The sequence below is a fragment of the Limimonas halophila genome, from assembly GCF_900100655.1.
GTDB lineage: Bacteria > Pseudomonadota > Alphaproteobacteria > Kiloniellales > Rhodovibrionaceae > Limimonas > Limimonas halophila.
This window is the reverse complement of record NZ_FNCE01000001.1, coordinates 167,533-222,007: the sequence shown is the minus strand read 5'-3', so window position 1 is coordinate 222,007 and position 54,475 is coordinate 167,533. Positions and strand designations below refer to the sequence as shown.

At 70.1% G+C, this 54,475-nt stretch carries 57 protein-coding genes and 1 tRNA gene (2 of these 58 running past the window's edge); 21 read left to right on the top strand and 37 right to left on the bottom strand.

Going from position 1 to position 54,475, the window contains the following annotated elements; translation table 11 throughout:
• From BLQ43_RS01045 to fabI, 4 genes are all read right to left on the bottom strand, one after another.
• Positions 1 to 551 carry the 5' portion of a class I SAM-dependent methyltransferase gene (locus tag BLQ43_RS01045; RefSeq protein ID WP_143006107.1) on the bottom strand. It extends 286 nt beyond the left edge of the window, so only the first 551 of its 837 coding nucleotides appear in the window; the start codon lies at positions 549 to 551; its stop codon lies beyond the left edge, outside the window.
• Positions 552 to 597: 46 nt separating this feature from the next.
• Positions 598 to 1,329: a substrate-binding periplasmic protein gene (locus BLQ43_RS01040; RefSeq protein ID WP_176758453.1), complete on the bottom strand. Its 732-nt coding sequence runs from the start codon at positions 1,327 to 1,329 to the stop codon at positions 598 to 600.
• 85 nt (positions 1,330 to 1,414) lie between these two features.
• Positions 1,415 to 2,509 (bottom strand): chorismate synthase, encoded by a 1,095-nt coding sequence (aroC, locus tag BLQ43_RS01035; protein WP_090018261.1) that lies wholly within the window; start codon positions 2,507 to 2,509, stop codon positions 1,415 to 1,417.
• Position 2,510: 1 nt separating this feature from the next.
• The gene (gene fabI / locus BLQ43_RS01030; protein ID WP_090018260.1) at positions 2,511 to 3,356 is read right to left on the bottom strand and encodes an enoyl-ACP reductase FabI; all 846 of its coding nucleotides are present in this window, start codon (positions 3,354 to 3,356) and stop codon (positions 2,511 to 2,513) included.
• Positions 3,357 to 3,504: 148 nt separating this feature from the next.
• Between fabI and BLQ43_RS01025 the strand changes: the two genes are divergently transcribed.
• From BLQ43_RS01025 to BLQ43_RS01010, 4 genes are all read left to right on the top strand, one after another.
• Positions 3,505 to 4,806 carry a YihY family inner membrane protein gene (locus tag BLQ43_RS01025; protein WP_090018259.1) on the top strand — a complete coding sequence of 434 codons (1,302 nt, stop codon included), beginning with the start codon at positions 3,505 to 3,507 and terminating at the stop codon, positions 4,804 to 4,806.
• Positions 4,807 to 4,851: 45 nt separating this feature from the next.
• Entirely contained in the window at positions 4,852 to 5,844 is a 993-nt protein-coding gene (locus BLQ43_RS01020; RefSeq protein WP_090018258.1) for an MDR family oxidoreductase, read from the top strand.
• A gap of 102 nt (positions 5,845 to 5,946) precedes the next feature.
• Positions 5,947 to 6,237 carry a hypothetical protein gene (locus tag BLQ43_RS01015; protein WP_143006106.1) on the top strand — a complete coding sequence of 97 codons (291 nt, stop codon included), beginning with the start codon at positions 5,947 to 5,949 and terminating at the stop codon, positions 6,235 to 6,237.
• A 58-nt stretch (positions 6,238 to 6,295) separates the two neighbouring features.
• Positions 6,296 to 6,934 carry a tetratricopeptide repeat protein gene (locus BLQ43_RS01010; protein ID WP_176758452.1) on the top strand — a complete coding sequence of 213 codons (639 nt, stop codon included), beginning with the start codon at positions 6,296 to 6,298 and terminating at the stop codon, positions 6,932 to 6,934.
• 199 nt (positions 6,935 to 7,133) lie between these two features.
• Here BLQ43_RS01010 and BLQ43_RS14190 read toward each other — a convergent pair whose 3' ends face one another.
• Complete coding sequence (locus BLQ43_RS14190; protein WP_143006105.1) at positions 7,134 to 7,331, bottom strand: hypothetical protein; 198 nt, start codon at positions 7,329 to 7,331, stop codon at positions 7,134 to 7,136.
• 299 nt (positions 7,332 to 7,630) lie between these two features.
• Complete coding sequence (locus BLQ43_RS01005; RefSeq protein WP_090018255.1) at positions 7,631 to 8,083, bottom strand: hypothetical protein; 453 nt, start codon at positions 8,081 to 8,083, stop codon at positions 7,631 to 7,633.
• 124 nt (positions 8,084 to 8,207) lie between these two features.
• Here BLQ43_RS01005 and BLQ43_RS01000 point away from each other — a divergent pair, with 124 nt between their 5' ends.
• Together BLQ43_RS01000 and BLQ43_RS14185 are read left to right on the top strand one after the other, a co-directional pair.
• Positions 8,208 to 8,447, top strand: a complete 240-nt coding sequence (locus BLQ43_RS01000) for a helix-turn-helix domain-containing protein (RefSeq protein ID WP_090018254.1) — start codon at positions 8,208 to 8,210, stop codon at positions 8,445 to 8,447.
• Positions 8,448 to 8,588: 141 nt separating this feature from the next.
• Complete coding sequence (locus BLQ43_RS14185; protein ID WP_143006104.1) at positions 8,589 to 9,422, top strand: DUF7830 domain-containing protein; 834 nt, start codon at positions 8,589 to 8,591, stop codon at positions 9,420 to 9,422.
• An 84-nt stretch (positions 9,423 to 9,506) separates the two neighbouring features.
• Here the strand turns inward: BLQ43_RS14185 and BLQ43_RS00995 are convergent, their stop codons facing one another.
• The 7 genes from BLQ43_RS00995 to petA form a co-directional block, all read right to left on the bottom strand.
• Positions 9,507 to 9,848, bottom strand: a complete 342-nt coding sequence (locus BLQ43_RS00995) for a cupin domain-containing protein (RefSeq protein WP_090018253.1) — start codon at positions 9,846 to 9,848, stop codon at positions 9,507 to 9,509.
• A gap of 114 nt (positions 9,849 to 9,962) precedes the next feature.
• Positions 9,963 to 10,619, bottom strand: a complete 657-nt coding sequence (locus tag BLQ43_RS00990) for a class II aldolase/adducin family protein (RefSeq protein WP_090018252.1) — start codon at positions 10,617 to 10,619, stop codon at positions 9,963 to 9,965.
• A gap of 112 nt (positions 10,620 to 10,731) precedes the next feature.
• Positions 10,732 to 11,835, bottom strand: coding sequence for an S-methyl-5-thioribose-1-phosphate isomerase (gene mtnA / locus BLQ43_RS00985; protein WP_090018251.1), 1,104 nt, complete (start codon positions 11,833 to 11,835; stop codon positions 10,732 to 10,734).
• 33 nt (positions 11,836 to 11,868) lie between these two features.
• On the bottom strand, positions 11,869 to 12,750 hold the full coding sequence (locus tag BLQ43_RS00980) for an S-methyl-5'-thioadenosine phosphorylase (RefSeq protein WP_090018250.1): 882 nt from the start codon (positions 12,748 to 12,750) through the stop codon (positions 11,869 to 11,871).
• A gap of 100 nt (positions 12,751 to 12,850) precedes the next feature.
• The gene (locus BLQ43_RS00975) at positions 12,851 to 13,609 is read right to left on the bottom strand and encodes a cytochrome c1 (protein ID WP_090018249.1); all 759 of its coding nucleotides are present in this window, start codon (positions 13,607 to 13,609) and stop codon (positions 12,851 to 12,853) included.
• Between the two features lie 2 nt (positions 13,610 to 13,611).
• Entirely contained in the window at positions 13,612 to 14,877 is a 1,266-nt protein-coding gene (locus BLQ43_RS00970) for a cytochrome b (RefSeq protein ID WP_090018248.1), read from the bottom strand.
• An 11-nt stretch (positions 14,878 to 14,888) separates the two neighbouring features.
• The gene (gene petA / locus BLQ43_RS00965) at positions 14,889 to 15,449 is read right to left on the bottom strand and encodes a ubiquinol-cytochrome c reductase iron-sulfur subunit (protein WP_090018247.1); all 561 of its coding nucleotides are present in this window, start codon (positions 15,447 to 15,449) and stop codon (positions 14,889 to 14,891) included.
• A gap of 198 nt (positions 15,450 to 15,647) precedes the next feature.
• On the opposite strand from petA, the gene BLQ43_RS00960 reads away from it, so the two are divergent.
• Complete coding sequence (locus BLQ43_RS00960; RefSeq protein ID WP_090018246.1) at positions 15,648 to 16,121, top strand: tRNA (cytidine(34)-2'-O)-methyltransferase; 474 nt, start codon at positions 15,648 to 15,650, stop codon at positions 16,119 to 16,121.
• Positions 16,118 to 17,017 (top strand): oxygen-dependent coproporphyrinogen oxidase, encoded by a 900-nt coding sequence (gene hemF, locus BLQ43_RS00955; protein ID WP_090018245.1) that lies wholly within the window; start codon positions 16,118 to 16,120, stop codon positions 17,015 to 17,017. Before BLQ43_RS00960 ends, hemF begins: the two co-directional genes overlap by 4 nt.
• Before the next feature lie 15 nt (positions 17,018 to 17,032).
• Here the strand turns inward: hemF and BLQ43_RS00950 are convergent, their stop codons facing one another.
• Genes BLQ43_RS00950 through BLQ43_RS00935 form a run of 4 tightly spaced genes read right to left on the bottom strand, consistent with a single transcriptional unit; the run spans position 17,033 to position 19,810 of the window.
• Positions 17,033 to 18,289 carry a CCA tRNA nucleotidyltransferase gene (locus BLQ43_RS00950; protein ID WP_218119079.1) on the bottom strand — a complete coding sequence of 419 codons (1,257 nt, stop codon included), beginning with the start codon at positions 18,287 to 18,289 and terminating at the stop codon, positions 17,033 to 17,035.
• 2 nt (positions 18,290 to 18,291) lie between these two features.
• A complete protein-coding gene (locus BLQ43_RS00945; RefSeq protein ID WP_090018244.1) occupies positions 18,292 to 18,618 on the bottom strand; it encodes a hypothetical protein in 327 nt (108 codons plus the stop codon).
• Positions 18,619 to 18,638: 20 nt separating this feature from the next.
• A complete protein-coding gene (locus BLQ43_RS00940) occupies positions 18,639 to 19,307 on the bottom strand; it encodes a CoA pyrophosphatase (protein ID WP_090018243.1) in 669 nt (222 codons plus the stop codon).
• Positions 19,268 to 19,810, bottom strand: coding sequence for a DUF1285 domain-containing protein (locus BLQ43_RS00935; RefSeq protein ID WP_176758451.1), 543 nt, complete (start codon positions 19,808 to 19,810; stop codon positions 19,268 to 19,270). Before BLQ43_RS00935 ends, BLQ43_RS00940 begins: the two co-directional genes overlap by 40 nt.
• A gap of 72 nt (positions 19,811 to 19,882) precedes the next feature.
• Between BLQ43_RS00935 and BLQ43_RS00930 the strand changes: the two genes are divergently transcribed.
• Genes BLQ43_RS00930 through BLQ43_RS00910 form a run of 5 tightly spaced genes read left to right on the top strand, consistent with a single transcriptional unit; the run spans position 19,883 to position 27,115 of the window.
• On the top strand, positions 19,883 to 20,890 hold the full coding sequence (locus BLQ43_RS00930; RefSeq protein ID WP_437123462.1) for an AAA family ATPase: 1,008 nt from the start codon (positions 19,883 to 19,885) through the stop codon (positions 20,888 to 20,890).
• Positions 20,887 to 21,771, top strand: coding sequence for a DUF58 domain-containing protein (locus BLQ43_RS00925; protein ID WP_090018240.1), 885 nt, complete (start codon positions 20,887 to 20,889; stop codon positions 21,769 to 21,771). Before BLQ43_RS00930 ends, BLQ43_RS00925 begins: the two co-directional genes overlap by 4 nt.
• 6 nt (positions 21,772 to 21,777) lie before the next feature.
• Positions 21,778 to 24,528, top strand: a complete 2,751-nt coding sequence (locus tag BLQ43_RS00920) for a DUF4159 domain-containing protein (protein ID WP_090018239.1) — start codon at positions 21,778 to 21,780, stop codon at positions 24,526 to 24,528.
• Entirely contained in the window at positions 24,525 to 26,606 is a 2,082-nt protein-coding gene (locus BLQ43_RS00915) for a hypothetical protein (RefSeq protein WP_090018238.1), read from the top strand. The genes BLQ43_RS00920 and BLQ43_RS00915 overlap by 4 nt, the downstream gene beginning before the upstream one ends.
• Entirely contained in the window at positions 26,603 to 27,115 is a 513-nt protein-coding gene (locus BLQ43_RS00910) for a TspO/MBR family protein (protein WP_090018237.1), read from the top strand. Before BLQ43_RS00915 ends, BLQ43_RS00910 begins: the two co-directional genes overlap by 4 nt.
• Positions 27,116 to 27,329: 214 nt before the next feature.
• On the opposite strand, the gene BLQ43_RS00905 is transcribed toward BLQ43_RS00910, so the two are convergent.
• Both BLQ43_RS00905 and BLQ43_RS00900 read right to left on the bottom strand, forming a co-directional pair.
• On the bottom strand, positions 27,330 to 27,830 hold the full coding sequence (locus tag BLQ43_RS00905) for a GNAT family N-acetyltransferase (RefSeq protein ID WP_218119078.1): 501 nt from the start codon (positions 27,828 to 27,830) through the stop codon (positions 27,330 to 27,332).
• A 70-nt stretch (positions 27,831 to 27,900) separates the two neighbouring features.
• Positions 27,901 to 28,821 carry a LysR family transcriptional regulator gene (locus BLQ43_RS00900; RefSeq protein ID WP_218119077.1) on the bottom strand — a complete coding sequence of 307 codons (921 nt, stop codon included), beginning with the start codon at positions 28,819 to 28,821 and terminating at the stop codon, positions 27,901 to 27,903.
• A gap of 119 nt (positions 28,822 to 28,940) precedes the next feature.
• On the opposite strand from BLQ43_RS00900, the gene wrbA reads away from it, so the two are divergent.
• Genes wrbA through BLQ43_RS00885 form a run of 3 tightly spaced genes read left to right on the top strand, consistent with a single transcriptional unit; the run spans position 28,941 to position 31,534 of the window.
• A complete protein-coding gene (gene wrbA, locus BLQ43_RS00895; RefSeq protein WP_090018236.1) occupies positions 28,941 to 29,546 on the top strand; it encodes an NAD(P)H:quinone oxidoreductase in 606 nt (201 codons plus the stop codon).
• Positions 29,547 to 29,577: 31 nt separating this feature from the next.
• Positions 29,578 to 30,537, top strand: coding sequence for a glutathione S-transferase family protein (locus BLQ43_RS00890; protein WP_090018235.1), 960 nt, complete (start codon positions 29,578 to 29,580; stop codon positions 30,535 to 30,537).
• A 22-nt stretch (positions 30,538 to 30,559) separates the two neighbouring features.
• Complete coding sequence (locus BLQ43_RS00885) at positions 30,560 to 31,534, top strand: cation diffusion facilitator family transporter (RefSeq protein WP_245659399.1); 975 nt, start codon at positions 30,560 to 30,562, stop codon at positions 31,532 to 31,534.
• A gap of 462 nt (positions 31,535 to 31,996) precedes the next feature.
• Here BLQ43_RS00885 and BLQ43_RS00880 read toward each other — a convergent pair whose 3' ends face one another.
• Both BLQ43_RS00880 and hisI read right to left on the bottom strand, forming a co-directional pair.
• Positions 31,997 to 32,740: a phosphoadenylyl-sulfate reductase gene (locus BLQ43_RS00880; protein ID WP_090018234.1), complete on the bottom strand. Its 744-nt coding sequence runs from the start codon at positions 32,738 to 32,740 to the stop codon at positions 31,997 to 31,999.
• Between the two features lie 192 nt (positions 32,741 to 32,932).
• The gene (gene hisI, locus BLQ43_RS00875) at positions 32,933 to 33,328 is read right to left on the bottom strand and encodes a phosphoribosyl-AMP cyclohydrolase (RefSeq protein ID WP_090018233.1); all 396 of its coding nucleotides are present in this window, start codon (positions 33,326 to 33,328) and stop codon (positions 32,933 to 32,935) included.
• A 234-nt stretch (positions 33,329 to 33,562) separates the two neighbouring features.
• Here hisI and clpX point away from each other — a divergent pair, with 234 nt between their 5' ends.
• A complete protein-coding gene (clpX, locus tag BLQ43_RS00870) occupies positions 33,563 to 34,819 on the top strand; it encodes an ATP-dependent Clp protease ATP-binding subunit ClpX (RefSeq protein ID WP_090018232.1) in 1,257 nt (418 codons plus the stop codon).
• Positions 34,820 to 34,952: 133 nt separating this feature from the next.
• On the top strand, positions 34,953 to 35,291 hold the full coding sequence (locus tag BLQ43_RS00865; protein WP_090018231.1) for a helix-hairpin-helix domain-containing protein: 339 nt from the start codon (positions 34,953 to 34,955) through the stop codon (positions 35,289 to 35,291).
• A 9-nt stretch (positions 35,292 to 35,300) separates the two neighbouring features.
• Here the strand turns inward: BLQ43_RS00865 and BLQ43_RS00860 are convergent, their stop codons facing one another.
• From BLQ43_RS00860 to BLQ43_RS00835, 6 genes are all read right to left on the bottom strand, one after another.
• Positions 35,301 to 35,879 carry an HPF/RaiA family ribosome-associated protein gene (locus BLQ43_RS00860; protein WP_090018230.1) on the bottom strand — a complete coding sequence of 193 codons (579 nt, stop codon included), beginning with the start codon at positions 35,877 to 35,879 and terminating at the stop codon, positions 35,301 to 35,303.
• A gap of 138 nt (positions 35,880 to 36,017) precedes the next feature.
• Positions 36,018 to 37,223 carry an alpha/beta hydrolase gene (locus tag BLQ43_RS00855; RefSeq protein WP_176758450.1) on the bottom strand — a complete coding sequence of 402 codons (1,206 nt, stop codon included), beginning with the start codon at positions 37,221 to 37,223 and terminating at the stop codon, positions 36,018 to 36,020.
• A 120-nt stretch (positions 37,224 to 37,343) separates the two neighbouring features.
• A complete protein-coding gene (locus tag BLQ43_RS00850) occupies positions 37,344 to 38,816 on the bottom strand; it encodes a sensor histidine kinase (RefSeq protein WP_090018228.1) in 1,473 nt (490 codons plus the stop codon).
• A 97-nt stretch (positions 38,817 to 38,913) separates the two neighbouring features.
• Positions 38,914 to 39,672 (bottom strand): response regulator transcription factor, encoded by a 759-nt coding sequence (locus BLQ43_RS00845; RefSeq protein ID WP_090018227.1) that lies wholly within the window; start codon positions 39,670 to 39,672, stop codon positions 38,914 to 38,916.
• Positions 39,673 to 39,722: 50 nt separating this feature from the next.
• On the bottom strand, positions 39,723 to 40,292 hold the full coding sequence (locus BLQ43_RS00840; RefSeq protein ID WP_143006101.1) for a hypothetical protein: 570 nt from the start codon (positions 40,290 to 40,292) through the stop codon (positions 39,723 to 39,725).
• 68 nt (positions 40,293 to 40,360) lie between these two features.
• Positions 40,361 to 41,737: a nicotinate phosphoribosyltransferase gene (locus tag BLQ43_RS00835; RefSeq protein ID WP_218119075.1), complete on the bottom strand. Its 1,377-nt coding sequence runs from the start codon at positions 41,735 to 41,737 to the stop codon at positions 40,361 to 40,363.
• Positions 41,738 to 42,128: 391 nt separating this feature from the next.
• Between BLQ43_RS00835 and BLQ43_RS00830 the strand changes: the two genes are divergently transcribed.
• Both BLQ43_RS00830 and BLQ43_RS00825 read left to right on the top strand, forming a co-directional pair.
• Positions 42,129 to 42,566, top strand: a complete 438-nt coding sequence (locus BLQ43_RS00830; RefSeq protein WP_218119074.1) for a Ros/MucR family transcriptional regulator — start codon at positions 42,129 to 42,131, stop codon at positions 42,564 to 42,566.
• A gap of 416 nt (positions 42,567 to 42,982) precedes the next feature.
• Positions 42,983 to 43,474: an RT0821/Lpp0805 family surface protein gene (locus BLQ43_RS00825; RefSeq protein ID WP_090018225.1), complete on the top strand. Its 492-nt coding sequence runs from the start codon at positions 42,983 to 42,985 to the stop codon at positions 43,472 to 43,474.
• A 16-nt stretch (positions 43,475 to 43,490) separates the two neighbouring features.
• Here the strand turns inward: BLQ43_RS00825 and BLQ43_RS00820 are convergent, their stop codons facing one another.
• The 6 genes from BLQ43_RS00820 to BLQ43_RS00795 form a co-directional block, all read right to left on the bottom strand.
• A complete protein-coding gene (locus BLQ43_RS00820) occupies positions 43,491 to 43,709 on the bottom strand; it encodes an excalibur calcium-binding domain-containing protein (protein ID WP_090018224.1) in 219 nt (72 codons plus the stop codon).
• A gap of 258 nt (positions 43,710 to 43,967) precedes the next feature.
• Positions 43,968 to 44,468, bottom strand: a complete 501-nt coding sequence (locus BLQ43_RS00815) for a beta-class carbonic anhydrase (protein WP_090018223.1) — start codon at positions 44,466 to 44,468, stop codon at positions 43,968 to 43,970.
• 170 nt (positions 44,469 to 44,638) lie between these two features.
• Positions 44,639 to 46,876 carry an RNA polymerase sigma factor RpoD gene (gene rpoD, locus BLQ43_RS00810; RefSeq protein WP_090018222.1) on the bottom strand — a complete coding sequence of 746 codons (2,238 nt, stop codon included), beginning with the start codon at positions 46,874 to 46,876 and terminating at the stop codon, positions 44,639 to 44,641.
• A 299-nt stretch (positions 46,877 to 47,175) separates the two neighbouring features.
• The gene (gene dnaG / locus BLQ43_RS00805; RefSeq protein ID WP_090018221.1) at positions 47,176 to 48,927 is read right to left on the bottom strand and encodes a DNA primase; all 1,752 of its coding nucleotides are present in this window, start codon (positions 48,925 to 48,927) and stop codon (positions 47,176 to 47,178) included.
• Between the two features lie 55 nt (positions 48,928 to 48,982).
• Positions 48,983 to 49,651, bottom strand: a complete 669-nt coding sequence (locus BLQ43_RS00800) for a CPBP family intramembrane glutamic endopeptidase (protein ID WP_090018220.1) — start codon at positions 49,649 to 49,651, stop codon at positions 48,983 to 48,985.
• 73 nt (positions 49,652 to 49,724) lie between these two features.
• Positions 49,725 to 50,636: a DMT family transporter gene (locus tag BLQ43_RS00795; protein WP_245659397.1), complete on the bottom strand. Its 912-nt coding sequence runs from the start codon at positions 50,634 to 50,636 to the stop codon at positions 49,725 to 49,727.
• Positions 50,637 to 50,790: 154 nt separating this feature from the next.
• Here BLQ43_RS00795 and BLQ43_RS00790 point away from each other — a divergent pair, with 154 nt between their 5' ends.
• Complete coding sequence (locus BLQ43_RS00790; RefSeq protein WP_090018219.1) at positions 50,791 to 51,360, top strand: tetratricopeptide repeat protein; 570 nt, start codon at positions 50,791 to 50,793, stop codon at positions 51,358 to 51,360.
• Positions 51,361 to 51,367: 7 nt separating this feature from the next.
• On the opposite strand, the gene BLQ43_RS00785 is transcribed toward BLQ43_RS00790, so the two are convergent.
• From BLQ43_RS00785 to BLQ43_RS00770, 4 genes are all read right to left on the bottom strand, one after another.
• Positions 51,368 to 52,237 (bottom strand): formate/nitrite transporter family protein, encoded by an 870-nt coding sequence (locus tag BLQ43_RS00785; RefSeq protein ID WP_090018218.1) that lies wholly within the window; start codon positions 52,235 to 52,237, stop codon positions 51,368 to 51,370.
• Positions 52,238 to 52,380: 143 nt separating this feature from the next.
• Positions 52,381 to 52,986: a beta-class carbonic anhydrase gene (locus BLQ43_RS00780; protein WP_090018217.1), complete on the bottom strand. Its 606-nt coding sequence runs from the start codon at positions 52,984 to 52,986 to the stop codon at positions 52,381 to 52,383.
• A 606-nt stretch (positions 52,987 to 53,592) separates the two neighbouring features.
• Positions 53,593 to 53,668: transfer RNA gene (locus BLQ43_RS00775), tRNA-Glu, on the bottom strand.
• A gap of 125 nt (positions 53,669 to 53,793) precedes the next feature.
• On the bottom strand, positions 53,794 to 54,475 hold the 3' portion of the coding sequence (locus tag BLQ43_RS00770) for a threonine aldolase family protein (protein ID WP_090018216.1). Its footprint extends 371 nt past the window's final position; 682 of the gene's 1,053 nt are visible here — the last part of the coding sequence; its start codon lies off the right edge, out of view; the stop codon is at positions 53,794 to 53,796.

Genomic DNA, 54,475 nt, shown 5'->3' with positions numbered 1-54,475 from the left:
GGGACCGGGTAGTAGGGGTCGCGCAGCGGCCCGGCGACGATGTCGTGCATCAAAAAGCGCCCGCCGGGCCGCAGCACACGCGCGATTTCGGCGTACAGGCGGTCCTTGTCCGGGATGTTCATGGCCGCGTGCTGCGACCACGCCACGGAGAAGGCGCCGTCGCGCACCGGCAGCTGGAGCGCGCTGGCGCAGACGAACTGCGTGGCGTCACCCAGCCCCAGCCAGCCGCTGATCGTGCGCGCGCTGGTTACATACCGCTGTGTGAGGTCGACGCCGGTTACGGTGCAGCCGCGCTCCTGCGACAGCAGCCGCGCCGGGCCGCCGATGCCGCAGCCGACATCCAGCACCGCCTCGCCGTGCAGCTCGCCGAGATCCGCCAGCACCCGGCTGGCCGGCGGCCCGCCGAGGTGGAACTGGTCGAGATGGTGGACGGCTTCATAGGTTGGATGATCGGGGTCGCCCCCGGTGTGCGGCAGCGCCGCCAGGATGCGGCCCGGCAGGTCGTCGTGGCGGCTGTAGTGGCTGGCAACTGAGCGCGCGACGTCATCCATGATGACGGAAGCGTTGCATGCGGCGAACACGGCTGCAAGAGGCGGTTCAATAGCCCTTGATGATCTCGGCGTGCCGCCCGGACTCGCGCAGCACCGCGAAGGCGTCGCGAATGCGGTTCAAAATGTCCCGTGGAAAGGTGTCCTTTGCCGCCCCGAGGTACATGGGCGGCGTTTCGCGGGCCGGCCCGACCACGAGCGTGTCCGGATCGCCGCCCACCCCGGCGTATTCCGCGCGTGCGACCATCGGCCGGGCGAACCAGGCATCCACGCGGTTCAGCTTGAGCAGGCGGGCAGCCGAGCTTTCCTGTGTGACCGTCTGGAAATTCCGGAACCCCTCTTTCAGCAGGATCATGGCATTGGGGCTGTTCGCCTGAACGGCGACGAAGAGGTCGCGGGCATCGGCCAGGTCCATGCCGGCGATCTGCGGGTCGCGGCCGACGAGCGCCAGCGGATCGGAGAGCAGCGGCACAACCCAGTCGTAGGTGTCTTCCCGCGCCTCGCTGCGCGTCAGCGGGATGATCATGGCCTTCTCGCCGGCGTTGCCGACGAGATGCTGCGCCCGCGACCACGGAACGATCCGGATGTCGAAGCGAACCTCCGCCCGCGCGGCGATCGCGCGCAGCAGATCCACCATCACGCCGCGCGGGCCGGGCTCGCCGCGGGACACGTAAGGCGCGAAATCGCCGGCATAGACCGTTATTCTCGGTGGACCGGCGCCCGCGGGCGCGGCGTGAGCCACGGCCACAGCCACAAGAAGACCGGCAAGCAGCCTTTTCACGATTCCCATCCCGGCTGGCGTGCAACTCAACCGAAATTGAAGTTTTCGCGGCGGGGAGACAACCCTTGCAAGAAGGCCGCGCCGATCAGGCGGGGGAAGCACCCGTCTGCGCCCGGTGGCGCAGCAGGTGGTCGGCCAGGACCAGCGCCATCATGGCCTCGCCCACCGGCACGGCGCGGATGCCCACGCAGGGGTCGTGGCGGCCGTGCGTGGCGACCTCGACCTCCTCGCCGTGGGTGTCGACGCTCTCGCGCGGGATGCGGATCGAGGACGTGGGCTTCACGGCGAAGCGCGCCACGAGCGGCTGGCCGGACGTCAGGCCGCCCAGCGTCCCGCCGTTGTTGTTGCCCTGGAAGACGGGGGTGTCGCCGTCCATGCGCATGGCGTCGGCGTTGTCCTCCCCCGGCGTGCCGGCGGCGGCGAAGCCGTTGCCGATCTCCACGCCCTTCACGGCGTTGATGCTCATCATCGCCTTGGCGAGGTCGGCGTCGATCTTGTCGTAGACGGGCTCGCCCAGCCCGGCGGGGATGCCCTCGCCCACGACCTCGATCACCGCGCCCGCGGAGCTGCCCTGCTTGCGCACGCCGTCGAGGAAGGATTCCCAGGCCGACACCGCGTTCGGATCGGGACAGAAGAAGGGGTTTCGATCCACCTGCTCCCAGTCCCACGCCGCGCGGTCGACGCCGTTGGGGCCGAGCTGGACGACGGCCGCCCGGATCGCGGGCTCATGGCCGAGCACATGGGCCAGCACCTTGCGCGCCACCGCGCCGGCGGCGACGCGCATCGCCGTCTCGCGCGCGGAGGCGCGGCCGCCGCCCCGGTGGTCGCGGATGCCGTACTTAGCCCAGTAGGTGTAATCGGCGTGGCCCGGGCGGAACTTGTCCTTGATGGCCGTGTAGTCCTTGCCGCGCTGGTCGGCGTTCTCGATCATCAGCGCGATGGGCGTGCCCGTCGTGTAGCCCTCGAACACGCCGGACAGAATACGGACCGCGTCGGCCTCGCGCCTTTGCGTGGTGTGGCGCGACTGTCCGGGCTTGCGCCGGTCCAGATGCTGCTGGATGTCCGCTTGCGTCAGCGGGATGCGCGGCGGCACGCCGTCGACAACGCAGCCGATCGCCGGCCCGTGGCTTTCGCCCCAGGTCGTGAAGGTGAAGGCCTGACCGAAGGCGTTGCCGGGCATGTCAGGGATTGGGCTCGCTCTTGAGGTTTTCCAGCAGCTCGGCGAGCTGCGGCGCCGCATCGACGGCCATCATGCCCACGGTGTGATAGCCGGAATCGACGTGGTGCACCTCGCCCGTCACGGCGCTGGACAGGTCGCTGAGCAAGTAGACGGCGGAATTGCCCACCTGGTCCTGGGTGACGTTGCGCCGAAGCGGCGAGTTCAGCTCGTTCCACTTGAGGATGTAGCGGAAGTCGCCGATGCCGCTGGCGGCGAGCGTGCGGATGGGGCCGGCGGAGACGGCGTTCACGCGGATGCCCTGATCGCCCAGGTCCTGCGCCATGTAGCGCACGGAGGATTCCAGCGCCGCCTTGGCCACGCCCATCACGTTGTAGTGGGGCATGACGCGCTCGGCGCCGTAGTAGGTCAGCGTCAGCATGCTGCCGCCCTCGTTCATCAGCGGCACGGCGCGCTGCGCGGCGGCGGTGAAGGAGTAGCAGGAGATCTCCAGGCTGCGCAGGAAGCCCTCGCGGGAGGTGTGGACGTACTCGTCCTTCAGCTCGTCGCGGTCGGCGTAGGCGATGGCATGGACGAGGAAGTCGATGCTGCCCCACTGCTCGCGCACGGCCTCGAAGGCGGCGTCGAGCGAGTCGTCATCGGCCACGTCGCAGGGCTGGAGGATCTCGGCGTCCACCTTCTCCGCCAGCGGGCGCACACGCTTGAGCATGGCATCGCCCTGGTAGGTCAGGCCGATCCGCGCGCCCTGTTCGTGCAGGCGCTTGGCGATCCCCCAGGCGATCGAGCGATCGTTGGCGACCCCCATGACGAGGCCGCGCTTTCCCTGCATCAGTTGAGCCTGCTGCGACATCCATACCTCACTCGTATCAGCCCGCCCCGCGCGGGTCGCGGCATCCTACACGACGCGGTGGCGGCATCAAACGCCGCGCCCCCCCCGGTCCGACACAGCGCGCCGGCGCCGTTGCGCCCGGCCGCGCGCGGCGTGTAGCACGGGTGGCATGACGGGTCATCAAGCCCCCGCGAAGCGCGCTTGGTCCGGCGGCCCGCGCGAGCTGTGGCGCCGGCTGCACGTGCGCCGGCGCGCGACCGTGGTGGCGCTGCGCGTGAGCAGCTTCGCGACCTACACCGCGCTGCGCTTTCACCGGGACGACGGTTTCCGCCTCGCCTCCGGGCTCACCTACGCCTCGCTGCTGGCGCTGGTGCCCTTGCTGGCGATCGCGCTGGCGATGGTGTCCGCCTTCCCCGCCTTCGAGGGCGTGCGCGAGACCGCGCTGGACACGTTGTTCCGAGAAACCCTGCCCGGCACGGGCGACCGGATCGCCGAGTGGATGGCCGATTTCATCGACCGCGCCGGCAAGATGACCGGGCCCGGCGTGCTCGGGCTGGCGGTGACGGCGATCCTGCTGCTGTCCAACATCAACGGGGCGTTCAACGCCATCTGGCGCGTGTCGGAAGCGCGCCCGTGGGCGATGCGCCTGTTGGTGTACTGGGCGCTGCTGACCCTGGGCCCGCTGCTCCTGGGCGCGTCGCTCTCGCTGTCCAGCGCGGCCTTCGGCGCGCTTGGCGGCGGCGAGGCCTTCGGCGGCTCGGCGGCCCTGGCGCGGGCGCTGTCCACCCTGCTGCTCGCGGTCGGGCTGGGCGTGATCTACTTCGTCGTGCCCAACCGCGGGGTTCACCCCCTGCACGCAGCCGTCGGCGGGCTCGTGGGCTCGGGGCTGTTCGAGTTGGCGACCTTCGGCTTCGGCGTCTATCTGGCGAACTTCCCGTCCTACGAGGCGATCTACGGCGCCTTCTCCACGCTGCCGATCTTCCTGGTGTGGCTCTTCCTGTCGTGGTGCGCCGTGCTGCTGGGCGCGGAGGTCGCGGCCGCGCTGCCGGAGTGGCGCGCCGCCCGGGCGCGCGGGCGCACGCGCGTTTCCGCCGGAGCGCGGCTGGCGCTCGGCCTCGCCCTGCTCAGCCGGCTGCGCGCGGGCATGACGGACGGCCACCACCTGCGCCGCCGCGAGCTGGTGCGCGGCCTGCCCGCCACCCCTGCGGAAGTGGACGGCGTCCTCAAGCCGTTGCGCCAGGCGGGCTGTGTGGCGCGCACGCAGACCGGACGCTGGGTGCTGGGCCGCGATCTGGCCACGGTGACGCTGGCGGACCTGATGGCCGCGCTGGACGTCACCCTGGAGCCGGGCGGCGGCTGGCCCACCGAGGTGTCGGTTGCCATGGCGGAGCTGACCGGCGCCAGCGCGCCCCAGACCGCGCGCAGCCTGGAGGACATGCTGACGGAACGGGCACAGACGGCGCCAGCCTGATAGGGTGGCAGCGCACACCAACGACGACGAGCGAGGAGGCCCACGATGGTTCGCGCCCTGGTGCTGGACGACGGCGATCAGCCGCGTTTCGCGGAGCTGAGCGAGGACGACCTGAAGGATCGTCTGCCCGACGGCGAGGTGACGGTCCGGGTGGAGGCCTCCACGCTGAACTACAAGGACGGCATGGTCGTGAAGGGCCTGGGCAAGCTGGTGAAGCAGTACCCCCACGTGCCCGGCATCGACTTCGCCGGCGAGGTCGTGGACAGCCAACACCCCGGCTACAGCCCCGGCGACCGCGTGATCTGCACCGGCTGGGGCGTGGGCGAGCGCTATTGGGGCGGCTTCGCCGACACCGCGCGGGTGAAGGGCGACTGGCTGGTGCCGCTGCCGGAGAACCTGACGCCCTGGCGCGCCATGGCGCTCGGCACCGCCGGGCTGACGGCCATGCTGGCGGTCATGAAGCTGGAAGACCACGGCATGCACCCCGACCAGGCCGAGCCGGTGCTGGTGACGGGCGCCGCCGGCGGTGTGGGCTCGATCGCCACCAGCGTGTTGTCGGGCCTGGGCTACGAGGTGGCGGCGCTCACCGGCCGCGCCGAGGTGCACGACTACCTGCGCGGGCTGGGCGCCAGCCAGATCGTCGACCGCTCGGAACTGGCCGAGGGCAAGGCCAAGCCGCTGGAGACCCAGCGCTGGGGCGCCTGCGTGGACGCCGTCGGCGGCTCCATCCTGGCGCGCGTGCTGTCGCAGCTCGTCTACGGCGGCAGCGTGGCCTCGGTGGGCCTGGCTGGCGGCGCCGAGCTGAACACCACGGTCATGCCCTTCCTGCTGCGTGGCGTGAACCTGCTGGGCATCGATTCCGTGATGTGCCCCTACGCCCGCCGCGTAACGGCGTGGAAGCGCCTGAGCCACGAGATGTCCATGCGCACGCTGGACGAGCTGAGCCACGAGATCGGCCTCAGCGAAGTGCCCGAGGAAGCCGGCCGCATCCTCCAGGGCCAGGTGCGCGGGCGCACCGTCATCGACCCGACGCGCTGACCCCCTGTTCGCGATGGCGGCGCGGCGGGTATTGTGCACACGCAACCGGGCGGCACGTTTCTTGCGAGCCTGCTCGGGCCCCACGGCCGCAAGGAGGCGCCGATGCGACACCCCACGCGAGCGGCGGCAGGACGCGCCGTCGCCGCCGTGCTCATGGCGGGGTTGCTGACGAGCTGCGACCACGTCGCCAAGGAAATGGAAACCGGCATCGAAAAGGCGGTGGGCGTGCCACAGCCCGAACGCGTCGACCAGCGCGACGTGCTGAACGTCTATTGCTACAGCAGCTACGGCTACGGCCCGGCGGGGACGCGCACCTGCTACCGGGCGCCGCTCGGCCCCGAGCACGACAACCGCCTCATGGGCTCGCTTTACCACGGCCAGCCGGCGCGCTGACGCCATGGGCCGGACGATGCCGTTTTGGGCCGTGGGTCTCGCGCTCGCCGCATGCGTGGTGGCGGGGGGCACCCACGCCCGCAATCCCCTCTGGGACAATCTGCCCTGGGACCAGCGCATGGGGCTGAGCTGGTACCGCGCCCTGGCCGAGCACGACGAGCCGCGCGCGATGTACCGCCTGGGCCGGCTGTACCAGACCGGCGAGGTGGTCGAGCGCGATCCCGCGCGAGCGGCCGAGTGGTACCGGCGCGCGGCGAAGGCGGGGCATGCCCGCGCGCAATTCCGCCTGGGGCAGCTTTATCAGGGCGGCACGCTGGGCGCGGTGGACCTGGCCAAGGCGGCGCGCTGGTACGACGCGGCGGCCGACCAGGAGCTGCCGAAAGCGACCTATAACCTGGGTGTCCTGGTCGAGCGCGGCATCGCCGGCGAAGCCGATCCCGCGCGCGCCGCCGAGCTGTACCGCAAGGCCGCCGAGCGGGGCGTCGCCGCCGGCTGGATGAGCCTGGGCCTGCTCCACGTGCGCGGCGCCGGGGTGCCACAGGACCGCGTGACCGGCCTGGCGATGCTCCTGCACGCCGCCGACACGGGCGTGCCCGGCGCGGCCCAGGCGGCCCGGCGCGTGGCGAAAACGCTGTCCGATGAACAACGCACCGCCGCGCGGCGGGAGGCTCGAACCCTCGGCAAGGACGGCGTTTAGACCGGCCGACACGCGGCCGCCCGCGAACGCCAAATCATGCCCCGGCGTCATGCCCGGACCCCGATCCGGGCATCCAGCGCGCCGCGTTCACGACCGCCCCACACCCATCGAGAGGTGCGCCGGCCCGTGAACCGATCCGCCGTTCCACCGCGACCGAAGGTGGTAGGGCGACCGCGTGAAACCCGCGCTCATCCACAAGCTACACGGCTTTTCCCCAGAGTTTTCCACAGGCTTGGGAATGGTTGCGGTGGATGGAGACGGTTTTCAAGGCTGCCGCCGCACTCGCCACGATATACCCTGCCTCGTCGTCACCGGCCACCGAGCCGGTGACTTCACCCAGTGCGAGCGCCCCGAATTTTCCGGGGAAGACCCGGGCCGGGCGAGATTGCCCGCTCATGCCACCGGACCCCGATCCGGTGGTCAGCGGGCAATGACGGCTCGGGAGGCGTGTTGCCCATTCACGGCGATACACCCATCCACACGTCATCACCGCGCCCCGACGCGGTGATCCCGCCCAGTGCGACCGCCCCGCGATCTATTACCAGTGGACATGGAGATAAAATGATGAGTACGGAGTTTGAGCCGCTTCATATCCGTAGGAAGCTGCGGAATAGGCGGGTTGGTCCTTTCTCCTTTTAGGAGAAAGACAGAATGAGGCCATATACCAGAATCAATACACCTCTACAGCCGCTGGTATCAGGACGGATCGCGTCCTGCCTCGATCCCCTGCACACCCGCGTCCACAGCGGCTTCCGACGCGCCGTACGCCTCGACCAGCGCATCCAGCGCGTCGGCTTGCAGGTCGCTTGGTGCGTCGTTGTCGCGCAGGAGATCCTTGCGGTGGATGGTGGTGACGCGGGCCTTGGCGGCGGCGCCGGCGAGCGTGTCGGCGGGGATGGCCTGCATGGCCTCCAGCACGGCGAACTGCCGGTGCAACAGGCTTTCCATCGCCTCCGTGGCGGTGCCGTGCTCGGCGAACCACGCGTCCAGCTCGGTCTGATACTGCGCGTGCGTGTGCTCCAGCGCGAACAGCCGCTCGTCGTTCGGATTCCGGCCCGCGCGATTCGGCTCCCGGCCCAACGCCGCCGCGCCGGCCGCGAGGGCCTGCGACGCCAGCTTCAGCAACAGCCGCACATCTTGGTCACGCATATTACCTCCTCGCACGCATTGCGTGACCGCACCCCAACGGCCGCATAGCTCTATGTCAAACCCAACGAGAGTTCGGGGGCGTGCTCCGTTGACGCCGTGACGCTCCCGGCCTATCGCCCAATGCATGATCACGCCGGAACAGTGCCGCGCCGCCCGCGGGCTCCTGAAATGGACGCAACCCCAACTCGCTCGCATGGCACGTGTCTCCAAAGACACCGTCCGCCATTTCGAGAGCGGTCGCCAGGAGGCACACCCAAGTACACTGACCGTGATCCAACAGGCATTCGAGGCGCACGGCGTGGAATTCACAAACGGCGACGCGCCCGGCGTGCGGCTGCCGAAATCGAACCAGTCGTCATCGTGAGCACGGCACGATAACGCCCTTGCGCCGCAGGGCGCACTCGCCGGCAGGCAATGTGCCGTAGCGCCAACCGGTGATTTGTCTGCCCACCACGACGCTGCACTACGTGCGGTCACGTCAAGACGCTCTTGACACGAGAAACATATGGTGTATCTGTACCTCTCCGATGTAATACTATTGAGGTCTTATATTATGAGAGAAGCAATTCTTGAAACCGGCAAGACTGTCACCCCTGAAGAGTATCATGAGTTATTCGGACCAGGGAGCACCGATAGTGGTTTCTCCGGTCATGCGCCAGTGTGTGTGGTATGTAAGCAACCACTAGACGTTCGCGCTGTTGGCACTGAACGGCGCGGGCATTTCGCTCACAAGAGGAATTCCGCATACTGCCCACTGAAAGAGCAACATGAACGACCCTATATCCCATTAGAATCAGACCATGCGAATGATGAAGAGGCGCAACGCAACTTAGAGCAATTCAAAAACAGCAGAATTGAATATCTATCTGTTTTCTACACTTTCGTTCCGTATTTTAACTTAAATGATTTTGACCAGATAATCCGTGTGGCACAAGAAAGAAATTTTTGGTATCTGAAGGACCTCAACCCGTCTAAAATTCCATTTTTATTGCTTATACAGACTGAATTCCCTAGGCGAGTTAGAGCAATAGACTACAATTACAATTTAGAACAGGCGCCGGATCGGGCTTATACCTATCGCTTTGTTCCAAACTCCCAAAGCGTTAGGAAAAACCAAAACGGCCAACTCTGGATCGACCGAAATTACGTGGAACGAATACACAGAATCAGCCTAGATGACGATCCCAATGCAATGCTAACAGAACAAAATACCGTAAGCTCACGTGAATTTTGTGCTGATATAGACTGCTTTCCGCAAAAACTACCGTCACCGAATTTCCAAAACTACATAGATATAAAGCTTGATAAGCTTGCACTTCGTAGCAATTGGCGAAGTTAAGATATTATATATACGATCAAATTATGAATATTCCGGTTTGCCGTTGCGGCGCGGCACCGAAGACGGGCCTGTGGCCTAGCCACCCTACCCGGTCGCGGGACCGAGATGCACCGCCAGCCACACGGCCGGCGAGTTGTGGCTGGTCCAGGCCACGCGGTGGCGGCAGTGGGCGGGGATGACGTGCCAGGCGCCGGGCGTGAGCGTGTGGGTTTGGCCCGTCGCCTCGAACGCCAAGCCGGCCTCCCCGGCCAGGAGGATGACGAACTCGTCCCAGCCCTGATCGTACCATTCGCCCTCGGGCGTCGCCTGCCCCGTGGAGACGATGCGCTCGAAGCGCGCGCCCTCGGTGCGGACGAGGTCTTCGAACACCTCGTCCGTCGCCGCTGCCGGGATGTTCGCGTAGATGTTGCCGGAGCGCTCGGTCATGGCCTCTCATACGCGTTGCTCGGTGAGCATCACTGACGGCGAATTGGGCAGGTATCAGCGGAATCTCGGCAGGGTCCTTTCTCCTTCAGGAGAAAGACAGAATGAGGCCATCCCTTACGTCGCCGCCACCGAGCCGTAGTCGCGGAACTGCTCGAACACCTCGGCCATCTCGGCGTCGGAGAGCAGCACGGGCTCGCCGACCTGGAGCGCGCGCATGTACTGCGCGGCGAGGGTTTCCACCTCCACCGCCAGCGCGAGCGCCTTGGGCAGCGTTTTGCCCAGCGCCAGGATGCCGTGGTTCGCCAGCAGGCAGGCGTCGCGCCCGTCCAGCGCGGCCATCGCGGCGTCGGACAGCGCCTGCGTGCCGAAGGTGGCGTAGCCGGCGCAGCGGATGTCGCGCCCGCCGGCGACGGCGACCATGTAGTGAAACGGCGGGATGTCGCGGCGCAGGCACGACAGCGCCGTCGCCCACGGCGAATGCGCGTGCACGACCGCGTGCGTCTCCGGGCGCGCCGCCAGCACGTCGCGGTGGATGCGCCATTCCGTCGTCGGCTTGCGCGGCGAGTTGGGACAGTGCCAGCGCCCGTGGACATCCATTTCCACGACGTCGGCGGCGGTCAGCCGGTCGTAGGGCAGCGCGGAGGGCGTGACGTAGAGGCTGTCGCCCGAACCGCGCGCGCTGACGTTGCCCGAGGTGCCCTGGTTCAGCCCCTGGGCGTTGAGCTGGCGCGCGGTGTTGCAGACCTGCTGGCGCAGCGCGGCGTCGCGCATCACAGCCTCACACCGGCACGGCGATCCAGCCGCGCACGGCCCCTCTCTGTCTCTCCCCGCAAAGCGGGGAGAGGACCAACCCGCCGTGCCGCGAGCTTGCCTTCCACCGGCATCATTCCGCCGCCGCGCTCGCGTGCTCGGGGTAGAGGGCCGCCAGCCCCTCGGCGCTCGCCGAACAGCGCCCGCGCTCGGTCACGAAGCCATCCACCAACTCGGCCGGCGTGACGTCGAAGGCGGGGTTCGCCACGGGGCTGTCGGGCGGGGTGATGCGCACATCCCGAATCTCGCCGTCGTCCGTCCGGCCGGGGATGTGGCTGACCTCGCGCCCGGCACGCTCTTCGATCGGAATGGCGTCGCCGTCGCTCAGCGACCAGTCGATCGTCGGCCCCGGCAGGGCCACGTGGAAGGGCACGCCGTTGGCCCGCGCCGCCAGCGCCTTCAGGTAGGTGCCGATCTTGTTCGCCACATCGCCGCGCGCGGTGACGCGGTCCGTGCCGGTGATGCAGAGGTCCACCCGCCCCTGGCGCATCAACAGCCCGCCCGCGTTGTCGGCAATGACGGTGTGGGGCACGCCGTGGCGGCCCAGCTCCCAGGCCGTGAGCGCCGCGCCCTGGTTGCGCGGGCGCGTTTCGTCCACCCACACGTGGACCGGCAGCCCGGCGTCGTGCGCCATGTAGATCGGCGCCAGCGCCGTGCCCCAGTCGACCGTTGCCAGCCAGCCCGCGTTGCAGTGGGTGAGCACGTTGAGCGGGCCGCCGCCCTTGGCCGCGTGCAGCTCGCGGAAAAGCGCCAGGCCGTGTTCGCCGATGGCGCGGTTCATGGCCACGTCGGCGTCGCAGATCTCGCCGGCCTTGGCGAAGGCGGCGTCGGCACGCTCGCCCGGCGGCAACCCGGCGACGGCGGCGCGCACGGCCTCGACCGCCCAGCACAGGTTCACGGCCGTCGGCCGCGTGGCGATGAGCGTCTCGCACGCGCGGTTCAGGCTGACGTCGGACGGGTCCACACGCAGCGCCAGCCACAGCCCGTACGCCGCCGTGGCGCCGATCAGCGGCGCGCCGCGCACCTGCATCGCCGTGATGGCGTGCGCCGCGTCGTCCAGGCCGGTCAGCCGCAGTGTTTCGAAGCTGTGCGGCAGCTTCGTCTGGTCGATGATCTCGACCGCCGGCCCGTCAGCGGCGGGCCAGATGGTGCGATAGGCCGTGCCGTCCACGCGCATGGCCGCCTCCGCGCGTTTGCTCCGGGCGCGAGCCTACAGCACCCGGCCCGCGACTGTCTTGAGGCGGTCGATCATGGCCGGATCGCGCGCCTCGGGCTTGGTGACGACCGCGGTGTCGAGCGCGGTGTTGCAGCCCGCCGCGCACGCCCGCGTCCGCCCGGCCAGCGCGGGCACCGCGCGCGCCACCAGCCGGCGCGCCTTCTCGGCGTTCTCGGTGAGCACCTTGATCACCTGCTCCACCGAGACGTTGCCGTGCTCGTCGTGCCAGCAGTCGTAGTCGGTCACCATCGCCACGGTTGCGTAGCAGAGCTCCGCCTCGCGGGCGAGCTTGGCCTCGGGCATGTTGGTCATGCCCACGAGGTCGCAGCCCCAGGAGCGGTAGAGGAAGCTCTCGGCACGCGAGGAGAACTGCGGTCCCTCCATCACGAGATAGGTGCCGCCGTGGCTGATCGGGATGTGCTCGGCCTTGGCCGCATCCTCCAGCACGCCCATCACGCGCGTGCAGGTCGGATCGGCGGCCGAGACGTGGGCGACCAGCCCGGTGTCGAAGAAGCTGCGCTCGCGGCCCACGGTGCGGTCGATGAACTGATCCGCCAGGACGAAGGTGCCGGGCTCCAGGTCCTCGCGCAGCGAGCCCACCGCGGAGAGCGACAGAACCTCGGTGACGCCGAGCTGCTTGAGCGCATCGATGTTGGCGCGGAAGTTCAGGCGGTTCGGCGGCACCTGATGCCCGCGGCCGTGGCGCGGCAGGAAAACGACGGGCTGGCCCTCAATCTCGCCGCACAGCAGCGCGTCCGACGGCGGGCCGAAGGGCGTCTCCACCGTTTCCCACCGCGGGTTGGTCAGGCCCTCGATGTCGTAGACGCCGCTGCCGCCGATGACGCCGACGACCGGCGGGGTTCCGGGCTCACTCATGGCTTCGCTCCCGTTCGCGTTGGCATCGCCGAAACGACGGCGGGCCGGCCCCCGTTCGGGAACCGGCCCGCGCCGTGGCCGACGACCTCGGACACCCGACTCAGTGAAGGTCGCGCCAGATCTTGCGCTTGGTGGCGTAGAGGACGCCCGTGAACACCAGGAGGAAGAGCACCACGCCGATCCCCATGCGCTTGCGCTCCTCCATGTGCGGCTCGGCGGCCCAGTGGAGGAAGACGGTCACGTCGTGGGCCATCTGCGCCACCGTGGCCTCGGTGCCGTCCTGGTAGTTCACCTGCCCGTCGGACAGCGGGGCCGGCATCTTGATGGCGTGGCCGGGGAACGCGGTGTTATAGTAGGCGCCCTGCGGCAGATCGAAGTCCTCGGGCGCCTCCTCGTAGCCCGTCAGCAGGGCGTAGAGGTAGTTGGCGCCGTCCGGGCGCGCCTGCGTCATCAGCGACAGGTCCGGCGGTGCGACACCGTAGACGGCCGCCGCCGCCTTGTCGTTCTTGAAGGGCTCGGGGAAGAAGTCCTTGGGCTCGGCCGTGCGCTCGTACATCTCACCCTGGTCGTTCGGCCCGTCCGTGACCTTGTACTGCGCGGCGATGCCCTCGACCTGCTCCTCGGTGTAGCCCAGATCCTTCAGGCTGCGGAAGGCCACCCGCTTGAGCGAGTGACACTGCGCGCAGACCTCGTTGTAGACCTGCAGCCCGCGCTGGGCGGCGGCACGGTCGATCGTGCCGAAGATGCCCTCGAACCCGAACTCGTGGTCGGCGATCTTGCCCTCACCGGCCGCCTGCGCCGGGACGCCGGCGGCCAGCGCGAGGAGCGCGACACTCGCGGCGGACAGGAGCTTCTTCATGGTTACGCCTTCTCCATGGGCTTCGCCGTGGCCGTCGCGGCGTGACCGCCGCCCTTGAGGACCGGTTCCGAGATGCTCTGCGGCCGCGCCTTGGGTGTCTCGAACTTGCCCAGCAGCGGCAGGATCACGAGGAAGTGCAGGAAGTAGTAGACCGTCGCGATGCGGGCGATCACCACGTAGATGCCTTCCGCCGGCTTGGCGCCGACCCAGCCCAGCACCAGCACGTCGATCACCAGCAGCACGAAGAACTGCTTGTAGATCGGCCGGAAGCGCGCGCTGCGCACGGGCGAGCGGTCCAGCCACGGCAGCGCCGCCAGCACCAGAATGGAGCCGAACATCGCCACCACGCCCATGAGCTTGTCCGGGATGGAGCGCAGGATGGCGTAGAACGGCAGGAAGTACCACTCCGGCACGATGTGGCTCGGCGTCGCCAGCGGATCGGCCGGGATGTAGTTGTCCGGGTGCCCCAGGTAGTTGGGCGCGAAGAACACCACCATCGCGAAGATGGACAGGAACACGCCCAGCCCGAACATGTCCTTGATGGTGTAGTAGGGGTGGAACGGGATCTTGTCCTGCGGCCCCTTGGCGTCGATGCCAAGCGGGTTGTTCGAGCCGAAGCGGTGCAGCGCCCAGATGTGCAGGACGACCACACCCACGATCAGGAAGGGCAGCAGGTAGTGCAGCGCGAAGAAGCGGTTCAGCGTGGGCTCGCCCACGGAAAAGCCGCCGCGCAGCCACACCACGATCTCGTCGCCCACCAGCGGGATGGCGGAAAACAGGTTCGTGATGACCGTCGCGCCCCAGTAGCTCATCTGGCCCCAGGGCAGCGTGTAGCCCATGAAGGCCGTGGCCATCATCAGCAGCAGGATGACGATGCCCAGCAGCCACAGCACCTCGCGCGGAGGCTTGTAGGAGCCGTAGTACAGCCCGCGGAAGATGTGGATGTAGACCACGATGAAGAAGAACGAGGCCATGTTCATGTGGATGTAGCGGATCAACCAGCCGTACTGGACGTCGCGCATGATCCGCTCGACGGAACTGAACGCTTCCTCCGCCGAGGCGGTATAGTGCATGGCGAGGAAGATGCCGGTGACGATCATGATCACCAGCGAGATCCCGGCCAGGGACCCGAAGTTCCACATGTAGTTGAGGTTGCGCGGCGCCGGGTACGCGCGCAGGTGCTCGTGCACGAACGAGAAAATCGGCAGCCGGTGATCGACCCACGCGATCAGGCGGCTGTCGGTGTGAAACGTGCTGTCGCTGCTCATCGGGGCGCCCCTCACCCGATCTTGATTGTTGTATCGTTGACGAAGGAGTGCGGCGGCACGGGCAGGTTCTCGGGCGCCGGTCCCTTCCGGATGCGGCCCGCGGTGTCGTAGTGCGACCCGTGGCAGGGGCAGAACCAGCCACCGTACTCACCGCGCGGTTCGCCGGGCGAGTTGCCCAGCGGAATGCAGCCCAGGTGCGTGCACACGCCCACGACGACCAGCCATTCCGGCTTGTTCACGCGGGACTCGTCGCTCGCCGGGTCGGGCAGCGCCTCGGGATCGACCTCTCGCGCGGCCTCGATCGATTCCTGGGTGCGGTGACGGATGAAGACGGGCTTGCCGCGCCACATCACCTTGATGGCCATCCCCTCCTGAACGCCGGAGATGTCGACCTCGATGGAGGCCAGCGCCATCACCGCGTCGGACGGATTCATGTAATCGATAAAGGGCCAGGCCACGGTGGCGACGCCAACGGCGCCCATCGCACCCGAAGCGAGATACAAGAAATCGCGCCGGCTCTGACCGCCGCCTTCGCCGCTGCCGCCACCGCCGGCGTTCGCCGCGTCAGCCATGGTGTTCCTCTCCTGCCCCGTCGATCGCGTGCCGCTGCGATATACAGCCGCATCCGTAACGTCTGTTTCAAAACCGGCCGCGGCCATGCGACACCAGCGCGCAGGTCCGCCCGGTTTGCGTTGGCGCAAGGGTATAGAAGAAATTGCGCGGGGACGCAAAGCGCCGGACTCCGGTATCTCAGCGCGGCCGATCGCACAATGCGCCTCGCCCTCTACCAGCCCGACATTCCCCAGAACGCCGGCACCATCCTGCGCCTGGGAGCGTGCCTGAGCCTGGGCGTGGACATCGTCGAGCCGTGCGGCTTCGCGCTGTCCGACGCGCGCCTGCGCCGCGCGGGGCTGGATTACGCGGCGCGCGCGAGCCTGACCACGCACGCCTCGTGGACGGCTTTTCAAACCGCGCGCACGGGGCGGCTGATCGCCGTGAGCCCGCACGCCGCCACCAGCCACCTGGCCTTCGCCTTCCAGCCCGGCGACACCCTGCTGCTGGGCCCGGAAAGCACGGGCCTGCCCGAGTCCGTGCGCCACGCCGCCGACGCCGGGGTGCGGATTCCCATCGCCGCCGGCATGCGGTCCTTGAACGTGGCCGTGGCCGCGGCGATGGTCGCGGGTGAGGCCCTGCGCCAGACCGACGCCTTTCCTGCCGCCCCATCGACACCGGAGGCCCCGTGAGCAGCGAGTCGCCCGCCCCCGACTCCGTCGTCGAGCAGCGCAAGCAGCGCGCCGAGGCCTGGTTCACCGAGCTGCGCGACCGCCTGTGCGGGGAATTCGAGCGCATCGAGGACGAGCTGGTGGGCATCAACGCCGCCCGCCTCGCCTACACGCCCGCGGGCCGCTTCCAGTACACGCCCTGGCAGCGCGACGATTCCAGCGTCGCGGATCCGGGCGGCGGGCTGATGGCGGTGATGCACGGCCGCGTCTTCGAAAAAGTGGGCGTCAACGTCTCCACGGTCGCCGGCCACTTCAGCGAGAATTTCGCCCAGGAGATCCCGGGCACCGAGGCGACCAGCGGTTTCTGGGCGTGCGGGCTGTCGCTGGTGGCGCACCCGCGCTCGCCCCACGTCCCGCCCGCGCACATGAACACGCGCCACATCGTCACCGGCAAGCACTGGTTCGGCGGGGGCGCGGACCTCAACCCCATCGTCGCGCACGAGCCCGACACGCGCGACTTCCACGCCGCGCTCAAGGAAACCTGCGACACGCACGGCGACGACTATTACGACCGCTACGCCGCCTGGGCCGACGACTACTTCTACAACAAGCACCGCGGTGAGCCGCGCGGCATCGGCGGCATCTTCTACGATTACCTGGACAGCGGCGACTGGGAAGCCGACTTCGCCTTCACCCGGGACGTCGGCCTGACGTTTCTGGACATCTTCCCGCGCCTCGTGCGCCGGCACATGTTCACGCCCTGGACCGAGAAGGAGCGCGCGTATCAGCTCTTCCGGCGCGGGCGCTACACGGAGTTCAACCTCGTCTACGACCGGGGCACGCGCTTCGGCCTGCAGACCGGCGGCAACCCCGACGCCGTGCTCATGTCCCTGCCCCCGCTGGCGAGTTGGCCCTGACCCGCCGTCGCGCGCCTACTGTTCAGCCGCCCGGTCCGTGGCCGCCACCTCCTGCAGCTTCGCCAGGCAGGCATCGCGGTCGGGCGTCATGTCGTGGTCGAGCCACCACGCCTCGACCCAGCGCATCACCTCGCCCACACGCGGGCCGGGCGGCACCCCCGCCGCCTTCGCGTCCGCGCCCGTGACCGGCAGCTTGCGCGGTTCCCAGGCATCGATCGCGGCCAGGGCATCGCGCAGGGCGGCCTGCGCCGGGCCAGTACTGGCCACGTCACGATCCGCTGCGTCCAGCAGCACGAGATCGCGCACCTCGTCCGCCCCGCGCCGGTAGAGCGCCGCACGCAGCTCGCGGCCCGGCATGTCGGCGGCGGCGGGCACGGGCGGCTCGACCAGTTCGGTCAGCCGCTTGCGCTCGCGGCGCGACAGACGCAGGCGCTCCGCCGCCGTTTCGGCACCGGCCGCATCCGTCGCCAGCAGGGCGGCCAGCCGCCGCAGGCGGCCCCCAGAAACACCGCTCGCCCCTTCCCGCGCGATCAGCGCCCGCAGGCGGTCCGCGCGCGTCGCCTCGGGCAGCACCGCGTCGAGGATGCAGTGGGCCGTCATGACCGTCACGGTCGCGGCGGCGCGAGGCGTCAACAGCAGCTTGAGCAGCTCGTCGCGGATGCGCTCGCCGGAGAGATCGGCGAGCCGGCGCGCGTAGACTGTCGCGGCGTGCAGCCCGAGCGCGTCGGGCGCACCCCGGCCGTAGCGCGCGTGGAAGCGGAAGAAGCGCAACAGGCGCAGGTAGTCTTCCCGGATGCGCCGGTCGGGGTTGCCGACGAAGACCACGCGCCCGGCCATGAGGTCGTCGTAGCCGCCGAAGGGATCGAAGAGCGTCCCGTCGGGCGCGCACGACATGGCGTTGATCGTGAAATCGCGCCGGGCGGCGTCCGCGGTCCAGTCGTCGGTGAAGGCGACCGTGGCGCGGCGGCCGTGGGTTTCCACGTCGCGGCGCAGCGTGGTGATCTCGAAGTGCGCGCCGTCGACCACCGCCGTCACCGTGCCGTGGTCGATGCCCGTGGGCACGACCTTGATGCCCGCGCGCCGCAGCAGCTCCATGACGGTTTCGGGCGCGTCCGGCGTGGCGATGTCGACGTCGTTCACGGGCCGACCCAGGACGGCGTCGCGCACGCAGCCGCCGACGAAGCGCACGGCCCGCCCGTCCGCCTCCAGCGCATCCAGCACCGCGCGCGTGGCCGCGGCCGTCATCCAGGGCTGAAGCGGGATCGCGCTCACGCTCACTGAACCGGCGCCCCCGACTCGCCGCCGGGCTTGCCGCCCGTCTCGCCTTCCTCGATGCCGCCGGGCTTGAGTTCGCCGTCCTCGTACTGGGGCGAGCGGATCACCTGGCCCGGGTCCGCGCCCTCGCCGAAGACGAGTCGCCAGCCGATCAGCGCCGCCGCCATCAGGACCACGCCGCTGCCGAGCAACCACGGCCACGGCGATTCCTGCACCGTCGGCGCCCGGGCCATGCGCCCGCGCCGGCGCGCGATGAACACGTGCAGCATGTAGAGCAGCACGGGCAGCGCCAGCGGCAGGCCGATGGTGAGGAACTTGCGGAGCATGACGGCTCGCGAACGCGGGGTTAGGCGCCGGGGTCGGCGGCGGCCAGGATCTCGGCCAGGTTCACCAGCATCCCCGCGGTGGCGCCCCAGATGCGGTGGGGGCCGTAGGGGAACTCGTGGTAGCGGCGCTGCGCACCGGCCTCGGGGTGCGCCATGGTGCGCCGCGTGCCGGGCTCGGTGAAGACCGCCAGCGGCACCTCGAAGATCTCGGCCACCTCGTCCGGGTTGGCGCGCACATGGGCGTCGGGGCGCACCAGCCCCACGACCGGGCGCACACGGTAGCCGCTGCGCGTGATGTAGGGGTCGAGGAAGCCGGCGACCTCCACCGCCGCGGGGTCGAGCGCCACCTCCTCCCGGGCCTCGCGCAGGGCCGTGGTGACGCAGTCGCGGTCGTCCGGGTCCACGCGCCCGCCGGGAAACGCGATCTGGCCCGCGTGCGCCGTCAGGTGGCCCGTGCGCCGGGTGAGCAGGACGTGGAGTCCGACCGGCCGGCAGATCAGCGGCACCAGCACGGCGGCGTCCCGCGCCGCGGCGAGCCCGTCCAGCAGGCCGGGGTTCAGGTCGTCGTCCCCGCGCCGGCGCGCGCTCAGCTGCCCGCGCGCGCGAAGGCACGCGGCCACGGCCTGCGGCGAGATGCCGTTGGCGGCCGTCAGGCCGTTCCCAGCTGATAAAACACGCCGTGGCTCCATACGCCGTACACCTCGTTGCCGGCCGCGTCCGTGGCCGGCTCCGCCAGTTCCACCAGCTGGTAGAAGACCGAGCGCGCCAGCAGCGCGTCCAGCCCGTCCTTCACCCGCAGGTAGGGACCGGGTTCGCCGGTTTCCGCGTCCACCTCGATGCGCAGCGGGTGATCGGGTCCGGCCTCCACCCAGTCGCCGAAGTTGGTGCGGAAGCTCAGCACCTGCGTGCCCTCGCGGTCTTCGCGCTGCAGCTCCTGCACGACGAAGGGCGCGTCTTCCACGTGCACGCGCACCGTCTCCACCGGCGTCTTCAGCCAGTAGGTGCCGTCGGCCTCGCGGCGCAGGATCGTCGAGAAGAGCCGCGCCAGGTCCGTTCGTTTGAACGGCCGGCCTTCATGGTACCAGGTTCCGTCGCGCGCGATGTAGATTTCGCCCGTCCCGATGAGGCTGGCGGGCGACGGAACCCCCTCGCGGTTGCTCGCGGCAGCCCCCTCGTCAGCCGGGGCGCGCACGCTTATTCTCTGCCTTCGACCAGGGACCTGCATGCGTTCCTGCCTTCCGTGACCAGCAAGGAGACGGCGCCCGTGGCTTCCCCGCCGGATGCTCCCGCAGACACCGCCGCCTTCACCCGGGAAGTTGAGGCGCTGGGCGAGCGCCTCAAGGCCGCGCGTCAGGCCGTTGCCCGGGTGATTTTCGGGCAGGAAGCCGTCGTGGATCAAACCCTGATCACGCTGCTGTGCAGCGGACACGGGCTTTTCATCGGCGTGCCGGGGCTGGCGAAAACCCGGCTCGTGCACACGCTTGGCACGGTCTTCGACATGGACGACCGGCGTGTGCAGTGCACACCCGACCTCATGCCGGCCGACATCCTGGGCTCCGAGGTGCTGGAGGAGGACGAGCACGGCCACCGCTCCTTCCGCTTCGTGCCGGGGCCGGTGTTCGCGCAGCTCCTCATGGCGGACGAGATCAACCGCGCCAGCCCGCGCACGCAGTCGGCCCTGCTGCAGGCCATGCAGGAGCACAGCGTCACCGTGGGCGGGCACGCCCATCCGCTGCCCGAGCCTTTCCACGTGCTCGCCACGCAGAACCCGCTGGAACAGGAGGGCACCTACCCGCTGCCCGAGGCGCAGCTCGACCGCTTCTTCATGGAGATCGACGTCGGCTACCCGGACCGCGAGGCCGAGCGGCGCATGCTGCTCGCCACCACCGGGCCGGACGAGGAGGCGCCCGAACCGGTGATGACGCCCACGCAGCTCATCCAGGCGCAGCGGCTGGTGCGCCGCGTGCCCGTGGGCGATCAGGTGGTGCGGGCGATCCTCGACCTCGTGCGCGCGGGGCGGCCGGAAACCACCGAACTGGAGATCGTGCGTGAGCAGGTCGCCTGGGGCCCCGGCCCGCGCGCCAGCCAGGCGCTCATGCTGGGGGTGCGCGCCCGGGCGCTGATGGAGGGACGTGCCGCGCCCTCGATCGACGACGTGGTGGCGCTGGCGCCGCCCGTGCTGCGGCACCGCATGGCGCTCACCTTCGCCGCGCGCGCCGAGGGCGGCAGCGTGGACGACGTCATCGCGGCGCTGACCCAGCCGCTGCAATGAGGGACGCCGGCCCGCCCCGAACCCCGCGCCAGCGCGCCGAGCGCGCGGCAACCGGCCTGCCGCCGCTGCTGCTGGCGGCCGAGCGCGTGGCCGCGACCGTGGCGCAGGGCGTGCACGGCCGCCGCCGTGTGGGACCGGGCGAAACCTTCTGGCAGTACCGCGAATACACCGCCGGCGACCCGGCGGCGAGCATCGACTGGCGCCGCTCGGCGCGCAGCGACCGGCTGTTCGTGCGCCAGACGGAGTGGGAGGCGGCGCAGTCGGTGTGGCTGTGGCGCGACGGCTCGCCGTCGATGGCCTGGCGCTCGCGCGAGACCCTGCCGACCAAACGCGAGCGCGCCGAGCTGCTGGTTCTCGCCCTGATGAGCCTGATGATCCGCGCCGGCGAACGCGTCAGCCTGCTGGGAACGGGCGCGGCGCCCAGCGCCGACCAGGGCACGCTGGCGCGCATGGCGCTGATGCTGGAGCGCGGCGGCGCCACGGACGACCTGCCGGAGCCGGGCGGCGTGCCCCGCTACGGCCAGGTGGTCCTGGTGGGCGACTTCCTGGCCGAGCCCGAAGCGGTGCTGGAGCGCGTGCGCGCCTTCGCCGGGCGCGCGGTGGGCGGCCACCTCGTGCAGGTGCTGGACCCGGCGGAGGAGGACCTGCCCTACCGGGGGCGCGTGCGCTTCCAGGGGCTGGAGGGCGAGGGCAGCTGGCTCGCCCCGCGCGCGGAGACGCTGCGGGCGGCCTACGACACGCGTATGGCGGCGCACCGCGACGGGCTGACGGCGGCGGCCCAGCGCGTGGGCTGGCAGTTCACGCGCCACCGCACCGACCGCCCGCCCGAAACCGCCCTGCTGGCGCTGCACACCGCGCTGCAGGCGCGACCGGGACGGTAGAGCGGCATGTGGAGCCTGGGCGCATTCGCCTTCGCCAATCCCTGGGTGCTCGTGGCGCTGGCCGTCCTGCCCGCGCTGTGGTGGCTGCTGCGCGCCACGCCGCCCGCCGCGCAGCGCGTGCGCTTTCCCGCCGTGCGCCTGCTTCTGGGGCTGACGCCGCGCGAGGAAACGGCGGCGCGCACGCCCTGGTGGCTGCTGGCGCTGCGCCTGCTGATCGCCGCGCTGCTCATCACCGGGCTGGCGGGGCCGGTCGTTCATCCGGCCGCGACGATCCCCGGCAGCGGCCCCCTGGTGATGGTCGTGGACGACGGCTGGGCCGCCGGGGCCACCTGGACACAGACGCAGCGCAGCATGCAGGCGTGGCTGGACCGCGCCGCGCGGGCCGACAAGCGCGTGGTCCTGATGACCACCGCCCCGGACCGCCCGAACGGCGGCCCCGAACCGACGCGCCCGCTCACCGTGGACGCCGCGCGCGAGCGCGTGAACGCCCTGACCCCGCAGCCCTGGCCGCGCGATCTGGAGGCGGCCGCCGAAGCCGTGGACGGCATGGACGTCAACGGCTCCGCCGCCGCGGTGTGGTTCAACGACGGCCTCGCCGCGTCGGGGGCCGAGCCGCTGGCCCGCCGCCTGCAACGCCTGGGCCGGCTGACCGTGGTGCAGCCGGCGGCGCGGAACACGGCGCAGGTCGTGCTGCCGCCCGACCCCGCGACGCCCGAGCTGACGGTTCGCCTGCGCCGCGCCGACGCCGGGCCGGCGCAAACGCGCACCGTCCACGCCGCCGACGCTGAGGGCCGCGTCATCGGCACCGCGACGGCCACCTTCGCCGAGGGCGAGATGGCAACCTCGGCCGCCTTCGACATGCCCCTGACGCTGCGCAACCGGGTGGCCCGTGTCCGCATCGCCGAGGCGTCGCACCCCGGGGCCGTGGCGCTGCTCGACGGGCGCTGGACGCGCCGGCGCGTGGGGCTTGCCCAGACCGGGGAGGAGGGCCGCCCGCTGCTGTCGCCCGGCTACTACCTCGCCCGCGCCGTGAGCCCCTTCGCCGAAATCGCGCGCGGGCCCGTGGGCGATCTCATGGACCGCGAGCTCAGCGTGCTGATGCTGCCGGACCGCGGCCGCATCCCGCAGGCGCGGCGCGGCACGCTGGAAAACTGGGTGCGCGGCGGCGGCGTGCTGGTGCGCTTCGCCGGGCCACGCATGGCGGCGGCGCTCGCCGAGGGCCAGGCCATGCGCGAGGCGGGATCGCCGCTGCTGCCGGTGGCGCTGCGGCGCGGCGGGCGCGCCCTGGGCGGCGCCATGAGCTGGGAGGAACCGGCACGCATCGGCGCCTTCCCGGACGCCGGCCCGCTGGCGGGCCTGCCGGTGCCCGGGGAGGTGCGCGTGCACAAGCAGGTGCTCGCCCAGCCGGGGCCGGAGCTGGACGCGCGCACCTGGGCGCGGCTCGGGGACGGCACGCCGCTGGTCACGGGCGCGCGGCGCGGGGACGGCTGGGTGGTGCTGGTCCATACCACGGCCGACGCGTCGTGGTCCGATCTGCCGCTGTCGGGAACCTACGTGCGCATCCTGCGGCGGCTGACACAGCTCGGCGCCGGCCTGGGAAGCACGGCCGAGCGGCCGCTGCCCCCAGCACAGCTGCTCGACGGCTTCGGCGAACTCGTCCCGGCCGGCGGCGCCGCGCGCGCCCTGCCCGCCGATCCGGACGCAAGCCCGCCGATCAGCCCCGCGCATCCGCCGGGCCTGTACGGACGCGGCGGCGAGCGGCGCGCGCACAACCTGGGCCCGCGGGTCGCGGAGCTGACGCGGCTGACCGAGTTGCCGCGCGGCGTGGTCGTGCAGGGGCCGGACGGCCGGCCGGAGACCCGCATCGGGCCGTGGCTGTTGGCGGCGGCGCTGGGGCTGTGGCTCGTCGACGTGCTGATCGCCCTGGCGCTGCGCGGGCTCTTGCGCGGACGGCGTATGGCCACGGCCGTGGTCGCGCTCGCGGTCGTGCTCCCGGCCCTGGCGCTGGCCCCGGAGGTGCGGGCGCAGACCGACGGCAGTGAAGCCTTCGCGCGCAAGGCGGCACTGTCGACGCGGCTGGCCTATCTCGAAACCGGAGTCACCAGCGTCGATCGCACGACCCGCGCGGGGCTGGCGGCGCTCTCCGGGGTACTCACGCGCCGCACCTCGGTGGAGCCCGCCGATCCCATGGCCGCCGACCCGGCGAGCGACCCGCTCGAGGTCTTCCCCATGCTGTACTGGGCGATCACGCCGGACCAGCCGGCGCTGTCCGCCCGCGCCGCGGAAAACCTGACGCGATTCCTGCGCAGCGGCGGCACGCTCGTCATCGACCTGCGCGCGCCGGGCGCCGGCGAGGCCTTCGGCGACGGCTCGCCTGCCAGCCGGGCGCTTCAGCGCCTGACGGCCGAGGTGCCCATCCCGCCGCTCCAGCCCGTGGGCGCGGATCACGTGCTGACCAAGACCTTCTACCTGCTGGAAACCTTCCCCGGCCGCACGACCGGCGGCGAGGTCTGGGTGGAGGACACGGGCCGAACGGGCGACGAGGTCGCCTCGGTCATCATCGGCGCCAACGACTGGGCCGGCGCCTGGGCCGTGGATGAGCAGGGCAACCACCTGCACGCCGTCGCACCCGGCGGTGCGCGCCAGCGCGAAATGGCCTACCGCGTGGGGGTGAACCTCGTGATGTACGCGCTCACCGGCACCTACAAGGCGGATCAGGTGCACGTCCCCGCGATCCTGGAGCGGCTGGGCCAATGAACGCGACCGTCGCCGTCACCTGGTCGCCGCTCGTCCCCGCGTGGGTGCTGATCGCGCTCGCGGTCGCGGCGGCGCTGATCCTGGCGCTGGCGGCCTGGCGGCGGGCGCGCGGCTGGGGCTGGCGTGCGCTGGCGGTGGTCGGGGGCCTGGGCGTGCTGGCGAACCCGACCCTGGTGCAGGAAGAGCGCGATCCGCTGGCCGACATTGCCCTGATCGCCGTGGACGAGAGCGCGAGCCAGGGCGTCGGCGACCGGCGGGCGCGGACGCGCGAGACCGTCGACGCCCTCAAGACGCGGCTGGACGGGCTGGACAACACCGAGACCCAGGTGGTGCGCGGCGGGGCGCCCGAGACCGGCCCGCCCACCGACGGCACGACGCTCATCGCCGACATCGAACGCGCGCTGCGGACGGTGCCGCGCAGCCGCCTGGGCGGGATCTTCGTGGTCGGGGACGGCCGGGTTCACGACGTGCCCCAGCGCGTCGAGGCCCTGGGTGTGGATGCGCCCGTCCACCTCGTGCAGACGGGCGATCCGGCGGCCGGCGACCGGCGCCTGCTGGTGAAGGACGCGCCGAGCTACGGCATCGTCGGGGAATCCGTGGAGATGACGGTGCGCGTCGAGGACCTGGGCGTCGAAAACGGGCCGCAGCGCGCGCGCCTCACCTTCCGGCGCGGCGACGGCTCGGAGCAGACGGTGCAGATCCCCGTCGGCCAGGACGCGCGGGTGAAGGTTCCGGTGCACCGGCGCGGGCGCATCGTCGTCGCCATGCAGGTGGCCGACGGCCCCGCCGAGCTGACGCGCATGAACAACCGCGCCGCGGTCACGGTCAACGGCGTGCGCGACCGCCTGCGCGTGCTGCTCGTCTCCGGCATGCCGCATGCGGGCGAGCGCGCCTGGCGCCGGCTGCTTAAGGCCGATCCCTCGGTGGATCTGGTGCACTTCACCATTCTGCGCCCGCCGAGCAAGCAGCGCGCGACGCCCATCAACGAGCTGTCGCTGATCGCCTTCCCCACGCGCGAACTGTTCCAGGAGAAGATCGAGGAATTCGATCTCATCGTCTTCGACCGCTACACGTGGCGCGGCGTGCTGCCGAGCCTCTACCTGCGCAACGTGGCCGACTACGTGCGCCAGGGCGGCGCGCTGCTGGTGGCGAGCGGGGCGAGCTTCGCCGGCAACGGCTCGCTCTACCGCACGCCCCTGCGGGCCGTGCTGCCGGCCGAGCCCAGCGGGCAGGTGCAGGAGTCGGCCTTCGTGCCGGCGGTGACCGACACCGGCGCGCGCCACCCGGTGACGGCGGACCTGCCCGGCAGCGGCACCGACGGCGCCAAGACGTGGGGGCGCTGGTTCCGCTCCATCCCCACCCGAACGGCCAGCGGCAACACCCTCATGCAGCGCCCCGACGGCCAGCCGTTGCTCGTCCTGAAAGATCAGGGCGAAGGGCGCGTTGCACAGCTGCTGTCCGACCAGATCTGGCTGTGGGCGCGCGGCTACGACGGCGGCGGGCCGCAGCAGCCGCTGATGCGGCGGGTGGCGCACTGGCTGATGAACGAACCCGCGCTGGAAGCCGAGGATCTGCGTGTGCGCCGGGACGGCGACGCGCTCGCGGTGACTCGGCGCACGCTGGAGCGCCTGGAAAGCCCGACCGTCACGCTGCGCACGCCCGGCGGCGAGACGCGCTCGGTGGCGCTGGACCGCACACGCCCCGGCCGCTACGGCGCGCGCGTGCCCATCGACGAGGTCGGCATCCACGAGGCCGAAGCGGGCGAGCACACCGCCATGGCCGCCGTGGGCGCACCGAGCCCGCTGGAATACCGCGACGTGCGCCCGAGCGCCGAGCCCTTGCGCCCCCTCATCGAGGTGACCGGCGGCGGCGTGGCGGTTCTGGCGGATGACGGCGTGCCGCGTGTGCGCAAGGTCGACCCCGATCGCTCGCGCAGCGGGCCGGGCTGGCTGGGCGTGCTGGCGAACGGCGCCCACCGCGTGACGGGCGCCAGCCAGGTGCCCTTGCTTCCGGCCGCCGCCGCGCTGATCCTGCTGGCGGCGCTGATGCTGGCCGCCTGGTACCGGGAGGGACGATGACCGCGACCGCGACGCAAACCGCCCCCGCGCGCCCCGGCGCGGCCGTGCAGGCCGGGGTGCTGCTGCTCTTCCTGGCGATCTGCGTGGGCGTGGAGTGGTCGGCCAGCGTGGTGACGCGCCCGGCCGTCGAGGGCTGGTACCAGGCCCTGCCGAAGCCGGCGTGGACGCCGCCGGACATCGCCTTTCCGATCGTGTGGACGATCCTCTACGTGCTCATGGCGGTCGCGGCGTGGCTGGCCTGGCGGGCGGCGCCGCGCCTGTCGCACTGGCCGCTGGCGATCTTCGGCGTCCAGCTGGCGCTGAACGCGGCGTGGTCCTACGTCTTCTTCGGTTTCGGCTGGATCGCGGGCGGGTTCGTCGTGATCCTGGCGCTGGCCCTGGCGATCGCGGCCACGATCGTCGCGTTCTCGCGCGTTTCGCGCACGGCGGCGTGGCTGCTGGTGCCCTACCAGCTCTGGGTGCTCTACGCCGCCACGCTCAACGGCGGGATCGTTCAGTTGGCGGCGTAACGCCTTGGCTCAAACCGCGGCAGGCATGGCCTCATTCTGTCTTTCTCCCCTGGGGAGAAAGAACCCGAACAAGACGCTGCCGATAAATCGGAGCTGCCCGTCGGTGCCGCGCACTGAGCGCGCGTATAGACCGCTGACGCGTTCGACGCCCCCCTGTGCCGGCGAGAAGGGCCTGGCGCCGGGGGGTGCCCCCATTTATGGCCAATTGATGGGGTTAAGCGGCCGCTCGCTTCACCCAGCCGCGCACGCCTTGCAGCGCGCCGGGGACCAGGGCCGCCGCCTGGAAGCGGCGCGGGTCGACGGGCCCGGGCAAGATGAGGCCGAGCGGGTTGGCGAGCTGGAAACCGTAGGGGCGATAGTAGCGCGGATCGCCGACGACGAGGCAGATGCGGTGCCCGTGGCCGCGCGCCGCGTCCAGGCTGTGTTGGACGAGTCGGCGGCCCATGCCCTGCCCGCGCATCTCCGGCTGGACGGCCAGCGGGCCGAGCAGGATGGCGGGCGTTGCCTCGATCAACACCGGCCAGTAGCGGATGGCCGCATGCACCGCGTCATCTTCCCCGACGACGACGAAGCACAACTCGGGCACCGGGGGGACGCCCTCGCGCAGGCGGTAGACCGTCTTGCGCGTGCGCTCCGGCCCGAAGCTCCGCGCCACCAGCTCGTCGATCACCGGCCCATCCTCGGGCCGTTCCCGCACGATCGTCCCGTTCGTCACCTCGCCCCCGTTACCTCGGCCGCGGATTTCCAGCCCACTTAAGGAATACGCACCGCCAACGCCAGCCCGCTCACGGCAGATCGCGGTCCCACGCGGGGTTCGGCCCGAAGCGCTCGGCCAGGAAATCGACGAAGACCCGCACCTTGGGCGAAAGCTTGCGCCCCGGCGGAAACACGGCGGAAATCGCCCCGCCGGGTTTGCGCGTCCAATCCGTGAGCACCGCCTCCAGCGTGCCCGCGCGCACGTCGTCGCCGGCCAGGAAGGTCGGCAGCATGACCAGCCCGGCGCCCTCGCGCGCCGCCGCCAGCAGCGCGTCGCCGTTGTTGGCTTCGAGCGGCCCGCCGACCGGCACGCGCACCTCCCCGTCCGGCCCGCGGAAGCGCCACTCGCGCCCCGACGAGAGGTAGCTGTAGAGCAGGCAGGTGTGCTCGCGCAGCTCGCGCGGGTGTGCCGGGCGACCGGCGCGGTCCAGGTAGCCGGGCGCGGCGGCGACGACGCGGTTCAACGGCGCCAGCCGGCGCGCGAGCAGGCTGGAATCCGGCAGCTCGCCGATGCGCACGGCCATGTCGTAGCCCTCTTCCACGAGGTCCACAGTCCGGTCGTTGAGCTGCAGATCCACGCTCAATTCCGGATAGCGCGCCATGAAATCCGGCAGCGCCGGGGCCACGTGCCGCTGGCCGAAGGACATGGGCACGTTGATGCGCAGCGTGCCGCGCGGCGCGCTGGCGAGGTGGCTCACAGCCGCTTCCGCCGCGTCGGCATCGGCGACGAGCTGGCGGCACGGCTCGTAGAAGGCCGTCCCGGCTTCCGTCAGCGACAGGCGGCGCGTGGTGCGGTTGAGCAGGCGCACGGCCAGGCGCTCCTCCAGCCGCCCGACATGCTTGGACACGGCCGATTTCGACAGCCCCAGGCTTTCGGCCGCGCCGGAGAAGCTGCCCACCTCCACCACGCGGGCGAACACCGCCATGGCGGCCAGATGATCCAGATGCATGGCAACCGTTTCCAATCAGAAACAACGTGGTGCGAAATTCCCATATTATCGCTTCTGGGAAAACCGCCTATCGTCATATGCGAAGCAGGACACCGAAGCCCGGACATCAGGAGGCGGCAATGGCGAAGGTTCTGATCCTCTACTACTCCAGCTACGGCCACGTGGAGACGATGGCCGGGGCGGTCGCCGAGGGCGTGGCGCGCGTCGACGGCGCCCAGGCGACGATCAAGCGGGTGCCGGAGCTGGTGCCCGAAGAAACGCAGGCGAAGGCGGGATTCAAGACGGACCAGGCCGCGCCCGTGCTCACCGATCCCAACGAGTTGGCCGACTACGATGCCATCGTCGTCGGCACGCCCACGCGCTTCGGCAACATGGCGAGCCAGATGCGCAACGTCTGGGACCAGACGGGTGGGCTGTGGTTCAACGGCAAGCTCATCGGCAAGGTCGGCAGCGCCTTCATCTCCACCGGCTCGCAGCACGGCGGGCAGGAGACGACGCTGACCTCGATCCACACCACGCTGATGCACCACGGCATGGTGGTCGTGGGCGTGCCCTACAGCTGCCCCGGCCTCTCGCGCATGGACGAGATCACGGGCGGCACACCCTACGGCGCGACCACGCTCGCGGGTGGCGACGGCAGCCGCCAGCCCTCCGACAACGAGTTGGAGATCGCGCGCTTCCAGGGCGCGCACGTCGCCGAAATCGCGCGGAAGCTGCACGGCTGACGCCCCGGACGAAACGAGAAGGAACACCGCCATGGGCAAGCTGATCGACGGCGTGTGGCAGGAGCACACCTACAAACACGACGACCGGGGCCGCTTCGTGCGCTGGGACAGCGCCTTCCGCGACCGCGTCACGGCGGACGGGAGCAGCGGCTTCCCGGCCGAGGCCGGGCGCTACCACCTCTACGTCGCCTACGCCTGCCCTTGGGCGCACCGCGCGCTCATCGTGCGCAAGCTGAAGGGGCTGGAGAACGCGATCTCGGTGGACCCCGTGCACTGGCACATGGCCTGGGGCGGCTGGCCGTTCACGGACGACTGCCCGGACACGGTCAACGGCGCCCGCTACCTGCACGAGGTCTACCTCAAGGCCGATCCCCACTTCACCGGGCGCGTGACCGTGCCGACGCTGTGGGACCGCAAGACGGAAACGATCGTGAACAACGAGTCCGCCGACCTCGTGCGCATCCTCAACAGCGAATTCGACGCGGTGGCCCAGCGGCCGGACCTGGACCTCTACCCGGCGGAGCTGCGCGAGGAGATCGAGGCAGTGAACGCGCGCGTCTACGATACCGTCAACAACGGCGTCTACAAGGCCGGCTTCGCCAAGAGCCAAGCGGCGTACGACGAAGCCGTCGACGCGCTGTTCGACACGCTGGATTGGCTGGAGGACCGCCTTAGCGGCCAGCGCTACGTGGCGGGAGAGCGCTTCACGGAAGCTGACGTGCGCCTCTTCACCACGCTGGTGCGCTTCGACCCCGTCTACGTCGGCCACTTCAAGTGCAACAAATACCGGCTCGTGGACTACCCCAACCTCTGGGCCTACACGCGGGAAATCTACCAGATTCCCGGCGTGCGCGAGACGGTGCGCTTCGACCACATCAAGAACCACTACTACGTCTCGCACGCCTCGGTGAACCCGACCCAGATCGTGCCCAAGGGCCCGGTGATCGACTTCGACGAACCGCACGGCCGCGACCGGCTGTCGGCGGCTTGATCGGACCCTGAAGCGGCCCCGCTTGGCGCAGCCCGCGCGGCACGCCATCTTCGGGGCCGTCATGGGGCACGATCACGACCACGCGCACGCGCACGCGCACGGCAACGGGGGCGGCGATCGGCGCCGGCTGGCGCTCGCGGCGGGGCTGACGGCGGCCTTCATGGGGGTGGAGGTCGTGGGCGGCATCGTCTCGGGATCGCTCGCCCTGCTCGCCGACGCGGCGCACATGCTGACGGACGCGGCCTCGCTGGGCCTCGCGCTGATCGCCTTCCGCGTCACCGACCGCCCCGCCGACCGGCGGCGGACCTACGGCTACCACCGCTTCCCCGTGCTGGCGGCGTTCGTGAACGGGCTGGCGCTGCTGGCGATCGTGGGCTGGATCGCGGTGGAGGCGGTCCACCGGCTGCTGGCGCCCACCCCGGTGATGGGGCCGGCGATGGCGGCGATCGCGGCGGCGGGGCTGGTGGTCAACGTCGCGGTTTTCGCCATTCTCCACGGCGGCAGCCGCGAGAACCTGAACATGCGCGGCGCCGTGCTGCACGTGCTAGGCGATCTGCTGGGCTCGGTGGCGGCGCTGGGGGCGGCCGGGGTGATCCTCGTCACCGGCTGGACGCCCATCGACCCCATCCTGTCGCTTCTGGTGGCACTGCTGGTGCTGCGCAGCGCTTGGTACCTGCTGCGTCAGGCGGGCCACGTGCTGCTGGAAGGCGCGCCCGGCGAGATCGATCCCCGCGAGGTCGAGCGCGTGCTGGGCGAAACCGTGGCGGGCGTGCGCGACGTGCACCACGTCCACGCCTGGGCGCTGTCGCCGGAACGCCCGATGATGAGCCTGCACGTCACCGCGGCCGGGGACGCCGAGCACGATGCCCTCGCCGCGCGCGTGAAGGCGGTGCTTCGCGAGCGCTTCGGCGTGGATCACGCCACGGTGCAGATCGAGTACGGCGATGCGTGCATCGACGAAGCACCCGCGACCGGCCACGCCGGGCACGCCGCCTGACGCCTTGCCGGGCGACCGGGCGGTGCGCCCCGCGGCAATATCAGACCTTTCCAAAGATCATTTTGGAAAGATCACCTTTGGTCGTGAGTGACGCGAACATCGCGGCGCGACGCCGGTGTCGAACGACAGACGGTTCCAAGGATCATCCTTGGTCGTGAGAGCCGCTCACATCGCGACGTGATGCCGGTGTCAAATGACAGACATTTCCAAAGATTATCTTTGGAAGGATCATCTTTGGTCGTGAGCGACCTGAACATCGCGATGTGACGCCGGTGTCGAATGACACAGGGTTCCAAGGATCATCTTTGGCTAGAGCGCGATGAGACGACGCGGTATCCACCGACGAGCCTCATCGCGCTCTATGTCGTTCGTGTGCGGGCATGATTGCACGCCTCCGGCGCGCGAGCCGGCTTGCGCCGGCTGTCCAGAGCCCGGACCGTTCCGGTCCGACCTCATCATGCCCTAGATGGCGTCGCCCGCGTCGCCGCCCTGCTGCTGGAGCCACCAGACCTTGTGGATGCCGCACTCGGTCTTGTTGCTGCCGGCCCAGCGGCCGCCGCGCTCGTCCTCGTCCTCGGCGGGCTTGCGCGTGCACGGCAGGCAGCCGATCGAGGGGTAGCCCTCGTGGACGAGGGGGTGGCGGGGCAGCCCGGTGTCGGCGAAGAGGCGGTCGACGTCGTCCTTGCCCCAATCGCACAGGGGGTTGATCTTGACGCGGCCGTCGGCGGCCTCGACGGGGGGCAGCTCGGCGCGCGTGGTGCTCTGGAAGCGCTTGCGCCCGGTGATCCAGGCGTCGAAGCCGGAGAGCGCGCGTTCCAGCGGCAGCACCTTGCGCAGGTGGCAGCACTTGTCGGGATTGCGCGCCCACAGGCGGCCGTCCGGATCGGGCTGTTCCAGGTCGGCGGGCTCGGGTTTGACCGAGCGCACGTCGGTCAGCCCGAGCTTTGCCGCGATGCGATCCCGGTACATCAGGGTTTCCGGGAAGTGCTTGCGCGTTTCCAGAAAGATGATCGGGATCGACGGGTCCACCTGGGCGACCAGGTAGAGCAGGCCCGCGCTCTCCGCGCCGAAGGCGGACACACAGGCGAGGCTGCCCGGAAACTCGTCGGCCGCCGCGGCGATCAGTTCGCTTCCCGAGAGGTGGCCGGCGCGCGCGTCCAGCTGGGCCGCGCGGTCCTCGGCCGTCAGCCGCAGGGCTCCCTCCATGACGGACGTGCGTCCTTGGCGCGGGTTTGGGCGCCGGCCGCCGGGGCGATCCGCCGCCGCATGGGTGACGGCCCGCGGCCGCCGCGGGGGCGGACCGGGGCCGGATGCTGCCGGGAATATATTTCACACCCGCAGCGTAGACAACCCGCACAATTCCCACAATTAATTGTGTACTTTTCCGCCGCCGTGGCGTCAGGCCGGGCCGCCGTCGATCTCGCGCCAGCCCTCGGCGGCGGCGGTGCGGAAGAAGCACACCGGTCGGCCCGTGTGGCAGGCGGGGCCGATCTGGTCGATCAGCAGCAGCAGGGTGTCGCCGTCGCAGTCCAGGCGCACCTCGCGCACGTGCTGAACGTTGCCGGAGGTGTCGCCCTTGCGCCACAGCTTGGCCCGCGAGCGCGAATAGTAGGTCGCGCGACCGCTCGTGAGCGTGGCGATCACGGCCGCGCGGTTCATCCAGGCGAGCATCAGCACCTCGCCGGTGTCGTGCTGCTGGGCGACGGCGGGCACCAGGCCGTTGGCGTCGAAGGCCACGGCGTCGGCCAGGGCGGCGGCTGCCTGATCGGACAGGTCGGGGGACGGCTCGGGCATGGTTTCGTCCTCGGATCTGCGCGCGTGCGGGGATCTGCGCGGGTGCGGACGCGGCCGGGGAGCGGCGATGGACGCCGCCCCCTTGGCGCGCGGGGGCGGCGGGGCGATATACAGCGTAAAGGAAGCCAGTCGGAAGGGGGCCACCAACGGACACGCGAGCGCTGTCCAAGGGGTTGTGCCGGTTCACCTTCGCGGGCAGGCTAGACGGGGTTCAAGCAACGACTTCGAGGAGCCATGAGCAAGTCCGGCGACGGTCAGCAACAGACACTGTACTGCTCCTTCTGCGGCAAGAGCCAGCACGAAGTGAAGAAGCTCATCGCCGGGCCGGCCGTCTTTGTCTGTAACGAGTGCGTGGAACTCTGCGCGGAGATCATCCACGACGAAACCAAGCAGAGCATTTCCAAGGCGGACGGCGGCGTGCCGAGCCCGCGAGAGATCGCGCAGGTGCTGGACGAGTACGTGATCGGCCAGGACCACGCCAAACGCGTGCTCTCGGTGGCGGTGCACAACCACTACAAGCGCCTCGCCCACGCGTCCAGCGAGAACGACGTGGAGCTGGCAAAGTCGAACATCGTGCTCATCGGGCCGACCGGCTCGGGCAAGACGCTGCTCGCGCAGACGATGGCGCGCATCCTGGATGTTCCCTTCGCCATCGCCGACGCCACGACGCTGACGGAATCCGGCTACGTCGGCGACGATGTCGAGTCGATCATCCAGAAGCTCCTGCAGGCGGCGGACTACAACGTCGAGCGGGCGCAGAAGGGAATCATCTACGTCGACGAGATCGACAAGATCACCCGCAAGTCGGACAACCCGTCGACGACGCGCGACGTGTCCGGCGAGGGTGTCCAGCAGGCCCTGCTGAAGATCATGGAGGGCACCGTGGCCTCGGTGCCGCCGCAGGGCGGGCGCAAGCACCCGCAGCAGGAGTACCTGCACGTCGACACGACGAACATCCTCTTCGTCTGCGGCGGTGCGTTCGCCGGGCTGGAGAAGATCGTCGCCGATCGCGGCAAATCCTCCTCCATCGGCTTCGGCGCCGACGTGCGCGCCCCCGAGGAGCGCCAGACCGGGGACATCCTCCAGGAGCTGGAGCCCGAGGATCTGCTCAAGTTCGGGCTGATCCCCGAGTTTGTCGGCCGTGTTCCGGTCATCGCGACGCTGCACGACCTGGACAAGGACGCGCTGGTCGACATTCTCACCCGGCCCAAGAACGCGCTCGTCAAGCAATACCAGCGTCTGTTCGAGATGGAGAACGTGGAGCTGGAGTTCACCGACGGCGCGCTGGAGGCCATCGCCGAGAAGGCGATCGCCCGCGGGGCCGGGGCGCGCGGGTTGCGCTCCATCATGGAGAACATCCTGCTGGACCCGATGTACCAGCTGCCCGGCACCGAAGAGATCGAGCAGATCACGATCACGCGCGAGGTCGTGGACGACGGGGCCGAGCCCGTCTACGCCTACCAGCAAAAGACCGCCAGCCAGGGCGGGTGATCCCCAGGGGGTCACCGCCGTGGCGGTGGTTCTGCACACGGCCCGGCCGTTCCGCGGCCGGGCCGTTTGTGTGCGGGCGGTGTGATCGCGGCGAACCGCGCCACCGCCGCACGAGGAGCATGGGGAGGTGGCGATGTTCGCATGGTTGGTGAAACAGCTCTGCCCGTGCCGGGCGGTCGAGAAAGCCAAATCCCTGGCCGGCGGCCCGGAGGCGCCGGGTGAAGCCGCGCCCGGCGGCGAAGCGCCGACCGAACGCGGCGCGGACGAGCGTGGCGTACCGCAAGCTCTGGCGCCGCTGCTGGAGATCAACGGCATCGGGCCGAAAACCGTCCAGCACCTCCACGACGGCGGCTACACCACGGTCGACGCCGTGCGCGCGGCCGACGAGGACGATCTGGCCGCCATCGAGGGCGTAGGCCGCCGCGCCGCGATCACGCTCAAACAGGGGCTTGCCGGCGGCGAAGGGTCCTGACGCGCACCGTCACGCGCCCTCGCCGACCGGATGGACGCGCGTGGCCTCGGTGACGCTGACGCGCACGGCCTCGAAGGTCACGGCCGAGCCCTCGTGAAGGGAGTCGAACGCCCCTTCGGGCAACGCCTCGGCGTCGAAGTCGTAGGTTTCGCCCGCGTCGGTTTCCAGCTGCCCGACGCGGCGCTCGCGGTCCAGATAGGTGATCGTCGCGCGCTTGCGCTCGCTCGCCTGCGGCTTCTCCGGGTGGAAATGCTTGCTGATGTAGGCGTCGAGCTGGCGGATGGCGACGTCGACGGCCTCGCGAATGACGCCGTAGACGTCGGCGCGCTCGACGGCGTCGTGCGGCCGGCCCTCGCGCTCGGCCACGATCAGCTTGCCGGGGACGCTGATTTCCAGCTTGATGTGAAGTTGCGCCTTGTGCGCGCTCTTGTGCTGCGCCTCCACGACGGCGCGGACGTTGGTGATGTGCTGGCGGAACCGCTCCAGCTTCTTCACCTGCCGCCGCACCTGATGGTCGATGTGCGGCGTCGCCTCCATCCCCTGAAAAGCCACGTCGAGCGGGATCTGAAGCGCATCGGTCTCGGCCATGGCGCTCCCTCCCCGTTTCGGTTCAGGTTCGACGCGGTTGCCCGTTTTCTTCTATCGGGAGACATCGTCCCGAACAGCGGCACCTGCAACCCGCCCCGGAGGCCGCCACCCACATCCCTCGCAAATGCACGGAAGGGGCTACCGCCCCTCCACGGCGGGCGTTTTCGCGGTGTCCCGCCCGGTATCTTCCCGGTCCCGCGACGCGAGCCGGTCGCGCTCGCCCAGCACGTTATAGATAAGGGAAACCAGGGCCAGCCCGTCGTCCGGGCCCGGCGAGCCCAGATCGACGTGCGCGAGGTCGTCCACCAGATACAACTCCGCCCGGTTCGCCGGCAGCGCAGCCTTGAGGGCGATGCTCTCGGTGTGGGGAATGATGCGGTCGTCGCGCCCGTGCACGAGATAGACCGGCGCATCCAGGGCCGACAGCTCGCGCCGCGACAGGTCGAGCGCCGCGATCTCGCGGCGGATCGGCGCTGGCAGCGCGGCGATCAGCCGCGGCACGCGCGCCGGGTCGCGGTTGGTGAGCAGCCTGTACACGGACCGGCCCGCCGGCCCGAGGTCGGCGACGAGATCGTCGATGGGCGCCTTGGGGTCGGCCAGCTTGCGCTCGGCCATTCGGGTCAGCAGCTCCCGGTCCGCCGGGTCGTCCAGCCGCGCGGCGTTCGATCGCACGAAAACCCACTTGCCGTATGGGTGTGGGGTTCCGTCGCGCCAAGCGGCATCGCCCGGTTTTCGGTAGCGGCCGGTCGTGAAGAAGGTGATCACGGCCTCGGCATCGAGGTAGCCGCCGATCGACACCAGGAAGGCCACACGGTCCCGCGTGCCCGGCTTCAGCGCCGCGATAACGGCGGGTGCGACGCCGTAGGAAATCGCAACCAGGCCCGCCTTGCCCGACGCATGCTCGGCCGTCGCCGCATACCTCAGCGCATCCGCGATCGGCTCGCTGTCGGCCGCGGAGACCCGCAACGCCCGCAGCTTGGCGATTTCCGGCACGACGACGGCAAACCGCGCCAGGGCCAGGCGCTCGGCGAAGGCGACGAGGCGCGGATCCCGGCGCCCCTCCGGCGCCACGCCGGGCACCAGCACCAGGGCGGCGCGCGCCTGCCGCTCGGCCGGCCGGTAGACATCCATCGTCCGCTGCCGGCCGTCCACCGTCGGCGTCTTCACCCGCCGCTCCACGCGATCCGGGTCCGGCGGCCCCGATGCCAGCCCATAGAGGACTTGCCCGGCCTCGACCGCGCGCCCCGGCGCGCACCCGGACAGCGCCCCCGCGAGCACCAGCGCAAGCGCCAACCCGATCGCACGACGCGGTGCCGTCATCGGCGGGATGTCGGCGCGGGACACACCGCGCCGGCGGCGAAACGCGTGCGCATGCTCGGACCGTACCGCGTGCCCGCGCGGTCGGCCGTCCCCATTGCGGTCTACCTCCCCCTTTGCAGCGGGGCGGCGCAGGCGGAAGCCCGCTCAGCCCACGCGCGGAATGCGGATGCGGATCTTCAGACCGTGGGGATCGTTGGCTTCGGCGTGCACGCTGCCGCCCAGCGCTTCGACGTTGCGGCGCACCAGCCACAGCCCGATGCCGAAGTGGTGGTCGCCCGCCGCCTCGGCATCGGCGTCCACGCGTGTCGAGACGTAGCGGTCGAAGATCTGTTCCCGCCGGTCGGCGTCCACGCCCGGCCCCTCGTCGGCAACGCTGATTTCCGCGGTGCGCCGCTCCCCGGTGAGCCGGACGTGTAGGGTGCCGCCCCGCGGCGAAAAGTCCATCCCGTTGTCCAGCAGGTTCTCCAGCACGCTTTCCAGCATGTCGGCGGAGCCCGCCACGTGGATGCCGTGCTGCAGCTCGCGCTCGACATGCATGCCGTGGTCGGCGGCCGTCTCCGCGTAGGCGTCCGTCAGCCGCGTCACCAGCGCGGCCAGGTCGATGCGCTCGCGCGGCGCCTCCATCAGCTCGGCGGTGGCTTCATCCAGCTTGCGCGAGGCCGCGACCAGGGTGTCCAGACGCGTCACTGACCGCTCGATCAGGTCCACGGCGCGGCGGGCGCGCGGCTGATCGTCGCCCACGCTCCGCTTCAGCGGCTCCACGGCCTGGGCGATCGTGGCGATGGGCGTCTTGAAGGCGTGGGTGTTGTCCTCGGCCGCCCGGCGCATGGCGTGGGCGGCGTTGTTGAGGGTCGTCACCATCCGATCGAACTCGGCTGCAACGCCGTCCAACTCGGGCACGCGGTTGATGGCCTGGAAGCGCGGGCCGCCCTCGGCCAGCCCGCCGCGCCGAATGCGCCGGGCCGCGTGCACGAAACGGCGCAGGCTGCGGTAAACCCCCGTCATCAGCGCCAGCACCAGCACCGCCATCACCACGTAGATCGCCAGGGCGATGCGCACCTCGGGCGTTTGCCAGTAGGGTTGCTCCAGCGCCTCGGCCACGGGCGCGCCGGCGCCATAGGAGGTGATGACGGCCCAGCACCCGGCTTCCGTGCGCACCGGCGTGATCGAGGTCAGCACTTCCGACTTGCCGGCGGGGTTGGTGTAGGCCACGTCCAGCGGCCGGTTGCCGCCGCACGTCGACTGAACGTCGCGAAGGACGCCGGTGTCCGCCAGCTCGGCGCGTTCCTTCTTCAGGTAGCCCGTGGAGACGCGCGGGGCCGAGGCGATGTAGTAGAAGCCGTCGCCCGAGCCGTTGTCGTCGGGGCGCAGCAGCAGCTTGATCTTGAGGCCGTGCGTGCCCGCCATGCGCTGCAGGCGGTCGGCGATGCCCTGGAGGGTTTCGCCGTCGTAGTCCTGCAGGCTGGGCCGCAGCGATTCCCCGACGATGCGCCCCTGGTTCTCCAGGCTTTCGAGCAGGAGCTGGCGGCGCTCCTGGTCGGCGGCGTGGAACTGCTGGTAAAGCAGGAGCGGAACGGCGACGAACACCGCCACCACGACGCCCAGTTTGGCCGCCACGGAATGCAGCACCGTGCCCAGCCAGCTCCGGCGGCCCGAGCGGCCCGGTCGGGTCTGTTGGCGAGGCGACGCCTCCCCCGTTCGGGCGGGCAGCCCTTTATGCGCCGGCGCCGTCATCGCGCCACCGGTAGCCGAAACCGGGGTAGTTCTCGATGGCGTCGAAGGCGGGGTCGACGTTGCGGAACTTGGTGCGGATGCGCTTGATCAGCGTGCGGACGTTGCCGCGGTGGCCTTCCTCGCCGGAGCCGGCAACGAAGCCGGCGCCGTGCACCTGGTCGTACAGCTCGCGGTAGCGCACGTCCTTGCCCGCGCGCCCGGCCAGGATGTCGACGATGCGCACCTCGTTGAGGGTCAGCGGCACCTCGACGCCCTTCCAGTAGGCGCGCGCGATGTCGCGGTCGATCGTGAGGTTGCCGTGAGAGACGGTGTTCTCGCCGCCGCTTTCCGCCGCTTGGCTCTCCTGCCCGTCCAGCGGCTCACGGCTGAGCGAGAGCGCGATGCGGCGCTTGATGATGGCGAGGCTGCGCGACTTCTCGACGAAATCCACCGCACCGTGGTTCAGGGCGGCTTCCTCGTAGACCTGATCGCCCAGCACGGTCAGGAAGATGACGGGCATATCCAGATCGCGCGACCGCAACTCGCGCAGGACTTGGAGCCCCGTCATGCCCGGCATGCGCCAGTCCAGCACGACCAGGTCCGCGGGCTCGCCGCGGTTCAAGTAGTCCAGCGCGGGCTCCCCGCCCTCGAAGTCGGCCACGACGTAGCCGTCATCGCGCAGGTTGTCGCCCAGCGATTCGCGGAACAGCGGGTCGTCATCGACGACGACGATGTTTTTGCCGCTCGTGTCCGTCACCATCCGATCCTGTCGTGCGTTCGCAGCCGGCTTCGCCGTATGGCCCGGGCGCGTCAGGACGCGGTGGCCGAGCCGCCGCCGTGCGGGCCGCTGGGATCCCCGGTGCCGCGGCGGGCCAGCTCCAGAAGACACGCCGCGCGGGCGCCGGCGGCATCGCTCCCCGGGTTCAGCTCGACCGTCAGGGTGCGTTGCGTTTTCTTCGTGAGATCATAGTAAAAAAAGAGTTTCAAGCGGCAAGGGCCCTGGCGGTATGTCCATACCGTCGCCGGGGGTGTTTCGCCGCGGCCGTCCGGCTCCCCCAACAGGGCGCGCGCGTCCGCCGGGGTCAGCCCCTTCAGGCGCGCGAACTCGATGGGCGACACCACGGGGCGTTCGCGCGGCACGGGCGGCCCGGAGTCGGCGCGGTCGGGCTCCGCCGGAACCGCGGCTGTCTCGGCGGGCGGCACACGCGCCACCTCCGGGCGGCGCGTCGGATCGTCACCGGCCTGGGCCGCTTCCGAGTCCGCGGGCCTTCCACCGGACTCCCCGCCAACAGGTTTCAGCACGCTCGCCACCTGCTCGCAGCCCGTGGCCGCTGCGGCCAGCAGGCATGCTGCCAGCGCCCGTGTCACTCCCGCCCGCATGCGCCTCCCGCCGGCTTGCGCGTGTGCACATGGTAAACGTCCAGCACGGCTTGCGCCACGCCGGCCGTTCACGAAGCACCGTCGTCGCCCCGCAACGCATGCGCGAGGCGCTCGGCCTCGGCCTGCAGACGCTCGGACACGCGCACGGGATACGGATCGGCCGGCTCCAGCTCCTGAAGGCGCGGCGGCAGGGCCGCCAGCTCCCGCGCCGCCCGCTCGCGCGCGGCTTCCAGGTCCGTGGTTCCCTCCAGCACGGCGCCGTCGCGCATCACCGGCTGCAGCAACGGCGTGCCCGGCATGTCCTCGTCCTCGAAGCCCAGGATGTCGGCCTGCATGACGCCGCTGGCGTCGTAGTCGCGCCAGACCTGCTTGCGGCCCGGCCAGGTTTCCTTGCCCTCGGAAAGCTTGCGCTTCAGATGGCCCTGGTACTCCTGAAGCTTGTAGGCGCAGTTGAGCGCCGGCGCATCCTCGGACGTGGTGAGCGCGGTGCCGATGCCGAAGCCGTCGATGGGCACCTCGTCGTCCACGCAGTCGCGCAGGCGCCATTCGTCCAGGCCGCCGCTGGCGATGATGGGCACGTCCGACAGCCCGCCGTCGTCGAGAATGCGGCGCACACTGTGCGACAACGCGTTCAGGTCGCCGCTGTCGATGCGCACGCCGTGCACCTTGATGCCTTCCGCCGCCAGCGTCGGCGCGATGCGCACCACCTTCTTCGCCGCGGCCTCGGTGTCGTAGGTGTCGATCAGGAAGACGGTCTCGTTCGGCCGCGAGCGTGCGAAGTCGAGGAAGGCCTGCTCTTCGTCGGTGTGCGCCTCGATGAAGGAGTGGGCCATCGTCCCCGTGATGGGAATGCCCCACAACGGCTGGGCCGGCACCGTCGCCGTGCCGTTGAAGCCCGCGATGTAGCTGGCGCGCGCGCCCAGCAGCCCGGCTTCCGCCCCGTGGGCGCGGCGCAGGCCGAAATCGACCAGGTTCTTGCCCGGCGCGGCGAGCGTCATGCGCGCCGCCTTGCTGGCGACGACCATGCTGGTGTGCAGCAGGTTGATCAGGCGCGTCTCCAGCAGCTGCGCCACGGGAAGCGGCGCGCTCACCCGCAACACCGGCTCGTTCGGGAACACGGCCGTGCCCTCCGGCATGGCGTGCACCTCGCCGTCGAAACGAAGGTCCGCCATGTAGTCCATGAAAGTGCTGTTGAAGCGGCCGCTGTCGCGCAGCCACGCCAGCTCGTCCTCGTTGAGACGGACGCGCTCGAGCTGGGCGAGCGCCTGCTCCAGCCCGGCGGCCAGCATGAAGTTCCGCGGCCCCGGCAGGTCGCGCACGAAGAACTCGAACACGGCACGGTCGGTCATCCCGGCATCGAGATACGCCTGGACCATGTTGAGCTGGTAGAGATCTGTGAGCAGGAGCCCGTTCGCCAGAGACGAGGTGTGCCGCGACGCGATCACGACCGAATTCTCCTTATCATGCTTGTGAGCCAGTCAGCCGCCCGGAGCCGGCGGCATGTCATCGTGGGTCCGGCGGTCCCGGCGCGCGACGCGCTGTGCGCTGCCGTCCGGCGAGGCGCCGCGAGGTGCGGGTGGTTCGGGGCGCGAAACGTTTCTCCTGTGCTGCGGCCGCCACGGGCAAACGCAGCCTAGTGCAGGATAAGGAGGGCACGCCAGGGGCAGTGTTGGGAGCGATCACGCACCCGTCATCTCTTGTGGACGGATTGCAGCGGACCACAGAGATCCGACTGCGTGTCCGGGCAATGCCTGCTTGACAGGATGCTTTACACAAGTCGCAAAAAGGATTACGTGTTCGATGAAATTACGTTCAGCACGCCAGGAGAAGCTCGCAATGGCCGAAACCAACGATAATCAGTCGATTGCCGAGATGACCACGCGGATCGTGTCCGCCTACGTCGCCAACAACAGTGTGGAGCCGGACCAGGTGTCCCAGGTGATCCAGGCTGTGTCGCAGGACCTGAAAAACCTGCAGACCGGCGACACCGGCGAGAGCACGACCGAGGTGCAGCCGGCCGCGAACCCGCGCAAGTCCATCGGCCGCGACCATCTGGTCTGCCTGATGTGCGGCCGCAAGCAGAAGGCGCTCAAGCGGCATCTGGCCAAGGCGCACAACCTGACGCCGCAGCAGTACCGCGAGATGTTCGGCCTGCGCCCCGACTATCCCATGGTCGCGCCCAACACCTCCAAGCGCCGCTCCGAGATCGCGCGCTCCATCGGGCTCGGCCGCCGCGCCGAGGACGGCGAGAGCGCCGACTCTCAGGCGGCGTAACGCCGTTTGAGTCGGGAAAAGCGCCGGCCCCTCCTTGAACACGGGGGCCCGGTCGCTTACCTCTCGGCGTGCATCCGGATGCCGGCAGTGGCCCGGCCTCTCGGTGTAAGTCCTTTGAGGCCCCGGTTGTGTGAGGCCTTCTCCAGCCGGGTTCCCGGGGCATCCGACGCCGGGCCACTCTGCATGCGGTTTCGCTGAGGCACGCGGCTCGAGCCAGCCGCACCGACCGCCGCCCCGTTCTGGGAGCGGCGTTTTTGTGTCCGGGGACCTGCCACGTCGGCCCGCGGAGCACCTTTCAGCCGACGCGACGCGCTACCGCACGGTGCCAGCTTGCCCCCGTCGAGCGCGGTCCCTACCCTTCCCCCAACGGACAAGGGCGTGTGCACGCCCCGCCACCGGATGGGAGCGAGCGGATCATGGCGCGAACAGTTCGGGCCGCCGTGTTCACCATGATTGCCGTGCTGGCGCTTGCCAGCTGCGCGCGCGAGGGCGGTCGCGGGCCCAGCGGCGGCGAGGTCGTCGGCTCGGTTGCCGGTGCCGTGGTGGGCGGCGTCGTGGGCTCGGAAATCGGGAACGGCAGTTCCGTCGCGGTTGGCGCCGGCTCGGCGATCGGCGCCCTCATCGGCCGGGAGATCGGCAGCGAGCTGTCGCGCCGCAGCCAGCAGCGCATGGCGCGGACGACGCAGGACACGCTCCAAAACAACGAGACCGGCCAAACGTCGAGCTGGGACAATCCCGACGCCGAGGAGCGCGGCTCGGTCACGCCCACGGAAACCTACCAGCGCGACGACGGGCAGTACTGCCGCGAGTTCCAGCAGACGGTGGTCATCGGCGGCGAAACCAAGCAGGCCTACGGCACCGCCTGCCGCCAGCCCGACGGCTCCTGGAAGATCGTCAACCGGGGCTGACCGCCGGCCCTGTCCGCTACCGCATGTCCTCGCACACGATGCCGTCCCGGTCCGGGTCCAGGCCGGTTCGCGTGCGGTGATGGATGTCCTGATAGCGCTGCGCGACCTCGACGCTCTCGAAGCTGTCGCAGGTCATGACGGCGTTTTTAAACCCGCCGACCTCGGAATGCATCGTCACCTCGCCGCATCCGGCCAGTGCCAGCAGCGCCAGGGCGCCAAGTCCCATCCGCATCATGGTCGGCCTCCCGATCCAGCTCGATGGCCGCTGATCGGGACCATGGCGCGCCCGCGCGCGCCGGCAAGCACGCCGAGCGAGGTGGTCTCGCCGCTGTCACGAGCGCTGGGCAAAAAACCGCCAGGTGGGCCTCGCCCAAGGCGACAAAAACGCGAACAAACCGCTGACTCGGACTTTACACGCGAAAAGTTGTTTCGGCGAAAAACATGAACAGAGCGAGACCGCCGGGCCGCCGCACATACCCGGCGGTCCGCCCGGTCAGCCGTCGACGGCGCGCACCCGGCCGTCGTGCACGTCGTAGACGAAACCGGCGACGCGCAACGCGTCCGGCACCCAGGGATGCTGGACGATCGCCTTGACCTGGCGCCGAACGCTGGTCTCCACATCCGGGAAGGCGTGAAAGGCCGCCGGCGCCACGGGGACGCAGCCGGTTTGCTTTTCCAGATCGGCACGGAACGCACCGTCGTCAAAGGTGGTCATGCCGCAGTCGGTGTGGCCGATGACCATGATCTCCCGCACACCCAGCTTGTGGTGCGAGATCAGCAGCGAGCGCAGGGCGTCCTCGGTCGCGACCGCGCCCGCGTTGCGGATGACGTGGGCGTCGCCCGTTTCCAGCCCGAGCATCTCGGACACGGTCAGCCGCGCGTCCATGCAGGTCAGCACCGCGAGTTGCTTGCGCGGCGGCGCGGTCAGCCCGCCCTGGTCGAAGCGCTGCGCGTAGGTGGCGTTGTTGGCGAGCGCGTCGTCGATCGCCGACATCCTGGCCTCCCCTTCTTGCGGTCGGATTGCCGAATCGCGTCGGGCACACGGTCGCCCCGGCGTGGCCCGCCGTCAAAGCCCGGCTTCGCCGCGTGCCCTCACCGCATATCCGAACGAAAACGGCCGGCGGTTCGCCGCCGGCCGTTTCCACATGCGCCTGTCGAGATGCGTCAGGTGTCGAGGAAACTGCGCAACTTGCGCGACCGGCTGGGGTGCTTGAGCTTGCGCAGGGCCTTGGCCTCGATCTGGCGGATGCGCTCACGCGTGACGGAGAACTGCTGGCCGACCTCTTCGAGGGTGTGGTCGGTGTTCATCCCGATGCCGAAGCGCATGCGGAGCACGCGCTCCTCGCGCGGCGTCAGCGAGGCGAGCACACGCGTGGTGCTCTCGCGCAGGTTGGACTGGATGGCCGCATCCAGCGGGATGATGGCCTCCTTGTCCTCGATGAAGTCGCCCAGGTAGCTGTCTTCCTCGTCGCCGATGGGCGTCTCCAGGCTGACCGGCTCCTTGGCGATCTTGAGCACCTTGCGCACCTTGTCGAGCGGCATCTGCAGGCGCTCGGCCAGCTCCTCCGGCGTGGGCTCGCGCCCGATCTCGTGGAGCATTTGGCGGCTGGTGCGCACCAGCTTGTTGATGGTCTCGATCATGTGGACCGGGATGCGGATGGTGCGCGCCTGGTCCGCGATCGAGCGCGTGATCGCCTGACGAATCCACCACGTGGCGTAGGTGGAGAACTTGTAGCCGCGCCGGTACTCGAACTTGTCCACGGCTTTCATCAGGCCGATGTTGCCCTCCTGGATCAGGTCCAGGAACTGCAGGCCGCGGTTCGTGTACTTCTTGGCGATGGAGATGACGAGGCGCAGGTTGGCCTCGACCATTTCCGTCTTGGCGCGGCTGGCCTCGGTCTCGCCGGACTGCACCGTCTTCACGATCCGCCGGAACTCGCCGATGGGCATGCCGGTTTCCTCGGCGATCTCGGCGACCTGCTTGCGGATCTTCTGCACGTCCTCCGGATAGCGGTCGTAGAAGCGCTGCCAGCCCTTGCCGGGCAGGGTGCCCATCTCGTCGAACCACGTCGGGTCCAGCTCGCGGCCGTAGTAGCGGTCCAGGAAGTCCTGCCGGTCGACGCCCGAGCGCTGGGCGAGGCGCAACAGCTTGCCCTCGAGCTGCATGAGCGACTTGTTGAGGGCGTAGAGGTGCTCGACGAGCTGTTCGAGGCGCGGGTTGTTGAACCGCAGCGTCTTCACTTCCTTGATCAGCTCGTTCTTGAGCTTCTCGTAGCGCTGCTCGGTCTTGGCCGGAATCGGCTCGCCCGCCTCGAGGTGGTTGAGGCGCTTGATCTGGACCTTGCGCAGCTTCTCGTAGGTGCCGGCGATGCGGTCGAAGGTCTCGATGATCTGCGGGCGGAGGGCTTCCTCCATCGCCGCGATCGAGACCGAGCTCTCCTCGGCCTCCTCTTCGTCGTCCTCGAGACCGGAGATGACCTGACTTTCCTGGTTGGCCGAGCCGTCCGCGGCCTGCTCCTCGCCCTCGGCGGCCTCGCCCTCGGCCTGGGCCTCGGCGTCCGCGCCGTTCCCGCCCTGGGCGGTCTCACTGCTGGCGGCCTGACCGTCGCCGGCCGCCGTGCCGGAAGCGTCGCCGTTCGTGGCTGCGGTGGTATCCTGACCGTCGCCGGTGGCCGCCGCCGCGCGCGACTGGCTGCCGCCGCCGGACTTCTCGTTCTTACGCGCGCGCTCCGTGATCGGGTCGCTGGCGGTCAGGCCGGCGGTCATGCGCTCCTCGGCGGTGCCACGGTTCATGGCGCCTTCCGGGGCCGCGCCGCTGGCCGCCGCGCCGTCGGGCGCGCCGCCGTACATCGTCTCCAGATCGACGATGTCGCGCAGCAGGATCTGGCCCTCCTGCAACGCCTCGCGCCAGGTGAGCAGGGCCTTGATGGTCAGCGGGCTCTCGCAGATGCCCGTGATCATCTTCTCGCGCCCCGCCTCGATGCGCTTGGCGATGGCGATCTCGCCCTCGCGCGAGAGCAGCTCCACCGAGCCCATCTCGCGCAGGTACATGCGCACCGGATCGTCGGTGCGGCCGATGTCCTCGTCGTCGATGTTGCCGCGCGCGGCGCTCTCGTCCTCGTCCTCACCGGCGCTCTGGAGCTGGCCGCCGTCGTCCTGCTCCTCGCCCTCGATCACGTTGATGCCCATCTCGGAGAGCATGGACATCGTGTCCTCGATCTGCTCCGAGGACACCTGATCCGGCGGCAGAACCTCGTTGAGCTCGTCGTAGGTGACGTAGCCGCGTTCCTTGGCGCGCTGGAGGAGCTTCTTGACGGCCGAATTGCTCGTGTCCATGAGCGGGCCGTCGCCGGAGCTCTCGCGCGCTTCCGCCGTTTCCGTGTCCTGCGCCTTTGCAGCCATCGAACCCTCTGCCCTCAAAGCCCACGTTCGGGATCACGGCAAAACACCACACGCGCCGGAGCACCGCCCCTCCGGCGTTCAGCCGCGATCACGGTTTCACCACCGACCGCCGCGCCCCAATAGGGTCGGCGCCAGCCTTGGACGCGTTTCGAGGCGCCCCACGCGATCGATCGCCCTCTCGTCGTTTCGAGCGCAAACGTGCCGGTGGCGGGCATCCCGCGGATACCACGCCTGTAGCGCAAGTGGCGACAGACGCGCAGCGTGTCAAGCCCGGCCGCCGCCGCCCTATCACCCCAGCGTCACATATTCCCCCTGAGCTTGAGGACTGGGCGGGGCCGATCAACCTCCAGCTCCATCAGCACCTCTTTCATTTTTTGTCGCGTCGAAACATCATCACCCCTCATTTTTGCAAGCGGTGATACGATATACTCGTCTCGGTAGAATATTTCTTCAATACGCTCCTCACCCATCCGATTATACAATTCGCTCCAAATCGTTTCTGTTGAATTTTCGCTTCCATCACTAATAATATCAACTAAGTTTTCGCGCAAAAGGTCGAGATCGGATGCCCCAAACTCTATCCTAGAGAAGTCTTCTACAAAATCCTCTAGAATATCAGGGTTTTTTATTAGGCATAACATCAAAGCGCGGATGCCTCCACGCCACACAGCAACGGGCGAGCGCCGCGCGCCCTCGCCGCCGCCCTGCATCGCGTCGTCCGGCCGGCCCGGCCGTCCGCCGCCGCGCCGGCCGCCACCGCCGCGACGGCCGCCACGCGGCGGACCGTTGCCGAACTGCTCGCGGAAGCGGCGCTCCATCTCGTCGCGGTAGGCCTGCTGCACGCCCTCGTCCTGGATCTCCCCGATCTGGCGGTGCAGCTCGCGGCGCAGCCCGGCGCGGCGCTCGGGCGTGTCGAAGCGCCGCCCCTCGGTGGCCTGAAGCCACAGCATGTCCGACATGGGCCGGGCCGCGTCCAGGATGCGGCGGAACGCCTGGGCGCCGTGGTTGCGCACCACGTCGTCCGGATCCTCGCCCGCCGGCAACTCCGCGAAGCGCAGCGAGAAACCCGGCCGCAGCACGGGCAGCGCCCGTTCGGCCAGGCGGTAGCCGGCGCGCCGGCCGGCCTCGTCGCCGTCCAGGCACACCACGGGCTCGTCCGTGAGGCGCCAGAGCTGCTGCACCTGGTGCGCCGTGACGGCCGTGCCGAGCGGCGCCACCGCGGCCTGGAATCCCGCGCGGGCGAGCGCGATGACGTCCATGTAGCCCTCGGCCACGATCAGCTCGCCGGTGTCGTGGGCGGCCCGGCGCGCGCGGCCGAGGTTGTAGAGCACCTCGCCCTTGTGGAAGAGCTCGGTGTCGGGCGAGTTCAGGTACTTGGCCTTGGCGTTGCCGAGCGTGCGCCCGCCGAAGGCGATGATGCGCCCGCGCCGGTCGCCGATGGGGAAGATCAGCCGGTTGATGAAGGTGTCGCGCGGCTCGCCGCGTTCCTCGTCGTGTTTGACGAGTCCGGCGGCAAGCAGTTGCTCGTCGTCGTAACCGCGCGCGTTCATGGCCGTGCGCAGGGCCTGGGGCTGGTTGGGCGCCACGCCCAGCCGGAAGGCCTCGCGCGTGGCGCGGTCGACGCCGCGCGTGTCCAGGTAGGCGCGCGCCTCGGCGCCCGCGCGCCCGGCGAGCTGTTCCTCGAACCAAGCGCAGGCGGCCTCCACCACCTCGGCGAGCGTGGCGCGGCGCTGCTGGCGCTGGCGCTCCTCCGGGCCGGCGCGCGGCACGTCCAGACCCGCCTCCCCGGCCAGCTTTTCCACGGCCTCGGGGAAGCTCAGCCCCTCGGTGCGCATGACGAAGCCGACGACGTCGCCGTGCGCGCCGCAGCCGAAGCAGTGGAAGAAGCCCTTGTCCGGGTTCACCGTGAACGAGGGCGTCTTCTCGCGGTGGAAGGGGCACAGCCCCTCGTATTCCTTGCCCCGGCGCTGCAGGCGCACGTGGCGGCCCACCACCTCGGGCAACGGGGCACGCTGGCGGAGCCGGTCGAGGAACTCGGCGGGAAAGGTCATGCGCGGGCGTCCACCTGTGCGCGGCTACGGGAAACGACGACAGCGCGAGCCTGCCTCATCCGATGGCCCCGTGATAGAAGTACACCCCAAGACCGATGGTGAAAACGAGCTGTCCCGCCACGGCGTGCATCAGCACCACCAGCGGGAAGGACCCGCTACGCCGGTAGGTCCAGCCGAAGATCAGCCCGGCGCCGAAGGTGAGCACGATCGCCACCCAGTTCTGGTAGAAGGCGTGCACCAGGGCGTAGACGGCTGCGTTGGCGACGATCGCCGCGGCGTCCGAGCCGAAGAGCGGCGCGTAGCGCCGGAAGAAGAGCGGGCGGAAGATCAGTTCCTGCGTCAGCACCGAGGCGAGCGGGTAGATCAGCATGATCGCCGCCCACAGCCGCGTTTCGTGCAGCGGCAAGTGGAAGAGCTGTCCCGGCACCAGCACCAGCGTGAAGCCCAGGATCACCGCCGCCGCCACGGCGATGAAGCCCCCCGCGTAGGGCAGCCAGGCACGCAGCCCGCGCGGATCCACCAACTCGCGCCAGCGGAAGCCGGGCGTGACCGCCAGCAGCACCGCCCCGCACAGGACCATCGCGGCCAGCGGCAGGAAGGTGCCGAGCGCGTCGAAATAGACCACGTGGACGACCGGAATGGCGACGTAGAGCGCCGCGAACTCCACCGCGCGGCGCGTGGCGGGCACCTCGTCGAGCCGCGGCTGGGATGACGGGGCGCTCATGCCTGCCTGCTCCGCTGCCTGAACCCGACCCGGAGATGGGAAGGTGCCCGCCCGGCGTCCACCTGCCCGCCCGTTATGCCGCCGGCGCTTCGTGGCGCGTTTCCAGATAGGCGGCCAGCACCACCAGCGCCGCCCCCACGGCCATGATCCAGCCGAAGGGCTCGGCCGTGAAGATGGCGGCGGAGAGCGTGCCCACGATGGCTTCCGTCATCATCAGGATGCCCAGGCGCGTCGGCTCCATCAGCCGCGCCACCCACATGAACACCGCCAGCGAGACGCCCCACCAGCCGACGCCGAGCGCGGCGATCCACGCCAGTGCTTCCAGGGCCGCATCGTCGGGAAGCGGCGGCGGCGAACCGCCCAGGCCGAGCGCCAGCACCAGCGCCGCGACGGCGCCGCCCAGGCAGAAGATGAAGTTCGTCTCCACGCCGTTGGTCGCCACCTGCGTGCGCAGCCCGGTCGAGGAGATCGACCACATGATGCCCGAGGCGAGCCCGAACCAGTCGCCCAGGGTGGTCGGCAGCGGCAGCCCGCCGTGGCTGCCGCGCAGCACCAGCGCGATGCCGCCCAGCCCCAGGCCGATCGCGGCGTAGCGCCACCAGGACGCGGGCCAGCCCAGCCAAAGCCGGGCGATGATCACGCTCCACACCGGGGTCAGGTAGAACAGCAGGATCACGACCGCGACGTGGCCGTAGAGCAGCCCGTTGGAATAGAGGATGAAGGAAACGCCGCCGATTCCGATGCTGACCAGCGCCCAGGGGTTGGAGGCGCGGATGCGCCGCCGCCCCACCCAGGCGAAGGGCGCCATCGCCAACGCCCCCACGGCCACCGCAACGAAGGTGGCCCACGGCCCGGCCGCGGCCACGGCCTCCAGCGCGCGCAGCGGCACCCAGTAGATGCCCCACAGCGCGGGGACCACCAGCGCGGCGATGAAAACCGTCGGCCCGGCGCGGCCGTGGCCGGGGATCGCGGCGGATTGCGTCACCTCGGGCTGCCTCCGTGACTGCGTGGGCCGGCGAACAACGGGCTCCCATCGTGGTCACGCGCGCCGCGGACACAAGCCATCGGCCCGCATGCACGCCATGCCCGGCGCGCACGCCCGGATGGCCCGCGGCGGCGCAGGGGTGTAGGGTGTGGGCATGAGGTGTCGAAACTCACTCGGGCCGATCGCGCTGGCGGCCGTGCTGGCCGGCGGTCACGTGGCCGCCCCGGCGCACGCGGATCAGACGGACCCGCGCCTGGATTCCTTGTTCGCCGAGCTGGACGACGCGGAAAGCTACGCCGAGGGCCAGCGCATCGCCGAGAAGATCTGGTCGATCTGGTACGAGCACGAGGACCCGCAGGTGCGCGAGATCATGGCCCGCGGCCAGCGCGCCATGGAAAGCCGCCAGCTCGCCGCCGCCCTGGCCGCGTTCGATCAGGCGGTGCGCCTCGACCCCGACTACGCCGAGGCGTGGAACAAACGCGCCACGATCCACTTCATGCTCGGCAACTACGAAAAGTCGCTGGCCGACATCGAGCGCGTGCTGGCGCTGGCGCCGCGCCACTTCGGCGCGCTGTCGGGGCGCGGGCTGTGCCACATGAAGCTGGGCAACCCGCGCAAAGCGCTGGACGCCATGGAGAAATCGCTGGCGATCCATCCGCAACAGCCGGGCACCCGCGCCCGCGCCGAACAGCTCCGCGACCGCCTGGGCGAACGCGACATCTGATCGCGGCTCACTCCCGGCGGCCTTCCAGGAAGATGAACCAGTAGACCGCGCCCACGAGCACACCGCCGCCGAAGACGTTGCCGATCGTCACGGGCACCAGGTGGGCGACGAAATCGCCCAAGGCCGTCAACGGTGGCAAGCCGTCGGGCCAGGCAAGCTTGGTGGCGGCGGAGGGATGCAGGATGAGGGAGACCGCCGCCAGCGGCATATACACCATCACCGCGACGGCGTGCTCCAGGCCCATCACATAGTAGGCCGTGACGGGCGGGATGACGGACAGGATGCGGTCGGTGGTGGTGCGCGCGCTGTAGCTCAGCCACACGGCCATGCACACCAGCACGTTCCCCAGCACGCCGCGGAAGAAGGCCTCGATCGCGCCCGTGTCGGCCATGCGCGCGGAGACCGCCGCAGCCTCTTCGACCAGGCCGCCATCCAGGCGCGCCGCCTGCCCCGCCAGCACCGCCATCACGACGGTCGCCACCGCGCCCACGATGTTGCCGACGTAGACGACGCCCCAGGCGTGCAGCAGCTCGCGCAGACGGATGTGCCCGCTGACCAACGCCATGACCATGAGGTTGTTGCTGGTGAACAACTCCGCGCCGCCGACGGCGACCAGGATCACGGCGGTGGAAAACGCCAGCCCCGGCACGAGGGGGCCGGCCGCCCCGCCCTCGGACACGTTGAGGGCGAAGAGCACGCCGATGGCGACGAAGGCCCCCGCCAGCACCGACAGCGCCAGCAACTTGTGGAGGCGCAGGCGGGTCTTCTTCGCGCCGACGTCCTCCGCCTTCTCCGCCATCTGCTCGGGGAGCAGCGCATCGACCCCGACCGACGGCGGCGGCTGGTCCTTGGGCGTATGATTGCGGTTCGTCGTCATGGCACCCCCGCCCGAGCCATCACCTGCGGTCGAATTCTGCGGTCATCCGGGCGGGGATGAGAAGGTTTGGTGTGGGATGGCGGCGGAATCGCGGGCTGCCCCGCACCCTTTCAGGACGACGGCGCGGGGCATGCGCGGCGCCGTCAGGCGCCGCCCATCTCGTCGCGGGTGTTGACGCGCTCGGCCAGCCGCTCGTGCGGCTTGCGCAGGCTGTTGGTCTCGACCTCCCAGATCCAGCCGCTGACCGTCACCGACTCCGGGATCAGCGGATGGTTGCGCACGTAGTCGACCTGGGCCTGACAAATCTCGTCGACCGAACGGTCGTCGAACATGCGAATCCACTTCCCGAACGCGCTGGGATCGAGCTGCAGTTCCGGCACCTCCGGATCGAGCTGAACCGTGGCGGGATCGACGCCCTGATCGGCGAGGCCCTGCACGACACTGTCGGTGTGCGCCGCCATCATGCCGCATTCGGTGTGGTTCACGATCACGATTTCCTCGGTACCGAAAAAGCGGCAGCTCAACATGGCCGAGCGGATGGCGTCGTCGGTCATGATGCCGCCCGCGTTGCGGAACACGTGCGCGTCGCCGCGGTCACCGCGAATGCCGAGGGCTTCGTCGATCGGCAAGCGCTCGTCCATGCAGGCGCAAACCCACAGCCGCCGGTTGTTCGGCTTGCCCTTCTGCCGGCGCAAGACCCAGGTCTCGCGCTCCTGGGCGGCCTGCTCGAGCTGGCGCTTCACCGTCATGGCCGATCCTCCTCGAAAATACAGTTTCGAGTGATGGTTTTAGCCCGATGGCCCACGAAAATGCAAACGCCGGATCGATTTCACACCAGTGAAGCGAGTATTCGCGCGGCCCGTGCGCTGCGGCCCATCTCGCCCGGAAAGCCCCGCGCGCATACCACGCCCATGGAATGGCAATCCGCGCCCTCTCCGGCCAGCCTTCGCCGTGTCACCGCGCAGCCGGACGATCGCGATGCCGACCGCAGACGCGTTCCGCACCGAAATCCGCGCACAAATCCGCCGCGCGCAGCGCCAGCAGCGGCCACACGCTGAAATCAACGCCGGAGAATTGCACCGGACGCTCGGCGGTATCCGAGCCAGGCCGGCCATCAAATGCCGACCTGCTGCCATGTCCTGTGGTCCCTCTACGACCCCCAGGGCGACCGGATCGTCTCTCAGCCGGACCAGGGATACGGACCGTCCCTCACAATCCAGTTCGCTGCCCGCTTCGAGCGGTGACCAATCGAGATCGCCGCCCGCGGCAGCCGACACGTTACACTCGACGGTGTTCGCGAACCGGATGAAACGCTTCCGAAAGATGCTGAGAGTAGCCGGGCAAGCGGAGAAAGGTGGTGTCCCCTAGGGGATTCGAACCCCTGTTACTGCCGTGAGAGGGCAGCGTCCTAGGCCGCTAGACGAAGGGGACACCGGCTTTGCGGCCCAATGCAGGCGCGGATATAACCGTGTGCGTGGCGGGGATCAAGAGGTGATTTTCGCCGATCCGGCATCTGCCTGCGCGAGCCCCGCCCATGCCGGCCGGAACAGCCGCGATCACCCCTTCGTGGTCCCGGCAACGGCCTCGCTGACGGCCGTGATGGCAGCGTCCACCTCGGCCGGCGTGGTCGTGAATCCCGCCACCAAGCGAATCACGGCGGCCTCGTCGTGGCGCGATTCGTTGAACACCCAGCCCTGCTCGGCCAAGCAATCGGCGGCGCGCTCGGAAATCGCGGCGAAGACGATGTTGCCCTCGACCGGGTGGACCAGCCGCACCCCGGCCAGCCGCCCCAGCCCGTCGGCGAGGCGCGCGGCCATGGCGTTGGCGTTGCGCGCGTTCGCCAGCCACAGCTCGTCGTCGAGGTAGGCGTCGAGCTGCGCGCCCAGATACCACCCCTTCGACCACAGGTGGCCACCGCGCTTGCGCCGATAGCCCAGCGTTGCCGCGAGCGCGGGCTCGAACACCACCAGGGCCTCGGCGGCCATGGCGCCGTTCTTGGTCGCGCCGAAGGTGAGCATATCCACCCCGGCGCGCCAGCTCAGCTCGGCGGGCGTGCAGCCGCAGGCCGCCACCGCATTGGCGAAGCGCGCGCCGTCCATGTGCACCGGCAGCCCGTGCTCGCGCGCCACGGCGGCCAGCGCGCGCACCTCCTCCGGCGTGTAGCGGGTCCCCGCTTCCGTCAGGTTGGTGAGGCTCAGGGCCGCCGGCGGCATGTGGTGGACCTCCGGCGGGCTCAGC

Coding starts and splice junctions, on each gene's coding strand:
- aroC (WP_090018261.1), bottom strand. CDS start 2,509: ATGCCCGGCAACGCCTTCGGTCAGGCCTTCACCTTCACGACCTGGGGC.
- fabI (WP_090018260.1), bottom strand. CDS start 3,356: ATGTCGCAGCAGGCTCAACTGATGCAGGGAAAGCGCGGCCTCGTCATG.
- BLQ43_RS01025 (WP_090018259.1), top strand. CDS start 3,505: ATGACGGGTCATCAAGCCCCCGCGAAGCGCGCTTGGTCCGGCGGCCCG.
- BLQ43_RS01020 (WP_090018258.1), top strand. CDS start 4,852: ATGGTTCGCGCCCTGGTGCTGGACGACGGCGATCAGCCGCGTTTCGCG.
- BLQ43_RS01015 (WP_143006106.1), top strand. CDS start 5,947: ATGCGACACCCCACGCGAGCGGCGGCAGGACGCGCCGTCGCCGCCGTG.
- BLQ43_RS14190 (WP_143006105.1), bottom strand. CDS start 7,331: ATGAGCGGGCAATCTCGCCCGGCCCGGGTCTTCCCCGGAAAATTCGGG.
- BLQ43_RS01005 (WP_090018255.1), bottom strand. CDS start 8,083: ATGCGTGACCAAGATGTGCGGCTGTTGCTGAAGCTGGCGTCGCAGGCC.
- BLQ43_RS01000 (WP_090018254.1), top strand. CDS start 8,208: ATGATCACGCCGGAACAGTGCCGCGCCGCCCGCGGGCTCCTGAAATGG.
- BLQ43_RS14185 (WP_143006104.1), top strand. CDS start 8,589: ATGGTGTATCTGTACCTCTCCGATGTAATACTATTGAGGTCTTATATT.
- BLQ43_RS00995 (WP_090018253.1), bottom strand. CDS start 9,848: ATGACCGAGCGCTCCGGCAACATCTACGCGAACATCCCGGCAGCGGCG.
- BLQ43_RS00990 (WP_090018252.1), bottom strand. CDS start 10,619: ATGCGCGACGCCGCGCTGCGCCAGCAGGTCTGCAACACCGCGCGCCAG.
- mtnA (WP_090018251.1), bottom strand. CDS start 11,835: ATGCGCGTGGACGGCACGGCCTATCGCACCATCTGGCCCGCCGCTGAC.
- BLQ43_RS00980 (WP_090018250.1), bottom strand. CDS start 12,750: ATGAGTGAGCCCGGAACCCCGCCGGTCGTCGGCGTCATCGGCGGCAGC.
- BLQ43_RS00975 (WP_090018249.1), bottom strand. CDS start 13,609: ATGAAGAAGCTCCTGTCCGCCGCGAGTGTCGCGCTCCTCGCGCTGGCC.
- BLQ43_RS00970 (WP_090018248.1), bottom strand. CDS start 14,877: ATGAGCAGCGACAGCACGTTTCACACCGACAGCCGCCTGATCGCGTGG.
- petA (WP_090018247.1), bottom strand. CDS start 15,449: ATGGCTGACGCGGCGAACGCCGGCGGTGGCGGCAGCGGCGAAGGCGGC.
- BLQ43_RS00960 (WP_090018246.1), top strand. CDS start 15,648: ATGCGCCTCGCCCTCTACCAGCCCGACATTCCCCAGAACGCCGGCACC.
- BLQ43_RS00945 (WP_090018244.1), bottom strand. CDS start 18,618: ATGCTCCGCAAGTTCCTCACCATCGGCCTGCCGCTGGCGCTGCCCGTG.
- BLQ43_RS00940 (WP_090018243.1), bottom strand. CDS start 19,307: ATGGAGCCACGGCGTGTTTTATCAGCTGGGAACGGCCTGACGGCCGCC.
- BLQ43_RS00925 (WP_090018240.1), top strand. CDS start 20,887: ATGAGGGACGCCGGCCCGCCCCGAACCCCGCGCCAGCGCGCCGAGCGC.
- BLQ43_RS00920 (WP_090018239.1), top strand. CDS start 21,778: ATGTGGAGCCTGGGCGCATTCGCCTTCGCCAATCCCTGGGTGCTCGTG.
- BLQ43_RS00915 (WP_090018238.1), top strand. CDS start 24,525: ATGAACGCGACCGTCGCCGTCACCTGGTCGCCGCTCGTCCCCGCGTGG.
- BLQ43_RS00910 (WP_090018237.1), top strand. CDS start 26,603: ATGACCGCGACCGCGACGCAAACCGCCCCCGCGCGCCCCGGCGCGGCC.
- BLQ43_RS00900 (WP_218119077.1), bottom strand. CDS start 28,821: ATGCATCTGGATCATCTGGCCGCCATGGCGGTGTTCGCCCGCGTGGTG.
- wrbA (WP_090018236.1), top strand. CDS start 28,941: ATGGCGAAGGTTCTGATCCTCTACTACTCCAGCTACGGCCACGTGGAG.
- BLQ43_RS00890 (WP_090018235.1), top strand. CDS start 29,578: ATGGGCAAGCTGATCGACGGCGTGTGGCAGGAGCACACCTACAAACAC.
- BLQ43_RS00880 (WP_090018234.1), bottom strand. CDS start 32,740: ATGGAGGGAGCCCTGCGGCTGACGGCCGAGGACCGCGCGGCCCAGCTG.
- hisI (WP_090018233.1), bottom strand. CDS start 33,328: ATGCCCGAGCCGTCCCCCGACCTGTCCGATCAGGCAGCCGCCGCCCTG.
- clpX (WP_090018232.1), top strand. CDS start 33,563: ATGAGCAAGTCCGGCGACGGTCAGCAACAGACACTGTACTGCTCCTTC.
- BLQ43_RS00865 (WP_090018231.1), top strand. CDS start 34,953: ATGTTCGCATGGTTGGTGAAACAGCTCTGCCCGTGCCGGGCGGTCGAG.
- BLQ43_RS00860 (WP_090018230.1), bottom strand. CDS start 35,879: ATGGCCGAGACCGATGCGCTTCAGATCCCGCTCGACGTGGCTTTTCAG.
- BLQ43_RS00845 (WP_090018227.1), bottom strand. CDS start 39,672: ATGGTGACGGACACGAGCGGCAAAAACATCGTCGTCGTCGATGACGAC.
- BLQ43_RS00840 (WP_143006101.1), bottom strand. CDS start 40,292: ATGCGGGCGGGAGTGACACGGGCGCTGGCAGCATGCCTGCTGGCCGCA.
- BLQ43_RS00830 (WP_218119074.1), top strand. CDS start 42,129: ATGGCCGAAACCAACGATAATCAGTCGATTGCCGAGATGACCACGCGG.
- BLQ43_RS00825 (WP_090018225.1), top strand. CDS start 42,983: ATGGCGCGAACAGTTCGGGCCGCCGTGTTCACCATGATTGCCGTGCTG.
- BLQ43_RS00820 (WP_090018224.1), bottom strand. CDS start 43,709: ATGATGCGGATGGGACTTGGCGCCCTGGCGCTGCTGGCACTGGCCGGA.
- BLQ43_RS00815 (WP_090018223.1), bottom strand. CDS start 44,468: ATGTCGGCGATCGACGACGCGCTCGCCAACAACGCCACCTACGCGCAG.
- rpoD (WP_090018222.1), bottom strand. CDS start 46,876: ATGGCTGCAAAGGCGCAGGACACGGAAACGGCGGAAGCGCGCGAGAGC.
- dnaG (WP_090018221.1), bottom strand. CDS start 48,927: ATGACCTTTCCCGCCGAGTTCCTCGACCGGCTCCGCCAGCGTGCCCCG.
- BLQ43_RS00800 (WP_090018220.1), bottom strand. CDS start 49,651: ATGAGCGCCCCGTCATCCCAGCCGCGGCTCGACGAGGTGCCCGCCACG.
- BLQ43_RS00790 (WP_090018219.1), top strand. CDS start 50,791: ATGAGGTGTCGAAACTCACTCGGGCCGATCGCGCTGGCGGCCGTGCTG.
- BLQ43_RS00785 (WP_090018218.1), bottom strand. CDS start 52,237: ATGACGACGAACCGCAATCATACGCCCAAGGACCAGCCGCCGCCGTCG.
- BLQ43_RS00780 (WP_090018217.1), bottom strand. CDS start 52,986: ATGACGGTGAAGCGCCAGCTCGAGCAGGCCGCCCAGGAGCGCGAGACC.